The sequence below is a fragment of the Kosakonia oryziphila genome, assembly GCF_900094795.1.
Classification (GTDB): domain Bacteria; phylum Pseudomonadota; class Gammaproteobacteria; order Enterobacterales; family Enterobacteriaceae; genus Kosakonia; species Kosakonia oryziphila.
In genome coordinates, this window is sequence record NZ_FMBC01000015.1 from 1 (window position 1) to 55,410 (window position 55,410).

General features: G+C 54.1%; 58 protein-coding genes and 3 pseudogenes (1 of these 61 only partly in view). 27 read left to right on the forward strand and 34 right to left on the reverse strand.

The window, feature by feature from the left end:
* The coding region (locus GA0061070_RS09015; protein WP_139109742.1) for an integrase core domain-containing protein at nt 1-366 on the forward strand (366 nt) is incomplete at its 5' end.
* 117 nt (nt 367-483) lie between these two features.
* Here the strand turns inward: GA0061070_RS09015 and GA0061070_RS25505 are convergent.
* The 5 genes and pseudogenes from GA0061070_RS25505 to GA0061070_RS09035 form a co-directional block, all read right to left on the reverse strand.
* Entirely contained in the window at nt 484-723 is a 240-nt protein-coding gene (locus tag GA0061070_RS25505; RefSeq protein ID WP_341844372.1) for a DUF943 family protein, read from the reverse strand.
* Nucleotides 680-874 carry a DUF943 family protein gene (locus tag GA0061070_RS25510; RefSeq protein WP_244153074.1) on the reverse strand — a complete coding sequence of 65 codons (195 nt, stop codon included), beginning with the start codon at nt 872-874 and terminating at the stop codon, nt 680-682. Before GA0061070_RS25510 ends, GA0061070_RS25505 begins: the two co-directional genes overlap by 44 nt.
* A pseudogene (locus tag GA0061070_RS09025) lies at nt 874-1,104 on the reverse strand (DUF3289 family protein); the annotation flags it as partial. The gene GA0061070_RS25510 and the pseudogene GA0061070_RS09025, both read right to left, overlap by 1 nt.
* A 198-nt stretch (nt 1,105-1,302) precedes the next feature.
* Nucleotides 1,303-1,482, reverse strand: a pseudogene (locus tag GA0061070_RS09030) (IS630 family transposase); the annotation flags it as partial.
* 109 nt (nt 1,483-1,591) lie between these two features.
* Nucleotides 1,592-1,723 carry an ATP-binding protein gene (locus tag GA0061070_RS09035; protein ID WP_208598164.1) on the reverse strand — a complete coding sequence of 44 codons (132 nt, stop codon included), beginning with the start codon at nt 1,721-1,723 and terminating at the stop codon, nt 1,592-1,594.
* A gap of 258 nt (nt 1,724-1,981) precedes the next feature.
* Between GA0061070_RS09035 and arsR the strand changes: the two genes are divergently transcribed.
* The 5 genes from arsR to arsC are packed head-to-tail and all read left to right on the forward strand — an operon-like array spanning nt 1,982 to nt 6,286.
* A complete protein-coding gene (arsR, locus tag GA0061070_RS09040; protein WP_090135450.1) occupies nt 1,982-2,332 on the forward strand; it encodes an As(III)-sensing metalloregulatory transcriptional repressor ArsR in 351 nt (116 codons plus the stop codon).
* A 47-nt stretch (nt 2,333-2,379) separates the two neighbouring features.
* The gene (gene arsD, locus GA0061070_RS09045; RefSeq protein ID WP_057067457.1) at nt 2,380-2,742 is read left to right on the forward strand and encodes an arsenite efflux transporter metallochaperone ArsD; all 363 of its coding nucleotides are present in this window, start codon (nt 2,380-2,382) and stop codon (nt 2,740-2,742) included.
* Nucleotides 2,743-2,759: 17 nt separating this feature from the next.
* Nucleotides 2,760-4,511, forward strand: coding sequence for an arsenite efflux transporter ATPase subunit ArsA (arsA, locus tag GA0061070_RS09050; protein WP_090135452.1), 1,752 nt, complete (start codon nt 2,760-2,762; stop codon nt 4,509-4,511).
* A 47-nt stretch (nt 4,512-4,558) separates the two neighbouring features.
* Complete coding sequence (arsB, locus tag GA0061070_RS09055) at nt 4,559-5,848, forward strand: arsenite efflux transporter membrane subunit ArsB (RefSeq protein WP_090135454.1); 1,290 nt, start codon at nt 4,559-4,561, stop codon at nt 5,846-5,848.
* 12 nt (nt 5,849-5,860) lie between these two features.
* Nucleotides 5,861-6,286: a glutaredoxin-dependent arsenate reductase gene (arsC, locus tag GA0061070_RS09060; protein ID WP_090135455.1), complete on the forward strand. Its 426-nt coding sequence runs from the start codon at nt 5,861-5,863 to the stop codon at nt 6,284-6,286.
* 34 nt (nt 6,287-6,320) lie between these two features.
* Here arsC and GA0061070_RS09065 read toward each other — a convergent pair.
* Together GA0061070_RS09065 and GA0061070_RS09070 are read right to left on the reverse strand one after the other, a co-directional pair.
* Nucleotides 6,321-6,446: pseudogene (locus GA0061070_RS09065) on the reverse strand (GNAT family N-acetyltransferase); the annotation flags it as partial.
* A gap of 323 nt (nt 6,447-6,769) precedes the next feature.
* Nucleotides 6,770-7,675: a LysR family transcriptional regulator gene (locus GA0061070_RS09070; RefSeq protein ID WP_090135457.1), complete on the reverse strand. Its 906-nt coding sequence runs from the start codon at nt 7,673-7,675 to the stop codon at nt 6,770-6,772.
* 120 nt (nt 7,676-7,795) lie between these two features.
* Here GA0061070_RS09070 and GA0061070_RS09075 point away from each other — a divergent pair, with 120 nt between their 5' ends.
* The 5 genes from GA0061070_RS09075 (at nt 7,796) to GA0061070_RS09095 (ending at nt 12,138) form a co-directional block, all read left to right on the forward strand.
* The gene (locus GA0061070_RS09075; protein WP_090135459.1) at nt 7,796-8,542 is read left to right on the forward strand and encodes an SDR family oxidoreductase; all 747 of its coding nucleotides are present in this window, start codon (nt 7,796-7,798) and stop codon (nt 8,540-8,542) included.
* Nucleotides 8,543-8,756: 214 nt separating this feature from the next.
* Nucleotides 8,757-9,434 carry a hypothetical protein gene (locus GA0061070_RS09080; protein ID WP_090135460.1) on the forward strand — a complete coding sequence of 226 codons (678 nt, stop codon included), beginning with the start codon at nt 8,757-8,759 and terminating at the stop codon, nt 9,432-9,434.
* Nucleotides 9,435-9,548: 114 nt separating this feature from the next.
* Nucleotides 9,549-10,274: a MerR family transcriptional regulator gene (locus GA0061070_RS09085; RefSeq protein WP_090135462.1), complete on the forward strand. Its 726-nt coding sequence runs from the start codon at nt 9,549-9,551 to the stop codon at nt 10,272-10,274.
* Between the two features lie 153 nt (nt 10,275-10,427).
* Nucleotides 10,428-11,387, forward strand: coding sequence for a YbgA family protein (locus tag GA0061070_RS09090; protein WP_090135464.1), 960 nt, complete (start codon nt 10,428-10,430; stop codon nt 11,385-11,387).
* Nucleotides 11,388-11,502: 115 nt separating this feature from the next.
* A complete protein-coding gene (locus tag GA0061070_RS09095; RefSeq protein WP_090135466.1) occupies nt 11,503-12,138 on the forward strand; it encodes a carbonic anhydrase in 636 nt (211 codons plus the stop codon).
* Between the two features lie 212 nt (nt 12,139-12,350).
* Here the strand turns inward: GA0061070_RS09095 and GA0061070_RS09100 are convergent, their stop codons facing one another.
* Together GA0061070_RS09100 and bhsA are read right to left on the reverse strand one after the other, a co-directional pair.
* Complete coding sequence (locus GA0061070_RS09100; RefSeq protein WP_007373399.1) at nt 12,351-12,560, reverse strand: YdgH/BhsA/McbA family protein; 210 nt, start codon at nt 12,558-12,560, stop codon at nt 12,351-12,353.
* A gap of 88 nt (nt 12,561-12,648) precedes the next feature.
* Nucleotides 12,649-12,906 carry a multiple stress resistance protein BhsA gene (bhsA, locus tag GA0061070_RS09105; protein WP_090135468.1) on the reverse strand — a complete coding sequence of 86 codons (258 nt, stop codon included), beginning with the start codon at nt 12,904-12,906 and terminating at the stop codon, nt 12,649-12,651.
* Nucleotides 12,907-13,154: 248 nt separating this feature from the next.
* Between bhsA and GA0061070_RS09110 the strand changes: the two genes are divergently transcribed.
* On the forward strand, nt 13,155-13,790 hold the full coding sequence (locus GA0061070_RS09110) for a TetR/AcrR family transcriptional regulator (protein ID WP_090135470.1): 636 nt from the start codon (nt 13,155-13,157) through the stop codon (nt 13,788-13,790).
* A gap of 38 nt (nt 13,791-13,828) precedes the next feature.
* On the opposite strand, the gene GA0061070_RS09115 is transcribed toward GA0061070_RS09110, so the two are convergent.
* From GA0061070_RS09115 to zinT, 6 genes are all read right to left on the reverse strand, one after another.
* Nucleotides 13,829-14,119, reverse strand: a complete 291-nt coding sequence (locus GA0061070_RS09115; RefSeq protein ID WP_090135472.1) for a putative quinol monooxygenase — start codon at nt 14,117-14,119, stop codon at nt 13,829-13,831.
* Nucleotides 14,120-14,228: 109 nt separating this feature from the next.
* On the reverse strand, nt 14,229-15,164 hold the full coding sequence (locus GA0061070_RS09120; protein ID WP_090135474.1) for a GlxA family transcriptional regulator: 936 nt from the start codon (nt 15,162-15,164) through the stop codon (nt 14,229-14,231).
* Between the two features lie 9 nt (nt 15,165-15,173).
* Nucleotides 15,174-16,376, reverse strand: coding sequence for an MFS transporter (locus GA0061070_RS09125; RefSeq protein ID WP_090135476.1), 1,203 nt, complete (start codon nt 16,374-16,376; stop codon nt 15,174-15,176).
* 38 nt (nt 16,377-16,414) lie between these two features.
* Nucleotides 16,415-17,176: an SDR family oxidoreductase gene (locus GA0061070_RS09130; protein ID WP_090135477.1), complete on the reverse strand. Its 762-nt coding sequence runs from the start codon at nt 17,174-17,176 to the stop codon at nt 16,415-16,417.
* 26 nt (nt 17,177-17,202) lie between these two features.
* Complete coding sequence (locus GA0061070_RS09135) at nt 17,203-18,018, reverse strand: SDR family NAD(P)-dependent oxidoreductase (RefSeq protein WP_090135478.1); 816 nt, start codon at nt 18,016-18,018, stop codon at nt 17,203-17,205.
* A gap of 305 nt (nt 18,019-18,323) precedes the next feature.
* Complete coding sequence (gene zinT, locus GA0061070_RS09140; RefSeq protein WP_090135480.1) at nt 18,324-18,968, reverse strand: metal-binding protein ZinT; 645 nt, start codon at nt 18,966-18,968, stop codon at nt 18,324-18,326.
* Between the two features lie 548 nt (nt 18,969-19,516).
* Between zinT and GA0061070_RS09145 the strand changes: the two genes are divergently transcribed.
* Nucleotides 19,517-19,720, forward strand: a complete 204-nt coding sequence (locus GA0061070_RS09145) for a hypothetical protein (RefSeq protein ID WP_090135482.1) — start codon at nt 19,517-19,519, stop codon at nt 19,718-19,720.
* Nucleotides 19,721-19,928: 208 nt separating this feature from the next.
* Here the strand turns inward: GA0061070_RS09145 and GA0061070_RS09150 are convergent, their stop codons facing one another.
* Nucleotides 19,929-20,213 (reverse strand): Rdx family protein, encoded by a 285-nt coding sequence (locus GA0061070_RS09150; RefSeq protein ID WP_090135483.1) that lies wholly within the window; start codon nt 20,211-20,213, stop codon nt 19,929-19,931.
* Nucleotides 20,214-20,441: 228 nt separating this feature from the next.
* Between GA0061070_RS09150 and GA0061070_RS09155 the strand changes: the two genes are divergently transcribed.
* From GA0061070_RS09155 to GA0061070_RS09175, 5 genes are all read left to right on the forward strand, one after another.
* The gene (locus GA0061070_RS09155) at nt 20,442-22,814 is read left to right on the forward strand and encodes a TonB-dependent receptor domain-containing protein (RefSeq protein WP_090135485.1); all 2,373 of its coding nucleotides are present in this window, start codon (nt 20,442-20,444) and stop codon (nt 22,812-22,814) included.
* Between the two features lie 74 nt (nt 22,815-22,888).
* On the forward strand, nt 22,889-23,941 hold the full coding sequence (locus tag GA0061070_RS09160) for a hemin-degrading factor (protein WP_090135488.1): 1,053 nt from the start codon (nt 22,889-22,891) through the stop codon (nt 23,939-23,941).
* A complete protein-coding gene (locus GA0061070_RS09165; protein ID WP_090135489.1) occupies nt 23,938-24,756 on the forward strand; it encodes a heme/hemin ABC transporter substrate-binding protein in 819 nt (272 codons plus the stop codon). The genes GA0061070_RS09160 and GA0061070_RS09165 overlap by 4 nt, the downstream gene beginning before the upstream one ends.
* Nucleotides 24,756-25,751 (forward strand): FecCD family ABC transporter permease, encoded by a 996-nt coding sequence (locus GA0061070_RS09170; protein ID WP_090135491.1) that lies wholly within the window; start codon nt 24,756-24,758, stop codon nt 25,749-25,751. The genes GA0061070_RS09165 and GA0061070_RS09170 overlap by 1 nt, the downstream gene beginning before the upstream one ends.
* The gene (locus GA0061070_RS09175) at nt 25,744-26,523 is read left to right on the forward strand and encodes a heme ABC transporter ATP-binding protein (protein ID WP_090135493.1); all 780 of its coding nucleotides are present in this window, start codon (nt 25,744-25,746) and stop codon (nt 26,521-26,523) included. The genes GA0061070_RS09170 and GA0061070_RS09175 overlap by 8 nt, the downstream gene beginning before the upstream one ends.
* Nucleotides 26,524-26,533: 10 nt before the next feature.
* On the opposite strand, the gene GA0061070_RS09180 is transcribed toward GA0061070_RS09175, so the two are convergent.
* Genes GA0061070_RS09180 through GA0061070_RS09195 form a run of 4 tightly spaced genes read right to left on the reverse strand, consistent with a single transcriptional unit; the run spans nt 26,534 to nt 30,478 of the window.
* Entirely contained in the window at nt 26,534-27,268 is a 735-nt protein-coding gene (locus GA0061070_RS09180) for a proteasome-type protease (RefSeq protein ID WP_090135494.1), read from the reverse strand.
* 35 nt (nt 27,269-27,303) lie between these two features.
* Nucleotides 27,304-28,119, reverse strand: coding sequence for a transglutaminase family protein (locus tag GA0061070_RS09185; RefSeq protein WP_090135496.1), 816 nt, complete (start codon nt 28,117-28,119; stop codon nt 27,304-27,306).
* The gene (locus tag GA0061070_RS09190) at nt 28,116-29,045 is read right to left on the reverse strand and encodes an alpha-E domain-containing protein (RefSeq protein WP_090135498.1); all 930 of its coding nucleotides are present in this window, start codon (nt 29,043-29,045) and stop codon (nt 28,116-28,118) included. The genes GA0061070_RS09185 and GA0061070_RS09190 overlap by 4 nt, the downstream gene beginning before the upstream one ends.
* Entirely contained in the window at nt 29,045-30,478 is a 1,434-nt protein-coding gene (locus GA0061070_RS09195; RefSeq protein WP_090135500.1) for a circularly permuted type 2 ATP-grasp protein, read from the reverse strand. Before GA0061070_RS09195 ends, GA0061070_RS09190 begins: the two co-directional genes overlap by 1 nt.
* Before the next feature lie 422 nt (nt 30,479-30,900).
* On the opposite strand from GA0061070_RS09195, the gene gcvA reads away from it, so the two are divergent.
* On the forward strand, nt 30,901-31,800 hold the full coding sequence (gene gcvA / locus GA0061070_RS09200) for a transcriptional regulator GcvA (protein WP_090135502.1): 900 nt from the start codon (nt 30,901-30,903) through the stop codon (nt 31,798-31,800).
* Between the two features lie 132 nt (nt 31,801-31,932).
* On the opposite strand, the gene GA0061070_RS09205 is transcribed toward gcvA, so the two are convergent.
* Genes GA0061070_RS09205 through GA0061070_RS09225 form a run of 5 tightly spaced genes read right to left on the reverse strand, consistent with a single transcriptional unit; the run spans nt 31,933 to nt 36,504 of the window.
* Complete coding sequence (locus GA0061070_RS09205; RefSeq protein ID WP_090135504.1) at nt 31,933-32,628, reverse strand: ABC transporter ATP-binding protein; 696 nt, start codon at nt 32,626-32,628, stop codon at nt 31,933-31,935.
* Complete coding sequence (locus GA0061070_RS09210; protein ID WP_090135506.1) at nt 32,621-33,403, reverse strand: ABC transporter ATP-binding protein; 783 nt, start codon at nt 33,401-33,403, stop codon at nt 32,621-32,623. Before GA0061070_RS09210 ends, GA0061070_RS09205 begins: the two co-directional genes overlap by 8 nt.
* Nucleotides 33,390-34,436, reverse strand: a complete 1,047-nt coding sequence (locus tag GA0061070_RS09215; protein ID WP_090135508.1) for a branched-chain amino acid ABC transporter permease — start codon at nt 34,434-34,436, stop codon at nt 33,390-33,392. Before GA0061070_RS09215 ends, GA0061070_RS09210 begins: the two co-directional genes overlap by 14 nt.
* Nucleotides 34,436-35,335 carry a branched-chain amino acid ABC transporter permease gene (locus tag GA0061070_RS09220; RefSeq protein WP_090135510.1) on the reverse strand — a complete coding sequence of 300 codons (900 nt, stop codon included), beginning with the start codon at nt 35,333-35,335 and terminating at the stop codon, nt 34,436-34,438. The genes GA0061070_RS09215 and GA0061070_RS09220 overlap by 1 nt, the downstream gene beginning before the upstream one ends.
* A gap of 32 nt (nt 35,336-35,367) precedes the next feature.
* Complete coding sequence (locus GA0061070_RS09225; RefSeq protein WP_090135512.1) at nt 35,368-36,504, reverse strand: ABC transporter substrate-binding protein; 1,137 nt, start codon at nt 36,502-36,504, stop codon at nt 35,368-35,370.
* A gap of 553 nt (nt 36,505-37,057) precedes the next feature.
* On the opposite strand from GA0061070_RS09225, the gene dgcN reads away from it, so the two are divergent.
* Genes dgcN through GA0061070_RS09240 form a run of 3 tightly spaced genes read left to right on the forward strand, consistent with a single transcriptional unit; the run spans nt 37,058 to nt 39,905 of the window.
* Nucleotides 37,058-38,059 carry an N-acetyltransferase DgcN gene (gene dgcN, locus GA0061070_RS09230; RefSeq protein WP_090135514.1) on the forward strand — a complete coding sequence of 334 codons (1,002 nt, stop codon included), beginning with the start codon at nt 37,058-37,060 and terminating at the stop codon, nt 38,057-38,059.
* Entirely contained in the window at nt 38,059-39,036 is a 978-nt protein-coding gene (gene dgcA, locus GA0061070_RS09235; RefSeq protein ID WP_090135516.1) for an N-acetyl-D-Glu racemase DgcA, read from the forward strand. Before dgcN ends, dgcA begins: the two co-directional genes overlap by 1 nt.
* Before the next feature lie 23 nt (nt 39,037-39,059).
* Nucleotides 39,060-39,905 carry a D-amino-acid transaminase gene (locus tag GA0061070_RS09240; protein WP_090135518.1) on the forward strand — a complete coding sequence of 282 codons (846 nt, stop codon included), beginning with the start codon at nt 39,060-39,062 and terminating at the stop codon, nt 39,903-39,905.
* Between the two features lie 139 nt (nt 39,906-40,044).
* Here GA0061070_RS09240 and GA0061070_RS09245 read toward each other — a convergent pair whose 3' ends face one another.
* The 7 genes from GA0061070_RS09245 to ampH form a co-directional block, all read right to left on the reverse strand.
* Complete coding sequence (locus GA0061070_RS09245; RefSeq protein ID WP_090135520.1) at nt 40,045-41,001, reverse strand: D-2-hydroxyacid dehydrogenase; 957 nt, start codon at nt 40,999-41,001, stop codon at nt 40,045-40,047.
* A 362-nt stretch (nt 41,002-41,363) separates the two neighbouring features.
* Nucleotides 41,364-42,143, reverse strand: coding sequence for an ethanolamine ammonia-lyase subunit EutC (gene eutC / locus GA0061070_RS09250; RefSeq protein ID WP_090135522.1), 780 nt, complete (start codon nt 42,141-42,143; stop codon nt 41,364-41,366).
* Nucleotides 42,140-43,528, reverse strand: a complete 1,389-nt coding sequence (locus tag GA0061070_RS09255) for an ethanolamine ammonia-lyase subunit EutB (RefSeq protein WP_090135524.1) — start codon at nt 43,526-43,528, stop codon at nt 42,140-42,142. The genes eutC and GA0061070_RS09255 overlap by 4 nt, the downstream gene beginning before the upstream one ends.
* A gap of 9 nt (nt 43,529-43,537) precedes the next feature.
* Nucleotides 43,538-44,914, reverse strand: a complete 1,377-nt coding sequence (gene eat, locus GA0061070_RS09260; protein ID WP_090135525.1) for an ethanolamine permease — start codon at nt 44,912-44,914, stop codon at nt 43,538-43,540.
* A 721-nt stretch (nt 44,915-45,635) separates the two neighbouring features.
* Nucleotides 45,636-47,354, reverse strand: a complete 1,719-nt coding sequence (gene olsF, locus GA0061070_RS09265) for a bifunctional ornithine lipid synthase OlsF (protein ID WP_090135527.1) — start codon at nt 47,352-47,354, stop codon at nt 45,636-45,638.
* 165 nt (nt 47,355-47,519) lie between these two features.
* Nucleotides 47,520-48,491: a porphobilinogen synthase gene (hemB, locus tag GA0061070_RS09270; protein ID WP_090135529.1), complete on the reverse strand. Its 972-nt coding sequence runs from the start codon at nt 48,489-48,491 to the stop codon at nt 47,520-47,522.
* 120 nt (nt 48,492-48,611) lie between these two features.
* The gene (gene ampH / locus GA0061070_RS09275) at nt 48,612-49,769 is read right to left on the reverse strand and encodes a D-alanyl-D-alanine-carboxypeptidase/endopeptidase AmpH (RefSeq protein ID WP_090135531.1); all 1,158 of its coding nucleotides are present in this window, start codon (nt 49,767-49,769) and stop codon (nt 48,612-48,614) included.
* A 201-nt stretch (nt 49,770-49,970) separates the two neighbouring features.
* Between ampH and GA0061070_RS09280 the strand changes: the two genes are divergently transcribed.
* The 3 genes from GA0061070_RS09280 to GA0061070_RS09290 all read left to right on the forward strand — a co-directional run bounded on the left by GA0061070_RS09280 (nt 49,971) and on the right by GA0061070_RS09290 (nt 52,981).
* Nucleotides 49,971-50,504, forward strand: coding sequence for an isochorismatase family protein (locus GA0061070_RS09280; protein WP_090135532.1), 534 nt, complete (start codon nt 49,971-49,973; stop codon nt 50,502-50,504).
* A 133-nt stretch (nt 50,505-50,637) separates the two neighbouring features.
* Nucleotides 50,638-51,858: a peptide antibiotic transporter SbmA gene (gene sbmA / locus GA0061070_RS09285; protein WP_090135534.1), complete on the forward strand. Its 1,221-nt coding sequence runs from the start codon at nt 50,638-50,640 to the stop codon at nt 51,856-51,858.
* 13 nt (nt 51,859-51,871) lie between these two features.
* Nucleotides 51,872-52,981 (forward strand): DUF1615 domain-containing protein, encoded by a 1,110-nt coding sequence (locus tag GA0061070_RS09290; RefSeq protein ID WP_090135536.1) that lies wholly within the window; start codon nt 51,872-51,874, stop codon nt 52,979-52,981.
* Here GA0061070_RS09290 and GA0061070_RS09295 read toward each other — a convergent pair.
* Nucleotides 52,978-53,286, reverse strand: coding sequence for a DUF2755 family protein (locus tag GA0061070_RS09295; protein ID WP_090135538.1), 309 nt, complete (start codon nt 53,284-53,286; stop codon nt 52,978-52,980). The genes GA0061070_RS09290 and GA0061070_RS09295 overlap by 4 nt on opposite strands.
* A 280-nt stretch (nt 53,287-53,566) precedes the next feature.
* On the opposite strand from GA0061070_RS09295, the gene GA0061070_RS09300 reads away from it, so the two are divergent.
* On the forward strand, nt 53,567-53,788 hold the full coding sequence (locus tag GA0061070_RS09300; protein ID WP_090135540.1) for a DUF2754 family protein: 222 nt from the start codon (nt 53,567-53,569) through the stop codon (nt 53,786-53,788).
* 3 nt (nt 53,789-53,791) lie between these two features.
* Here GA0061070_RS09300 and ddlA read toward each other — a convergent pair whose 3' ends face one another.
* A complete protein-coding gene (ddlA, locus tag GA0061070_RS09305; RefSeq protein ID WP_090135542.1) occupies nt 53,792-54,892 on the reverse strand; it encodes a D-alanine--D-alanine ligase in 1,101 nt (366 codons plus the stop codon).
* A gap of 151 nt (nt 54,893-55,043) precedes the next feature.
* Between ddlA and GA0061070_RS09310 the strand changes: the two genes are divergently transcribed.
* Nucleotides 55,044-55,410: the 5' portion of an extensin-like domain-containing protein gene (locus GA0061070_RS09310; RefSeq protein ID WP_425256046.1), read on the forward strand. 272 nt of this gene lie beyond the right edge of the window; 367 of the gene's 639 nt are visible here — the first part of the coding sequence; its start codon is at nt 55,044-55,046; its stop codon lies off the right edge, out of view.

The following is a 55,410-nucleotide window of genomic DNA, read 5'->3' on the forward strand; positions in this document are numbered from 1 at the left end:
AGTCGGGTGGTCAGAACTCCCGAACAACTGATTGAATGGAAAGGGAAACCGGCATCAATTCGTTGTGACAACGGACCGGAATATGCAGGTAACACTCTGATAATATGGGCTGAACAACAAAATATTATCCTCAATTTTATTCAGCCGGGGAAGCCACAGCAGAATGCGTATATTGAGCGTTATAACCGGACAGTGCGTTATGACTGGCTGGGGCACTATCTGTTTTATTCGCTGAGTGAGTTACAGGAATACGCGACACAATGGCAATGGTTCTATAATCATGAACGACCGAATATGGCACTGAATGGCTTCACACCAATGCAGCATATTCAGCGCTTATCCGATTCTACTTATCTGGCCGGTTAAAAATGGGGGATTACCAGTTACCTTGTGTTTTTTATAAGGATGAGATATCCATATCAAAAAACGTAAACTCTCAAACTTTCAATGGCATGCATCAGATTAAGACGCAACTAATACAAATTAGAATTGATATTTTACGCCTCCATCGCGCGTGCGCCAGATCATCATAAGAATGTTTTTATCAATACAATTTTTTGGTGGTTTTATATCTGAGAAACAAGGCCTGTCTTCTTTACCTTCTTCCTGATAGCCATCACCGAAAGCATAGATTACAATAAGAACTGGTGTTTTATCACCAGTTGGAATGTTATATTTTTTAAGGATTTTGTTTTGGTTTTTTTTTCCACCAATTGATCTTATCTGAGTCGGTCAAAGGTAATTTATTAACAATAACTTGTGCTGTACTACCATCGTAATGTGCACCGATAACAGAAACATTAGACTTTTCTGTAAACAGATAACCAATAATACATAAAACCACAATGAGTGAAAAAAATACTAGTTTACGCATTATCGTTTCCCTTCTATGTCAATCACCGCTTCCATATTTGTCAGGAATGGACGAAAGCCAAATCTATCAAACCGTTGAAGAATGAACCATATTTTGAAAAACTGAAACTGATTGAATTTTTGCTTACGTATATCACTGACATCCAGACCAAAATGATCCTGTGCTGTGAACCTGACACTTGCTTTCCAGCCATAATCATTAACATCAAGACGAAGGACTTCTATTTTTGTTCATCCTAATGGACATGTGATAAACCTGACTGTCCGAGTAGATAGTATAACCTTGCTGTTGATAGCAACGCGATACGGTCAGTGCATGCGGGTAATATACTAAATAGAGTATTGCTAGTCATGTGGTTATCAGGATGTATGGCTGCGTTGCTTCCTGTGTGCTAACGAAACTGAGCTAAATAGCTGCGCCTAATACCGCTACACTTTTGCCTGACCATGTTTTCCTCCGGGGAACGGGATGGCTGTTTCCATAAAATGGCGAACCTTTTTCAGTAACTGCCACATTGAGCGGCACTGATTATTACGGGTTATCGTGTCATGAAGCGCCTGCCATAACCGCTCAACGTGGTTCACCCACGGCGAGTAAACCGGTTGGTGATTTGTTTTGATTTGGCGATTAATCAGATCGTACAATCCGGGCTGAGTTCACTATAAGCGATCTACTATTCCGCGCAGCTATTTAGCTCTGTATTAAACCAATACGGATTTAGTTTATCATTAGCTCCTTTACCGTTGATTCGCCTGTTAGCGCTAAGGCTATTGCTTCCATTAGGGTTGATTTTCCAACCTCATTTCCCCCAACTATTAGGTTGAGCTTTAGATTTGGCTCTAAAATCAATTGCTTGTAGATTCTGTAACCTGAGATTTTAATTTTTTATCACATTCTATTCCTTGGCGCATAAGCCAGCTAAACCAATAACGAAGTGTGTATTCCAGGCACTGTATAACACTTTAAATCACTATATTTTAGTGTGTTAGCTGTAATTATTGCTCGTTAGCAAAAAAACCGTCTAAATAACACATGTGTTTTTTCGAATGTGAATGTTGATTTTGCTCCTTTTGGGAGTATCCTAACTTCAATAGAACAGGAGGCCAGATGTCACTAACATCCTTAAAACTCTTCAAAAACCTCTCCGATGAAACCCGTCTGGGGATCGTACTGCTGCTCAGAGAGATGGGAGAGCTGTGCGTGTGTGATCTCTGTATGGCGCTGGATCAGTCACAGCCCAAGATCTCCCGCCATCTGGCAATGCTCCGGGAAAATGGACTTTTGCTGGATCGCAAGCAGGGCAAGTGGGTTCACTACCGCTTATCCCCACATATTCCTTCCTGGGCCGCTCGGGTGATTGAGCAGGCCTGGTTAAGCCAACAGGACGACGTACAGGCCATCGCCCGTAAGCTGGCATCGGCAAACTGCTCTGGTAGCGGTAAGGCTGTTTGCATCTAAAAAATTTGCCTGAACATATATGATTTTTCAAATGTGAGGTGTTCAGAATGAAAACGTTAACGGTGTTTGACCCGGCAATGTGCTGCAGTACCGGCGTATGTGGCTCAGATGTCGATCAGGTTCTGGTTGATTTCTCTGCTGATGTGCAGTGGCTGAAAGGACGTGGCGTACAGGTGGAACGTTACAACCTGGCGCAGCAGCCCATGAGCTTTGTTCAGAACGAGAAAGCGAAAACATTCCTCGAAGCATCCGGAGCAGAAGGGCTTCCGCTACTGCTGTTGGACGGCGAAACGGTGATGGCAGGGCGATACCCAAAACGTGCTGAGCTGGCTCGCTGGTTCGGTATTCCGCTGGAGAAGGTAGGGTTAGCTCCCACCAGCTGCTGTGGTGGTAATACTTCCTGTTGCTGAATATGTCAGGGGGACATATGAAATTCTTACAGAATATCCCGCCTTACCTGTTTTTTACCGGTAAGGGAGGTGTAGGTAAAACTTCTATTTCCTGCGCGACGGCTATCCGCCTTGCTGAACAGGGTAAGCGGGTTTTGCTGGTCAGTACCGACCCGGCTTCTAACGTCGGTCAGGTATTTGATCAGCCTATCGGCAACACTATTCAGTCGGTGTCTGCGGTGCCAGGCCTTTCGGCGCTGGAGATCGACCCACAGGACGCTGCCCAGCAATACCGCGCCAGAATCATTGACCCAATTAAAGGTCTTTTGCCTGATGACGTTGTTAACAGCATCAGTGAACAGCTTTCAGGAGCCTGTACCACTGAGATTGCGGCGTTTGATGAGTTCACCGGCTTATTGACAGACGCTTCCCTGCTGACCCGCTTCGATCACATCATTTTTGATACAGCGCCGACGGGCCACACGATTCGCCTTCTCCAGCTTCCCGGTGCCTGGAGTAGCTTCATTGAAGGTAATCCAGATGGTGCTTCCTGTCTTGGCCCAATGGCCGGGCTGGAAAAGCAGCGTGAGCAGTATGCTCATGCGGTAGAGGCGTTATCCGATCCTGAACGTACCCGCCTGGTTCTGGTTGCACGACTGCAAAAATCTACGCTGCAGGAAGTCGCCCGCACCCATGAAGAACTCGCCGCAATTGGCCTGAAAAACCAGTACCTGGTGATTAATGGTGTGCTGCCTAAAGCCGAAGCTGAACATGACGCCCTGGCCGCTGCGATATGGCAACGTGAGCAGGAGGCACTGGCAAATCTTCCTGCCGGTTTATCTGAGCTACCGACAGATACCCTATTATTACAGCCAGTCAATATGGTTGGTGTTTCAGCATTGAAGGGACTGCTGGATACCCATTCTGTGGCATTACCGCTCCTGGTAACGAACATCCTGTACACGTCTGAAAAGTTATCGCTCTCTGGCCTGGTCAATGATATCGCTCGCAGTGAACACGGCCTGATTATGTTGATGGGCAAAGGTGGCGTAGGGAAAACCACGATGGCTGCTGCCATCGCCGTAAGGCTGGCAGACATGGGATTTGACGTGCATCTCACGACCTCTGATCCTGCAGCGCACCTGAGTACAACGCTGAACGGCAGCCTCAAAAACCTGCAGGTCAGCAGGATTAATCCACACGATGAAACCGAACGCTATCGCCAGCATGTTCTTGAGACGAAAGGAAGAGATCTGGACGAAGCAGGGAAACGGCTACTGGAAGAGGATTTACGTTCTCCCTGTACTGAAGAAATTGCCGTGTTTCAGGCCTTTTCCCGGGTGATTCGTGAAGCGGGTAAACGGTTTGTTGTCATGGATACCGCCCCTACGGGACACACGCTGTTGCTGCTGGATGCGACCGGGGCCTACCACCGAGAGATTGCCAAAAAAATGGGGAGTAAAGGTCATTTTACTACCCCAATGATGCAGCTTCAGGACCCGGATAGAACCAAAGTTCTGCTTGTTACGCTTCCTGAAACCACACCGGTGCTGGAAGCGGCAAACCTGCAGGCTGACCTTGAAAGAGCGGGGATTCATCCGTGGGGCTGGATTATCAATAACAGCCTTTCCATTGCGGATACGCGTTCTCCGTTGCTTTGCCAGCGCGCTCATCAGGAACTACCTCAGATTGAGGCTGTTAAGAATCAGCACGCTGACCGTATAGCGCTTGTTCCGGTGTTGGCGTCAGAGCCCGCCGGTATTGAAAAGCTCAGAGAGTTGATGAGTTAATTTTTTTGCATATACAGGGCGGCAAAGTCGCCCTGTCAGGAGGTTTTATGTTACTGGCAGGCGCTATTTTTGTCCTGACCATTGTTTTGGTTATCTGGCAGCCTAAGGGATTAGGGATCGGCTGGAGCGCGATGCTGGGCGCGGGACTGGCTCTGATTTCTGGCGTTGTGCATGTAAGCGATATTCCGGTGGTGTGGAATATCGTCTGGAACGCGACAGCGACCTTTATTGCCGTGATTATCATCAGCCTGCTGCTTGATGAGTCCGGCTTTTTCGAATGGGCAGCGCTGCACGTATCTCGTTGGGGGAATGGGCGTGGTCGTTTGCTCTTTACCTGGATCGTCCTGCTCGGCGCAGCGGTAGCGGCACTGTTTGCCAACGATGGTGCGGCACTTATTCTGACGCCGATAGTCATCGCCATGCTACTGGCATTAGGGTTCAGCAAAGGCACGACACTGGCATTCGTCATGGCTGCCGGGTTTATTGCCGATACAGCCAGCCTGCCACTTATCGTGTCGAACCTGGTGAATATCGTCTCGGCGGACTTTTTTGGTCTGGGATTCACCAAATATGCGTCGGTGATGGTTCCGGTTGATATTGCAGCCATTGTTGCCACGCTGGTTATGCTGCATCTGTTCTTCCGCAAGGATATCCCGCCGACTTACGATCTGGCTCTCCTTAAGACACCGACAAAAGCAATAAAAGATCCTGCTACGTTCCGCACCGGCTGGATAGTTTTGATTCTTCTGCTGGTAGGTTTTTTCATCCTCGAGCCGCTCGGGATTCCCGTAAGCGCAATTGCTGCTGTTGGGGCGGTAATACTGTTTACCGTGGCGAAACGAGGCCATGCCATTAACACCGGCAAAGTGCTGCGTGGCGCACCCTGGCAGATCGTCATCTTCTCATTGGGGATGTACCTGGTGGTCTACGGTCTGCGCAACGCCGGGCTAACCGAATACCTTTCAGGTGTGCTGAACGTACTGGCGGATAAAGGGCTCTGGGCTGCGACGCTGGGTACTGGCTTCCTGACGGCTTTCCTGTCTTCCATCATGAACAACATGCCTACCGTGCTGGTTGGCGCCCTATCTATTGATGGCAGCACCGCAGCAGGCGTTATCAAAGAGGCGATGATCTACGCCAACGTTATTGGCTGCGATCTGGGACCGAAAATTACACCTATTGGTAGCCTGGCAACGCTGCTCTGGCTGCATGTACTTTCACAGAAGAATATGACCATCACCTGGGGATACTATTTCCGCACCGGGATCGTCATGACTCTGCCTGTGCTGTTTGTAACGCTGGCCGCGCTGGCGCTACGTCTCTCTTTCACTTTGTAATGAGATACTGATATGAGCAACATCACCATTTATCACAACCCAGCCTGCGGCACGTCGCGAAATACGCTGGAGATGATTCGCAACAGTGGTAATGAACCGACCGTCATTCATTACCTTGAAAATCCACCTTCACGCGATGAGCTGGTCAAACTCATTGCAGATATGGGCATTTCAGTCCGGGCTTTGCTGCGCAAAAACGTCGAGCCTTATGAAGAACTGGGGCTTGCGGAAGATAAGTTTACTGACGATCAGTTAATCGATTTTATGCTTCAGCATCCGATCCTGATTAACCGTCCGATTGTGGTGACACCGTTGGGAACGCGTCTATGCCGTCCTTCCGAAGTGGTGCTGGATATTCTTCCGGATGCGCAAAAAGGCGCATTTGCTAAGGAAGATGGCGAGAAAGTCGTTGATAAAACAGGTAAGCGATTGAAATAAATATAAAGGGGGCTGATGCCTCCTTATTCCTGCCTCAGAGCATAAGATCTGAATCTTCTGGCAGAGTACTATTCCCTTCTCCAGGTTTCATTTGCAGCAAAACCGTGTCAAGCCAGCGGCCATGTTTGAAACCAATGTCCTTTAATGTGCCTATTTCAGTAATGATCCTACCCACGTAATGTGGACACAGCCCTAAGCGAGTTTTTGTTTTCAAACTGTTCCGGGCTGAGAGCGCCACAGGCACTGTGACGACGCCACCGATTGTCATCACGCTCGATATAATTAAACACCGTTTGACCTGCTCCCAGTATTAGATACAACAGCCACTCCAAACACCTGAATTCTTACTGTCTAATTTCCCGTTTCACCACTGTACCGCAAGCTCCTCTGGTGTCTGATAATTCCGTGCTAAATCCAGCCGACATTTTATTTCAGGTGATTGATTTTACTACCACAGTGTTTAGTTAATTCACAGTGAGCAAATCAACCCTGTATACCCAAAAACTCATCTCTGCGCTCGCTAAGCAAAGTAAGGAAAGCACTCGCTTTGGCGGAAGGATGCAGCCCTGGCGGATAGAGGGCATGGGCTTCTAATGCTCTGAAATGATAAGAGGGCATAATTTGAATCAGCTTTCCGTCAGCAACTTCCTGGCTACAGACGGTTGAATGCAGGGCTCCTATTCCTTTTTCTGCCAATATTGCTTCAAGTAAAGGCCTCCAGTGATTAACACACCATGATGTATGGATAGGCACCCCGACCGTGCAACCATCCATGGTTGTCAGATTCAATCGCTCATTTGTGGAAAGCCTGTCGATTCTTATAAAAGGATGCTGAATGAGGTCAGCCGGTTCATACGGCTGTCCATGATGCTGAATATAGCCTGGGGCCGCCAGCAAAAGCCGCCGGACGGTTCCCAGTCTTCGTGCAATATAATTTCCGCAGCCAATCTCACCTATCCGTATGGAGAGGTCAACGCCTTCGGTTACTGGATCGACTAAATTATCATTCAGTGTCAGGTTAATCTTTAATCCCGGATTACGTTCCTGAAATTCAATAAGAAGTTTAGGTAAAGTAACTTCGCCGAGCCCGTGCGGTGCCGCGATCCGAAAGGTTCCCGTCAGCGATTGACCGGGAGGGATCACCGAAGCCTCAGCCGCTTCAGCGGCTTCTATTGCTTGTTTTGCATGTGCGTAAAAGCGCATACCAACATCCGTCGCCTGCACTGAACGTGTTGTACGGTAGAGAAGTTTCACAGCCAAATGTTTTTCCAGCAACCCGATGCGCTCGCTGACCGTGGGCTGGCCAAGGCCAAGATCCCTCGCGACGGCGGAGAAGCTGCCCCGTTCTACCACACGCGTGAAGATGCGCATTGCGGAAAGCATATCCATAGTTGTGCTCTGCGTTATATCGGTTTATACGATAAATGAAATCATGATTACCTCACTTCTAAAGCATACTCCTGACAACGTACTTTGAGGCTGGTTATTTATTAAAATGGAGCACCAGCTATGCAAACACAAAGTATCAATGCAGCCACCAGACCGGATCATTTCTTTAAAGGGCAAAATATCGTCATCATTGGCGGCTCATCGGGGATTGGGCTGGAGACTGCCCGGCAGGCTAAGGAAGCTGGCGGTAATGTTTTTCTGATATCCCGCAGCCCGCAACGTCTTCAGGATGCATCTGAGGCTATCGGAGGAGCAATTCAGATTGTCGCTGATATTGCTAATCCACGGCCGACAATTTTTGCAGGAATTGAGAGGATTGATCATTTATTTATCACCGCCGGAACAGCACGCCTGCAACCATTGACTGAAGAATCCGAAACGGATCTCAGGCAGGTGATAAATGAGCGACTGATTGGGCCGTTACTGGCCGTCAGGGCTGCTCTACCCATCCTGCATTCAGCCAGCTCAGTTACCCTGACTTCCGCACAACTGTCTTCCCGTCCGCTAAACGTCGGAGCAATCATGGCAGCAGCCGTCTCAGCAGTCGAAAGTTTAACGCGCGCGCTCGCGATCGAGTTGTCACCGATACGGGTCAATGCGATAGCGCCAGGCATGATCGATACACCACTTCTGGATGCCCTGATGGGAGATGAAAAGCGGAAGGTGCTGGAACAAACAGCATCGAACCTGCCTGCGAAAGTAGTGGGGCGCCCGGAAGATATTGCACAGGCAGCTCTTTTTCTGATGAGTAACCGCTTCATTACAGGAGAAGTTCTGCATGTGGACGGCGGGGGGCGCTGGGTATAAGTAAATCGCGGGGCGTTCTGGCGGAGGGTGACGCGTAATGCTCGACAAGTCGATACCGCTAAACCCAGAGAGAAAACCGACAAACTGTCGGATGACGATGCGTCAGCATCCCTGCAAAACGACCCAATAACTCTGTGCTGGCCGGGCATGCGCTGCGATACCAGCAACGCATGCCTTTGTACTACAATTATTTTTTATGCTGACGGGATGCCAGATGATTAACCGCGAACTGGATGCCCTCTACCATTCGACAAACCAGCAAACCCTTGCGCAGTGGCGGGTTACCCGCGATATCGGCGAGCCACGAGGCGAGTATTACGATCCGCGCAGGCTTGCGCTGGCCGCAGGGATACAGCCAGACATGCCTGCGCAGGTCAGCGCGCTTCTTGATGATTTGCAGCAACTTGCCGGGCGCGATCCGTTAGCGGATATCCTGCCCGCAGAAGGATTTCATTTCACCTTCTTACCCCTGACATTACCACTCTACGAACATGGGGAGTCCTTACCGGAGAAGCTCCATCACTTAACAACGTGTTGGAATAGCTATCATGCACAGACAATTAAGATAGGTGCATTACGGCTGGTGGCATTACCCGGTCAGCTATTGCTTGCGGGTATCGCTGATGAACGGGCGATGGCGATGCGCCACGCTTTTTGCCAGCAGGTTTTGCATTCAGCATGGCGGGACGAATTGCTTGCCAGACACACGGCGTCACCCTTGCCGCCATTATTTTGGCACAGCACACTGTTACGTTATGGCGCAACCTACTTGCCGCAGACGCTACGGGAGTTCTTCCTCGCCCGGCAGGGGCGTGATTATGGTGACGTTGCTGGCAGTCTGAAACTGGCCCGCATCAATTACAACTGGACGCAGTGCTATCCTTTGGATTAGTGCGATAGCAACCCGTAAAGGGTTACGGTACTCCGGCTGGCGGGCAGGTGCTTCATTCAACAAGAAAATATCCGTGATATATTGAGCGTTACTTTCTTTCATCAGGCGCAACCCATGTCCTACTCGATCGGCGAATTTGCCAGGCTTTGCGGGATCACCGCCACGACGCTGCGTGCATGGCAGCGCCGTTATGGTCTGCTCAAGCCGCTGCGCACTGAAGGCGGACACAGGTTGTACAGCGATGACGATGTGCAGCAGGCGCTAAAAATACTCGACTGGATAAAAAAAGGTGTGCCTGTTAGCCAGGTGAAACCTCTGTTGGCGCGTCCGGGTAGCCGTCATGCGAATAACTGGCTGACACTTCAGCAGACGATGCTTCAGCATCTGAAAGAGGGCAAAATCGAATCCCTGCGTCAGCTCATTTATAACTCAGGCCGTGAATATCCAAGGGGCGAACTGGTACGCGAAGTATTACGCCCGCTGCGTGGCCTGGTGTCGGCGAATGTCGCGGCGATGATGACCCTGCGGGAGATTCTCGATGGCATCATTATTTCCTACACGGCGTTTTGTCTGGAAGGGGATAAAAAAGCGCCCGGCGAACACTATCTGCTCACTGGCTGGCACCTTAACGATCCCTGTGAAATATGGCTTGAAGCATTACTTCGCACCGGGCAGGGGCAGCGTATTGATATTCTCCCGTCTCCTCCGGCAATGCTGGCACCAGAGATCTTCCCTCAGCGCAAATGGCTGCTGGTTACCAGCGGAAAGCTGACCGCCGCGCGTAAAAAACAGATTACGCAGTGGCAGCAGGTTGTCTCCCTCGATGTGATTATCCTTTAAAAAATACACCCGTTAGCTTAATTTTTTCTTGCGCATAACTAGTTGTAATAGTTATTCATTTATAAATTTCATCTATAAAACTTAGACAAATATATATTCTTGTGCAATTTTTAAAGTAAGTCTTTTTATACCCGTTAAGCGCAGGGGGCATTTATGAACCATCAACCCACAATTGGGATTAGCGGCTGTCTGACTGGCTCCGCCGTGCGTTTCGACGGAGGACATAAGCGCATGGGGTTTGTCATGGATGAACTGGCGCCGTGGGTCACGTTTAAACCTGTCTGCCCGGAGATGGCTATTGGTCTGCCGGTTCCTCGTCCGGCGCTGCGTCTGATCCAGACCATCGATGGTGACACCCGCATGCGTTTTAGCCACGATCCGCAAGAAGATGTGACGGCCAAAATGGCTGACTTTGCCGAGCGGTTCCTGCCTTCCGTCAGTAACTTATCCGGCTTTATTGTCTGCGCTAAATCGCCCAGTTGCGGGATGGAACGTGTACGGCTGTATGATGAGCAGGGCCATCGCGGTCGTAAGGAGGGCATCGGGCTGTTTACCGCTGCGCTGCTGAAAAAATACCCGTGGCTACCGGTAGAAGAGGATGGGCGCTTGCACGATCCTTTGCTGTGCGAAAACTTTGTCGAGCGCATCTTCGCGTTGCGTGAGCTGAATGCGCTGCGTGAAGAGGGATTAACCCGCAACAATTTGCTGGCGTTTCACAGCCGCTACAAACTTCAGTTGCTGGCTCATCATCAGGGTGGTTACCGCAACATAGGGCCTTTTGTTGCCCGGCTTGCCGAGTGGCAAGATCTGGATGCTTTCTTTGTCGCTTACCGCGAGCAGTTTATGGCGATCCTCAAGCATGTCGCTTCGCGCAAGAATCACACCAACGTGCTGATGCATATTCAGGGTTATTTTACCCGGCAGCTCACCAACCGGCAGCGCGCCGAACTACTGTCGGTGATCACCAATTATCGGCTTGGGTTATTGCCGCTCCTTGCGCCGTTAACATTGCTGCAACACTATCTGGCGGAATATCCCGACAGTTATCTGCAAACACAGAACTATTTCGCGCCTTATCCCGCCAATCTCGGCCTGCGGCTCGCCGTAAGCTGACGTAATGCGAAAAGAGATGCAGAAAGAGAACTATTGCAATTTGCGTCAAGATGCGGGACTTTTGGCGTGAGGTTTTTCTCAACCCGAAATAAATACCGAAAAAAGAGAACGTGCTATGCAACATATCATTGAAGGCTTCCTCAGCTTCCAGAAAGAAATTTTCCCGCAACGTAAAGAGCTGTTCCGTAGCCTGGCATCCAGCCAGAATCCGAAGGCGTTGTTTATCTCCTGCTCAGACAGCCGTCTGGTGCCGGAGCTGGTGACGCAACAGGAGCCGGGGCAGCTTTTTGTTATCCGCAATGCCGGTAATATTGTGCCGTCGTTCGGACCGGAGCCGGGTGGCGTATCAGCGACAATCGAATATGCGGTTGTGGCGCTGGGCGTGACGGATATCGTGATTTGTGGTCACTCCAACTGCGGCGCAATGAAAGCGATCGCTACTGCACAGAGTCTGGAGCCAATGCCAGCGGTGGCCCACTGGTTGCACTATTCAGATGCGGCAAAAGCCGTTGTTGAGAAAAGGACTTTCGAAAACGAGACCGACAAAGTCAATGCGATGGTCGAAGAGAACGTGATCGCGCAACTTAACAATATCAAAACGCATCCTTCTGTGGCCGTCGGGCTTCGTGACAACGCGCTGCGTCTGCACGGGTGGGTTTACGATATTGAAAGCGGCGAAATCCGTACGCTGAATAAAAACAGCAAGAAATACGTTTCGCTGGCCGAAAATCCGACGGTCTATTTTGAATAAACCGTATCCCTGGCTGAAGCGTCAGCCCCGATAAATGCGTAAAGGCTGCCAGGCAGCCTTTTTTATGCGCAGTAAGTAGCTGCGTGATGCCACTAACTATTCTGTAGCGAAAGATGATGTCGGCGTCTAATCGGGTTAATGACATTCGTGTCGCCTTCGCGGGCATAAAAAAAGCGCCCGAAGGCGCCTCTCACACAGACATCGCAACAATCTTATTTAGTCAGTTCGGCGGTCATGTGTACGTTGTTATTGGTATTGGCTTCAATAATTTTGTAAGACGCACCTTCTTTTTGTGCCTGGGCGGCAATCACGGATTCTGCATCATCCAGCGTGCGGCCGGTTGCCGTAACGGTCTGTGCGAAAGCGCCAAAAGAGAGAGCAGAAAGTGCAGCAGCGATAGCGATAGTATTGAAAGTTTTCATGGTGTTATTCCTTAAATTTTTCATTCGTGTTGGGCGTTATTGCCCAAATCTAAAAAGCTTCTGTTGCGGCTGGTGTCCAGCCAACGTCTTATTTGTAAATAACTGCGGTGCCGTGCAGCGAGTTCGGGCCGGTCACTGAGGTGATGCGGAACGATTTCGCGCCCATTTCATCGGCTTTCTGCGCCAGTTCACTTTCCAGCGAAGAGAGGTTGGTGCCGGCATTGGCGGAAATCACGCCTACTTTTTGCTGGTCAGCCGGAGAAGACTGAACTTCTACCGCAGCCATGCTGGCAAAAGAGAGGGAGCTAAGGACTGCAACGGCGATCAGGGATTGAATGCTTTTCATGTGATTTACCTTTCTAAAATGGTTTGTTTGGCCGTCGTAAGTATTAACTTAACGATCGATAGGTAAATCATAAGTGTGATCTGCATCACTCGTCAATATTATTTTTATAGTGATCATTAAAGTAAATATTAATTACTTATTAATCAATTTGTTATTAAGTTATTTTTTTTAAAATCTTCGCTGGCTATCACCTGTGTAATGTTTTTATAATGATTAGTAATTAAATTCATGTGGACAAGGGAGGAACCATGACAACCGATGTCACATGCTGTACGAAAAAAGGTCGTGGGCGACCGAAAGTCTTCGACAGAGCGGAGATGATGGACAAAGCGATGATGCTGTTCTGGCAGCATGGCTATGAAGCCACATCGCTGGTTGAGCTGGCGGAAGCCACCGGCGCGAAAGCGCCAACGCTGTATGCGGAGTTCACTAATAAAGAAGGGTTATTCATGGCGGTTCTCGACCGCTACATGTCGCGCTTTATTGCGCAATACCAGGCGACGCTATTTTGTGATGACAAGAACGTAACTCAGGCACTGCGGGATTATTTCACAGCGGTAGTCGGCTGTTTTACCCGTAGCGACACACCAGCGGGCTGCTTTTTGATCAACACCTCTGCCACCGTATCATCGTCGGCTGCGCCTATCGTCGAGACGATCAGGGAAAAGCATGCCTCGCAGGAGCAGACTCTGCTGACTTTTTTGCAGCAGCGCCAGTTGCGCGGTGAGATCCCGTCGCACAGCGATCTGCCGGTTATTGCGCATTTCTTAATGTGTATTGTGCAGGGGATGGCGATCAGCGCGCGGGAAGGTGCGACGCGGGAAAAACTGATGCAGATTATCGACACCACGCTGCGTTTATGGCCGGATCTGGTGAAAGCATGAAGATAAGGAACCCAGGCCAGAATGCCTGGGTGTGGTCGTCAGGCAACAGCGGTCAGCGCCGTTACCTGCAAATCGGCTAAGCCGTCGATGGCGCTGACCAGCGCTTTGAACGGTGCGGCTTGTTCATGCTGCGCCAGCATTTGCGCCGATTGCCAGCGCTCAATCATCACGAACTGATGATCGTTTTTGCTGTTGACATGTAGCTGGTATTGCTCGCATCCTGGCTCGCCCTGAACGTCCCGCTCCACAGTTTTCAGCGCCTGGGCTACTTTGTCACGGGCACCTGCATGGGCGGTAATGGTAGCGACAATAGTGATTTTTTCCTGCATTTTTCTGCTCCGTTAAGCGTCTAAAACTGCACTCAGTTTACGCCGCCTGTGTGAACAAATAATCCACTTTCGGGCAACAGCACTTTCATTCGCAGAGAGAAAATAGGGCTTAGCGCCCAATACGCAACGATTGCGGCGGAATGCCATAGCCGCGAATAAAGACTTCCCGCATATGGCGACGATCGCGAAAACCCGATTCGCGAGCGATGGCATCCAGCGACAGACGGCTTTGCTCAATCATCAGCCGCGCAGCTTCCAGACGTAATCCCTCAATCGCCTTAGCCGGAGATTTCCCCGTCTCCTGACGAAACAGGCGGCTAAGCTGGCGGGCGCTCAGATGGACGGCATCGGCCAGTAGTTCCACTGTCAGCGCTTTGCTCAGGTTGCTGCGGGCATATTCGAGCGCGCTTTGCAGACGATCGGAACGCGGTGCCAGCGCCAGCATCTCCGAGTGCTGCGTTTGCCCGCCGGAGCGCCGCTGGTTCATCACCAGATTGTGCGCCACCGCGCGGGCGATCTCCGCGCCCAGATCTTTTTCCACCATGCCGAGCGCCATGTCCAGCCCGGCGGTCATGCCTGCGGAAGTCCAGATTTGATCATCAATGATAAAAATGCGGTCATCTTCAAGCTGTATGTCGGGATGCATCTGCAACAAACTGTGGGCGTGCGCCCAGTGCGTGGTCGCGCGTTTTTTCTCCAGCAATCCGGCCTGTGCCAGCACAAATGCGCCGGTGCAGACTCCCGCAATGCGGCGTGCCCGAAGCGCAGTGGTTTGCAGAAAATTGACGATGCCAGCCGATGCCGGTTTTTCAGCCGGTGTCAGTACGCCCGCCACCAGCCAGCTATCCACCTGCGTGTCATGCGGAAGCGGCAGTGAATCCACACCAATGCCCGATGATGAGCGCACCGTGCCACCAAATTCGGAGTAGACCTCTGGCTGGTAAAAGGCTTTGCCGGCAGCCATGTTGGCGAACTCAAACACGGTCAGCGTGGACAGTGCCAGCACCTGAAAATGATCGGCAATGATTAAGCCAATTTTGTGCATCACGACTCCCTAAGATCCCAGGCTGGCGGGCTGAAGCGTCGGGCAGCGAACGCGTAATCGCTGCGAAATCAGCAAGCTGATTAACGCCAGTAATAAAAACAAAACAGCGCTGATCATCACACCATAAAAACCCAACAGCGGATAGATCCACGACGCGACGGCCGAGCCAAAACCAATACCGCAGAACATGAAGGCACTGGTTAACGCCAGCGAAATCCCGCGTGTTTCGGCAGTGGCGATTTCCACCACTCGCCGCTGCTGGGACGGCCACAACAGATCCGTAGAGAAGGCCCACAGTACCAGCAGCAGATAAAGCAGCATCAGTTTTGCGGGCAGGATCATCATCGCCAGCATATCCACAATCAGCAGCGTGATGCCCACCACCAGTAAACGCTCGGCGCTGTAGCGACGCGCTGCGCGGCCAACAAACAGGTTGCCAAAAATCCCGGCGACGCCAATCACCGCTAACGCAACAGAAACGCTGGTGGTTGTGCCGTGCCAGTTATCGCGGATCAGCGGAGAGATAAACGCGTACATGTCGTAGACGCCGGAGGTGATAAAAAATACCACCAGGAATGCCGCCAACGATTTACCCTCTGCCAGCACAGCGACCAACTGGCGAAAGCGGATATCCGCGCCTTTAACGATATTCGGCACGCTTAACCAGACTGCCAGTACCGTAAGCAAGCTGAACAAAGCGACCAGCGCAAACAGTTCACGTGCGCCCCATGTTGTTGCAATCCAGGCGGCCAGCGGGATCCCCACCATGCTCGCCATCGAGACACCAAGCAATATCATGGCGATAGCACTGCCGCGATCGTGCTGCGCCACTAACTCCGCGCCGAGCGCCACCAGTACCGGCCCAATCAGCGAAGCGCCGAGCCCCATCACAATACGCGAAGCGATGAGCATCGGGTAATCTGCTGCCATCGCGAAGAGAAATGCGCCGAGGCCAAACACCAGCATCCCGGCCAGCACCTGATATTTACGCATCAGGTGACCGAAAAAGATCTGCGCCAGCGGAGCGGCCAGCGCGAAGGTCAAACCGAAAATGGAGAGCAGGCGGGCGCTTTGCCCGTCGCTTAATCTCCATTCATGCGAGACTGCGGCCAGGCTGCCCGCAACCGACAGCGCGCCTGTCGCCTGAACAAAATAGGCCAGGCTCAGCGCCCACAGGGCGCGTCTTTGCGAAGGGGAGATTTGGTTCTGCATCATGAACTCCAGGGGGCAGCGGGCTGCCCCGCCATCGGTTATGCAACAGGAATGGGGTTATCGACGAGGGACTGATTGAACGCATTAACCACCGCATGCTCATTTGCGCCGGGGTTGTCACGCGCGGGCAGTACGCTGTCCACAATTGCTTCAATGGTATCGGTGCCCAGTTTGTCGAAGGTCTGCTGGATAAAATCCTGCAACGGCATCGCGCGCGGATCGCCGCTTTTATAAATCAGGTCGGTATCTACCCACGGCGGCGAAATTTCAATCACTTTGACACTACTGTCGCGCAGCAGGAAACGCTGCGACAAGGTGTAGGAGTGAATAGCTGCCTTCGTTGCGGAGTAGAGCGCATTCGCGGCGAGTGGCAGGAACGCCAGAATCGAACTGTTATTGATCAGCACCGCGTCCGGCTGCTGTTTCAGGTGTTCAATAAACGCGGCGCTGACGCGCACTGGCCCAAGAAGGTTAGTATTCAGCAGCGTGGTTGCCATCTCGTCATCCAGTTCACCGGCAGCATTATCAAAAGGCATAATGCCTGCGTTGTTGATCACGACATTCAGCGCCGGATAGCGTAACAACACCTCTTTTGCTGCGGCTTTAATACTGTCCGCGCGGGTCACATCCAGCATGACAGCGCCCATGCCAGGGTTGGCGGCGGTGACGCTATCCAGTAGCGCCTGGCGCCGTCCGGAAATGATCACCTGATTGCCAAGCTGGTGAAATTTTTCCGCCATCGCGCGGCCAATACCTGAGGTGCCGCCGGTAATAAAAATCGTATTGCCTGTCAGTTTCATGGTCTTATCCTGCGTTCTGTTAATGATTAGTGGGTGGCGATTGCGCGATAGCGCTCTGCTGGTACGTTTGTGGAGAGTTGCGGCATCAGCGCCCGGCGATGCTGTTCCAGTGCCTGCCAGTCGGCGTCGTTATGCAGAGAGGGAATGGTCACCAGCTCACCCCGCAGAAAGCCCACCAGTGCTGCATCCACCATGTCCGTGGCGCTCATCACAATGGTTTTGTCGAGCTGTTCCAGCGGCAGGCCACCGTTGTCCCAGAATGGCGTTGCCGTCGCACCAGGCAGTACGGCCTGCACCTGAACGCCTTTATCGGCCAGTTCGTGATGCAGTGACTGGCTAAAAGCCAGTACAAAGGCTTTTGTCCCGCCATATACGCCGTTCAGCACTTCGGGGGCGATGGCGACGATAGACGAGATGTTGATAACTGCACCTACGCCACGGGCGACGAAGCCGGGTACAACCGCGTAAGTGAGGCGGGTGAGAGCGGTGACGTTCAGGTTAATCATCACTTCCATTCGATCAACCTCGCTGCTCAGCAGCGGTGTATGCGTGCCGACGCCAGCGTTATTGACCAGCAGTGTGATGCTGGCGTCTTCACGCAGTCTGGCTTCCAGCGCTCGGAGTTGTTGCGGATCGTTAAGGTCAGCGGCGATCGCTTCCACGTTACGCGACGTATCTGCGGTAATATGGCTGGCCATCCGGTTCAGACGGTTATGGTTGCGGGCAATAATAATCAGGTCGTAACCCATACGGGCCAGGCGGTTGGCGTAAATCGCGCCGATACCGGTTGATGCGCCGGTAATAACGGCAGTGCCTTTGTGGTGTTGTGTAGCGATGTTCATAGCAGACTCCTGGGTTCACAATGGATGCGATGGAAACATCATAAGTGAGTCAGGGATGTCTTAAATGACGTTGATGGTGCTAATTTAGGACATTAGTCAATATACCTGCACGCGTTCCGCTATTTCCCGCGCTTCACTCCAGCCATACAATGCCCGCTCTAAGGGCGGTTAATAGTGGCTTTGCGGGTAAACCAGCGACTAGGGTAGGGGGCCGGGGAGCAGACCTGGAACGCCCGGCATCAGATAGCGACACAGGACGTTAGAGGCTGGTTGCAGGAATATCCGGCATAAATTGCCCGCTGGCATCAATGGTGCAGCATTTCGTCGATGATCTGCGCTTTATTCAAATTGTACGGATAGAAGGTTGGCCAGTTATCCATCTCTTCCAGTAGCGTTTGCTGGGATTCGTTACCCATAAAAATATGGAAATGCAGAGACTGGCGCGGCGCAATAATGTGGTCGCTGAACTGCACAAACTTTGGTGCTTTTGACTGCGCGTTTTTACACTCAAACAGATAGCGCACGCCTTTCTTGCCGGAGGCGTAGGTCAGAATTTTATAACCGGCGTAGTCATAGCGGCAGCGAGTAACCGTTTTACCCGTGTGAAACTCAATCACGTTATTTTCAATGCTGATGGTGTCGATGTCTGTCGCATACCCTTTTTTGTAGTAAGCGCGGTACTCCTCCACCGTTTTGTCGCCGTGCTGCGCTTTCTTCTCCAGCACCGGATCGAGATCTCCATTCAGCAGCAAGGGATTCAGCGATTGCCAGATCCCGTCCCAGTCTGAGAGTAACCGATCCCTGACATCTTTATCGTCGATAATGCCTTCGCTGGCTTTGCGTTCCACCTCTGTCAGCGGCTTTCCGTGGTGATGATCGTGAGCCATGCCTTCTGTGCTACTCAGTAATACACCCATACCCAGAACAAAGGCGGATTTCTTCATGATCATGCTGTGCTCCCTGATGATTTGTGACTAAATGTTATAACGTAACAATATTAAAAATCATCAATGCGTGCAACATAGCGTAAGTTATAAAACAAAGAGAGGAGTGTATACTTATGATAAATAATGGGTTTTATCCTTTTTCTCGTGGCTGATGACGGTGCCGAACTCTGCACCGATTAACGCACTGTATTGAGACTGTGCGCAGGAGGTGATAAATAGCGTCCTTTCTCTTTAACCGTAAAAATACCAGGACTATTGGCCACACATTTATTTTAATGTTGCGAAGATGCTTTTTCTGAATTTATAAATGGCATTATGAATGAGTATTGACTAATGACACCCAATAAGCAGAATTAGGCATATTGACGCAACGGACATACACCCTATAGCCCGTAATAATTATTAAGAATAAGCGCCCTGGCAATATCAGATGTTGGAAAATCGGATAGCGAGAAATAGTCGATTTTTTATTTGGCTTACCGGGAAACGATAAGCCAGAAGGGGTCTCAGACCCGCTTTTTCGCCATTTACATGTGAGTCTGGAGTGGTTGATGGGTAAACAAAAAGAGAGTTACGGAATACACGATTTTTTCAGAGGTGACACTTCAGGCCATGAAATGATTGAGCGCTATACCTATGTGAAAATTATTAATTTTAATGCGACGGACAGGATAAACGTTGAGTTTTCTCCGGAACAGAAATATTTTATTTCAATGATGGCGAACCGCAAACCGCTTGCTGACAATAGCAATTAATAACTTCCATTAATGAATGTAAACATAAATTTATTGATGATCTTTTCATATTTCATCCATTCTGGCGGTTGAAACCCTGGTATCGCATTTGCGGCCGTCCCTTGCAGGCGGCTTTTTCCTGCAAGCTTTTTGTTGGTCGCGATGTGCGTCATCGGCGGCTGACTACGCTGCTTGAGGGCTTCCGTAGGCTGGAGGAGTCGTCCGACACTTAGTCGCTTTTTTTCTCTACGTGCCCAAGCGGTTTTTCCGGGAAGCAGCAGTCGCGTACGCGACGTTTTAACTCTGCGGCATCGGGAAAGCCGCCTTCTTGCTTACGATCCCAGATGACTGTGCCATCGATATCAATCACAAAAATTCCACCGGTGCCGGGGATCAGGCGCACCGATCCGAGATCGGTACTGAACGTATGCAGCAGTTCTTGCGCCATCCAACTGGCGCGCAGCATCCAGTTACACTGCGAGCAATAATGTAAAGTAATCGTCGGTTTGTTCATTTTTTCGTCCCTCCAAAAGGCGAATCAGATTGATTGCAAAGTGTACGCAAAGTCCGGAGACAAAGGTGAGCAGTTTATGAACTGATTGCAATTGATAATGATTTGCATTACCATCCAGTAACATAACGATAACCTGCTGTTTTTTGTCCTGACGTATTATGTTTCGTGGAACGACTGGAAGTAAGACGTGAGCCTGATACTAATAAATTCTAAGGCTTACAAAAGATTATGTGTAAATCGCAATTTTCTCCACGTCGCTTCAGGAAGCGCGTGCTGGTGGCTTTATTACTCGCAGCCCTGTACCAGAACACCGCGCTGGCAACGGATACCGGAACTTTAACAACCACCGCAACGGATGCAAAACAGGATACGGCCGAACAAATGGTCGTTACGGCACCTGCCCCGGTGCTGAAAGCAGGCAGTAGTCATTCAGTTAGCGCACAGGATTTACAAAACAAAGGCGCGAACGATTTCGGCTCTATTATGCGTTACGAACCGTTAATCAGTGCGACCGGCGCAAGCGGCGGTTCCGGTAACGGCAAAAGTGGTTTTGATCGCGGCGGTTACACCGGTTACAACATTCGCGGCCTGGAAAGTAACCGCGTAGGAATCGATGTTGATGGCATTCCACAGCCGGATGCAACCGGCCGTAGCTACGCCAGCCGCGCGGGCCTGAACACCTTCGGCATTGGCCGTGATTATATCGATCCGTACATGTACGGCAATGTCGATATTCAGTCCGGCGCGACGCCCACCGATCAAGCGAACACTTCCATTGGCGGCAACGTCTCCTTCCGCCCGAAATCACCGGACGATTATCTGCACCCGGACAAAAACAGCTACTTTGGCTACCAGAGCGATTATGACTCAGCCGACCGCAGTTGGCACAACGGCGTGACCAGCGCGGCAGGGGATGAAACCCTGCGCGGCATCTTTGTTTATAGCCGCCGCGATGGTCAGCAAACTCGCAACAACAGCGGCTCCATCAATGCGTATCTGGCGAACTGGCACTCCGACGCGATGATGGCCTCCGGTATCTGGCAACCAAACGATGAGCATAAACTGACTGGTACGCTGGATTACTACCACAAAACCAATCACACCCATTACGACGCGTGGAATAGCAGCGGCAGCACAATCCTCGGCGATGCGCAGCAAACCAGCCAGACCCGCCGCTGGGGCGTCAGCCTGAAAGATGACTGGACGCCAATGAACGACTGGCTGGACAGTATGTCCAGCAAAGTCTATTACCAGCACACCGAAGCGCATGACCGAACCTGGATGCCGGACAGCACTACCGCCACGATGGAAACGGTTTACTCCAATTACGATACCGATACCTGGGGCATACAGAATACGCTGGCGAAAACCCTTGGCCGCCACGATCTGAGCGCGGGTTTTAACGCCAGCACCACCAAAACCAGGCGTCCATTTAACCAGTCCCCGCTGCCAAGTATCTACAGCGAGATCATGCAGCCGGAAGCAGACAGTAGCAGCTACACGCTGGGCGCATTCGTGCAGGATCAGCTTAACTTCGATGCAGATGGCCATCATTTTGCCATCATTCCGGGTGCGCGCGTCGTACATCAAGCCATAAAGCCGGATAACCTCTCCAGCCTGACGACCAACAGCACCGTGGTGGATGAGTCGGACGTCTCCACCCTGTACGGGAAAAATTCCGACACCCAATGGTTGCCGTCGTTAACCTTCCAGTACGACATCACGCCGCGCCTGATGACCTGGCTGCAATACAAACGCGGCGCCGAGTTCCCGAACGCCAGCCAGCTTTACGGCTCCTGGAACCTGGGTTCCAGCTATGCCGGACGCCAGCAGTATGCGCTGATCGGCAATACCGATCTGAAAACCGAAACCAGTAATAACCTCGAATGGGGTATGAAAGGGGAGGTCACTGAAGGCGTTACGCTGCATACCGCGCTGTTCTACAACAGCTATAAAAACTTAATCGCTTATACCCGTTATACACGTGCCAATAACCCGGATAAATTCATTAACGTTCCGTCGAACATCTACACCACTTATCAGGCGGAGAACCGTGATAAGGCCTTTATCTACGGCGGCGAAATCAGCGCGAAATTTAACTTTGGTACCTGGTTTGAGCAGGTCAATGGCCTGAGTGCCACGCTGGCTTACGGCTACACCGAAGGGAAATCGAAATCCAGCTATATGGGTGACAAATACCTCGATCTCGACAGCGTTGCGCCGATGAAAGCGATCGTGGGTGTTGGTTGGGACGATCCGGCGAAACGCTACGGTACCGCGCTGACAGCTACCTTCGTGAAGGGTAAACGCGCCACCGCCACCAGCCGCGAGTCGTACACCAACACCGGCTCCGCGATTAACGACTCCAGCACTGAGTATATGCGCGTGCCGGGTTATGGCCTGCTGGACTGGACGGCCTACTGGCAAGTGGCAAAACACGTGAAAATCAACGGCGGCGTTTACAACATCACTGACCGTAAATACTGGGATTACCTGAGCAGCCGCACCCTCGAGAAGTCCACCAATCAGGATGCCTACGACAAAGCGCTGGCTGTTATGCCGGGCCGTACCTGGCAACTGGGCGTCAACGTCGATTTCTGATTGCGCACCTGTGCTGGTTCTTCATCTCCCGGTAACGCTGCCGGGGGTTTTAACATGATAAAGGAGCGAATGCTATGCCCGTTTCATTACTCGATTTTTCCGCAATCTGGCAGCAATATCAGGCAATTAAAGCGCAGGAGCCTGCTAAGTACGCCCGCGATATCGCCACAGAGATGGCGATCAGCGAAGCCGAATTAACCCGCTCACGCGTCGGGCATGATGCCGTGCGCCTGAACGGCGATATGCGCGGTTTGCTCGCCGCGCTGGAATGTGTCGGCGACACCAAATGCATCTGCCGCAACGAGTATGCGGTGCATGAACAGATTGGCCGTTTCACCAACCTGCATATCGGCCAGCACGCCGGGATAGTACTCAACCCGCGCGCACTCGATCTGCGCCTGTTTGTTAATCAGTGGGCCAGCGCCTTTAGCCTGCGTGAGCAAAACCCGCGCGGCGAACGTCACAGTATTCAATTCTTCGACCAGAGGGGCGATGCGGTGCTGAAAGTCTACGTCACCGAACAGAGCGATATGGCGGCGTGGAACGAGGTAGTGACCCGGTTCACGGCGCAGGCCGATCTGCCGTTAACAATTAGCAAAGCGGTTGTCGAATCGCATGCTGAAAGTGCTGATGCCGTTGCGCTGGATCAGGCATGGCGAGCGATGACCGATGTGCATCAGTTCTTCGGCCTGCTGAAAAAACATCGCATCTCGCGCCAGCAGGCGTTTCGTCTGGTGGGCAACGATCTGGCCTGTCAGGTCAGCAACGACGCACTGCCGCGCCTGCTGGAGATGGTGTTACAGCAGGGTAATGAAATTATGATCTTCGTTGGCAACCGTGGCTGTGTGCAGATCTTCACCGGCGTGCTGGAGAAGCTGACGCCGATGAAAGGCTGGATCAACATCTTCAATCAACATTTCACGCTGCACCTGCTTGAGAGCGGCATCGCCGAAAGCTGGGTCACCCGTAAACCGACCGACGATGGGCATGTCACCAGTCTTGAACTGTTCGCCGCCGATGGTACGCAAATCGTGCAGCTTTACGGCCAGCGCAGCGAAGGGCAGCCGGAACAGAGCCTGTGGCGCAGGCAAATAGATGCGCTGTGCAACGAAGGACAAGCCGCATGAAAAAATTACTGATACTGCTGGTGGCGCTGCCACTGATGGCGAGCGCCGCTGCGGAAAAAGTGGTGGCGCTTGGCGGCGATATTACCGAAATCGTCTACGGGCTCGGTGCTCAGGCGCAACTGGTGGGGCGCGACACCACCAGTAATTGGCCGCCGGAGGCGAGCAAACTGCCGGATGTGGGCTATGTCCGCCAGCTCAACGCCGAAGGCATTCTGTCGCTGCGCCCGAACATCGTGCTGGCCAGTGAACAGGTGCAGCCGTCGACAGTGTTGCAAAACGTCGCCGGGAATAACGTCAACGTGATCCCGGTTCCGGGGGGATATACGCCCGCCGCCATTGATAACAAAGTGGCGGTGATTGCCGCTGCGCTCGGTAAAACCGCCGAAGGCGAACAGTTGCGGCAAAAAGTGGCGGCGCAAATCGCCGTGCTGCCGAAAACGGCGCTCCATAAGCGGGTGCTGTTTCTGTTAAGCCACGGCGGGATGGGCACGATGGTCGCCGGGCAAGAGACGGCGGCAGACGGTGCGATCCGCGCGGCGGGTTTACAGAATGCGATGCAGGGTTTTGCCCACTATCGCGGTCTTTCGCAGGAAGGGGTGATCGCCAGTCAGCCGGATTTAATTGTCATCTCCGCCGATGGCGTAAAAAGCATGGGCGGCGAAGAGAACCTGTGGACGCTGCCAGGCCTGGCGCAGACGCCCGCCGGGCGGCATAAACAGTTGCTGATTGTCGATGATATGGCGCTGCTCGGCTTTAGTCTGCGCACACCGCAGGCGCTGCTGGATCTGCGTAAAAAAGCGCAGCAGTTACCCTGATGAGCCGCGTTGTTGTTCGCATGCTGTGGGGAATGCTGTTGCTGCTGCTCGGGTTAACTTTTCTGGCGAGCACGCAGGGTGCCATGCATCTGCCGCTCACCAGTCTGTGGCTGGCAGGCGATGAAGGGCTGCGCCAAATCTGGCTGACCATTCGCCTGCCGCGCGTGCTGTTGGCGCTTGTAGTCGGGGCGGCGCTGGCACTCTCCGGCTGCGTGATGCAGGGGCTGTTTCGCAACCCGCTCGCCGACCCAGGTTTGTTGGGGATCAGCAGCGGCAGCGCACTGGCGGTGGCCTGCTGGCTGGTATTGCCGCTGTCGGTACCCGCGCCGGTGGCGCTCTACGCACCGATGGTGGCGGCCTTTATCGGTAGCCTGGCAGTGATGGTGGTTATCTTCCTGCTTAGCAAAGCCCTCGACAACACACTGTCGCGCTTGCTGTTGGTTGGCATCGCCATTAATGCCCTGTGCGGCGCGGCGGTAGGTGTCCTCTCCTGGCTGAGTAATGACGCCCAGCTTCGCCAGCTTTCACAGTGGGGAATGGGCAGCCTCGGCCAGGCGCAGTGGTCTACGCTTGCGCTCGCCGCCACGCTGATTGTGCCGTCATCGCTGGTGGTGTGGCGTGTTGCCCGTCAGCTCAATCTGCTGCAACTGGGCGATGAAGAGGCGCACTATCTCGGCGTCAACGTTCCGGCGCTGCAACGGCTGATGCTGCTCTGCAGTGCGCTGCTGGTAGCGGCGGCGGTCGCCATCAGCGGGATCATTGGTTTTATCGGCCTGGTGGTGCCGCACCTGGTGCGCATGTGGCTGGGGCCGGATCATCGCGCGCTGGTGCCTGGTTCGCTGCTGGCCGGGGCGATACTGCTGCTGATTGCCGATACCGCCGCTCGCACGCTGGTGGTTCCGGCGGAGATGCCGGTAGGGCTGCTCACCAGCCTGCTCGGCGCACCGTGGTTTTTATGGCTGATTTTTCGACAACGAGGAACCGCGCATGGATAACACCTTAACCGCCGCGAATTTATGCCTGCAACGTGGGCAGCGCTGGGTTATTGATGATGTGTCGTTAACGCTGAACGGCGGCGAACTGGTGGCGTTGATTGGCCCGAATGGCGCGGGGAAATCAACGTTGCTACGGTTGCTGAGCGGTTATTTGTCCGCTGATGCAGGGGCGTGCCAACTGGAGGGGCGCGCACTGGGACAGTGGCCGGCAGAGACGCTCTCCCGCCGTCGGGCGGTAATGCTGCAACAAACGCAGTTGCGGTTTGACTGGTCAGTGGTGGCGATTGTCGCGATGGGGCGCGCGCCGTGGGGATCGCAACGTGAAACCGGGATTGTGCGTGACGTGTTGGCGCTAACCGGCTGCGATGAGCTTGCGCAGCGGCGCTATGCCACGCTCTCCGGCGGTGAGCAGCAGCGCGTACAACTGGCGCGCTGCCTGGCGCAACTGTGGCGCGACAGTGCGCCGGAAGGCTGGCTGTTTCTCGACGAACCCACGTCGGCGCTGGATCTTTACCACCAACAACAGTTGCTGCGACTGCTAAAAAAACTCACCGTCAGCGGTAAGTTGCACGTCTGCGTGGTGCTGCACGATCTGAATCTGGCAGCGCTGTGGGCCGATCGTATTCTGCTGTTGCATGAGGGAAGGCTGGTGGCGCAGGGTTTGCCGCAGCAGGTGATCAAGACGCCGGTGATTGCGCAGTGGTACGGCGCCGAGGTGCAGGTGAGCACACACCCAGGCAGCGGTGCGCCACACGTTTTCCTCTGCGCTTAAATCGCCGGGTTCAGGGTTGTGTGGGGAAGGGCGTCAACTGGCGGAAGGTGTTGAGCAGCCCTTCGGACCAGGCTTTGCGGATGGCAATAAAATAGGGATCACTTTCAATAATCCGCTGCTGTTCGCGGGCATGGAAGCTGTCGCGACGGTAGATCATTACATCCAGCGGCATACCGACGGAGAGATTGCTGCGCAGCGTGGAGTCGATCGAGATCAGCGCGCAGCACATCGCCTGCTCCAGCGGCGTATCCGGCGTTAACACCCGATCGATAATCGGTTTACCGTACTTGCTTTCGCCAATCTGGAAGTAGGGCGTGTCGTTGGTCGACTCGATAAAATTCCCTTCCTGATAGATATGAAACAGCCGGTGCTCTTCGTTGCCAATCTGCCCGCCCAGCAGCATGTTGCAGCCAAAGTTGGTGTTGCTGCCGTTTTGCTGCGCCTTGCTGTCGCGGTGGATAACTTCCCGCACCGTTTCACCCACCAGCGTTGCGGCATCGTACATTGTTTCGGCCTGCATCAGGTTGGGCGTCTGCTGGCTCTCAATACGTGAGGCCAGCAGAGTGATGATGCTCTGCGTGGTCGCCAGATTACCGGCGGACTGGATCACCAACACCCGTTCGCCTTCACGCTGAAAAACGTGAAGTTTTTTGAACGTCGCAATGTGATCGACGCCCGCATTGGTCCGGGAGTCAGAAGCGAAGACCAGCCCGTCACACAGACGCATGGCCACACAGTAGGTCATTACCACACCTTTTTACATAACAGTTGACGCTATTGCTACTGAACCTGTTGCTGCTGTTGCGTAAACAGGTTCACTTCAGCGGTGGAAAACAGCTCTTCGCAGCCGCCGCCTAAACGGCTGCCGCGCACCGGACAGGCATCCAGATAATCCATCCCTACCGCCAGCCGCAGATGCTGGTTGAGCCGGCGGGTATCGTTGGTGATATCAAAACTGTGCCAGCGGTCATTGATCCAGGCTTCCGCCCAGGCATGCATCGCCACGTGCTCGGTATCCTGGCTATAGACATAACCGCTGACATAGCGCGCCGGGATCTTCAGGCTACGGCAGCAGGCCAGAAAGACATGGGTATGATCCTGGCAGACGCCTTTTCCTTTGGCGAATGCGTCCGCTGCGCTGTCCTGTACATGCGTTGCGCCGGGAGTATACGGCATTTTTAGTCGTAATTCCGCCATCAGCGATGTGAGACTCTCTTCGGGCGCCGCTTCCCGGTAATAGCGGCTGGCAAAACTGCGGATCAGATCGTCCGCTTCCGTCAGCGGCGTGACACGTAAAAAGACCAGCGGCGATAACATTTCATCGCTGTTATCCTGGCTCTCTTCCACATTATCGGCGATTTCCACCACCCCTTGAGCGTGGATAAAAATCTCCTGGTGCGGGCTATCCAGCGTCAGCACATGCATCAGGTTGCCATAAGCATCACGGGTGGCGACGGCCGAGGCAGGTAGCGTCAGTTTCCACTCGCTAACCTGCTGGCGCGCGGAAGTTTGCGGCGTCAGTCGCAGATACTGCGTGCTGAATTTCACCTCTTCATCGTACTGGTAATGCGTTAAATGGTTGATGGTGAGTTTCATAGAGCCTCCAGATAAGTCTGGCGAATGCTGTCGGCCAGCTCATTGATTTGGGTGAGGAAGTGGTTCAGCCAGCTTTGTAGCCCCAGCGACATCACTTCGTCGAGAGAACCAAAGCGCAGTTCCACATGCAACAGGTGCGCCTGGCGTAGCGGAACATGCGCCCGCGTGTTACCGATCATTTCCAGTTGCTGCACCAGATCCGCCACGCAGGCATGCAGCGAACGCGGCACATCATTACGAAACACCAACAGTTCGCTGACGGTTTCGCGGCTGATCGGCTGGCGGTAGATGCTGTGATAGGCCTCGCGGGCGCTCACGGCGCGCAGCAGGGTATCGAGGCGATAATATTCACGCACCGGATCCGGATCGTTGTTCAGTTGCTGATCTTTAAGCGCCAGCAGTTGGGCGGTGGCGTAGGCGCGCTCAATCAGCGTACCGACACGGATAAAACATTGTGCGTCGTTGCGCAGTAGCGTGCCGAACATCGCGCCGCGAAACAGATGAGAGCGCTCTTTCACCCAGTCAAAAAAGGTATCAATACCGATTTTATCCACCCCGGACTGACGCAGATTGCGGATGTCAATACGCGTGGTGTTGATGCACTCCCACACTTCTGACGACAGGCTGCCGCGTACCGCGTGGGCGTTATTCCACGCCATTTCAATACAGCTATAAATGCTGCTGGGGTTGTGGCTATCGAGGGCGAAGAAGTTCAGCAGGTTGTTCATGGAAAAGCGGGCGTAACGCTGCTGAAACAGCTCATGAGAAAAGGTGAGATTCAGCGGCAGCGCCAAATCGTGTTGCTGCTGGCGGTGGCGTGGCATCATCGACAGCTTCCAGGTGACATCCAGCACCCGGGCAAAACTCTCTGCCCGCTCCAGGTAGCGGGCCATCCAGTATAGTTCGCTGGCTGTGCGGCTTAGCATTATTCGTCCTCCTCCATCACCCAGGTATCTTTGGTCCCGCCGCCCTGCGACGAGTTCACCACCAGCGAACCTTCGTTCAGCGCCACGCGCGTCAGGCCGCCCGGCACCAGGCGAATCTCTTCGCCGGAGAGCACAAACGGGCGCAGATCGATGTGGCGCGGCGCCAGTCCCTCTTCGACAAAAGTCGGGCAGGTTGAGAGCGCCAGCGTCTCCTGACCAATATAGTTGCCGGGGTTTGCCAGCAACCGCTTGCGGAAATCCTCAATCTGCTGGCGGGTCGATTTTGGCCCGACCAGCATTCCGTATCCGCCCGCACCGTGAACCTCTTTCACCACCATGCTGTCGAGATGGGCCAGCACATAGTTAAGATCGTCAGGTTTACGGCACTGCCAGGTGGCAATATTGCCAAGAATTGGCTCCTCGCTGAGGTAGAAGCGGATCATGTCCGGCACATAGGGGTAAATGGATTTATCATCGGCAACGCCAGTACCGATCGCGTTCGCCAGCACTACGCCGCCCGCCCGGTAGACTGACAGCAGGCCCGGAACACCGAGCATCGAATCGGCATGAAACGCCAGCGGATCGAGATACGCGTCGTCAATGCGACGGTAGATCACATCCACCCGGCACGGGCCTTCAGTGGTGCGCATATAGACCGCGCCGCCTTTGACGAACAGGTCAGCGCTTTCTACCAGCTCCACGCCCATCTGCTGTGCCAGAAAACTGTGCTCGAAATAGGCGCTGTTAAAACGCCCTGGCGTCATCACTACCACCGTGGGATCGTCCACCGGGGTACTCTCACGCAGAGTTTGTAGTAGATAGCCGGGATAGCGCTCCACCGGCGCAATATGCTGGCTGGCGAAGAGATCCGGGTAGAGGCGCATCATCATCTTGCGGTTCTCCAACATATAGGAGACGCCGGACGGGGTGCGCAGGTTATCTTCCAGTACGTAATAGCGACCATCGCTGTTACGTACCATATCGATACCGGTGATGTGAGCATAAATATTGTTATGCAGATCTACGCCCTGCATACAGGGCTGGTACTGCTCATTTGCCAGAACCTGCTCGCGCGGGATAATACCGGCGTTGAGAATATTTTGCTGATGATAGATATCGTACAGGAAAGCATTCAGTGCTTTGACGCGCTGGTGGATGCCCTGATCAAGGATGCGCCATTCATGGGCCGGGATAATTCGCGGTACGCTGTCAAAGGGGATCAGCCGTTCAGTGCCGCCCTCTTCACCATAAACGTTGAACGTAATACCCACCCGGTGAAATAACAGTTCTGCCTGTTCTTTCTTTTGATGGATGGCGTGCTGGTCGGTCTGTTGAAGCCACTGCCACCAGGCATCGTAATGCTGGCGTTGACTGCCCTCTGCGCTGAGCATCTCATCGTAGTAAGGTGCTGTCGGAAGCGTTATTTTTATCATTGTCATCCCCTGCATTCCGTGTGTGAAGATTCTGTAAAAATGCAGAAAGCATGCCAGCATGGCTGACAATGCGTTTTCCTGGTGAGTACAGGCGCAAATGCACCATTTTGATGCGAAGCGCAGCGGCAGCGCGCTAAAGTGGTGTGAAATGTAAGCGTAGCTGCACCTGTGCTAACGGCGTTTCGCATCCGTCGGGCTGACCACCGGACCGAGCGCAACACCCGCCCACTTTTTCGCGCTCAGGCGTTCACCAAAAAAACGCGATGCCCGCCAGCATCATTAATTTCCGGTAATCAATGGCCCACATTGTGCAACTCCTTATGTCGCGTTTTTAACCAGAGATGTTTTACCCGGCGGCATCAGGCTGACAAACCAGCATTTTTGCTACAGTTTAGTTGCACTTAATTATGCGGAGAACCGCAATGACCCTACCGCCCCTTCAGGCATTAATCTGTTTTGCTACCGTCGCCCGACACAGGAGTATGAAAGCGGCGGCCGAGGAGTTATGCATTACCGCCAGTGCCGTGAGCCAGCAAATCGGCAGGCTTGAGGCGTGGCTGAATGTCCGGCTGTTTATGCGCGGGCCACGTTTTCTGGCGCTGACGGCAGAAGGGCACATTTACCTGCGTGCTATCCAGCCTGCGTTTAACCAGATATCGCAGGCCACACAGCGTGTGGTGGATAACGCCTGCCAGAGCAAAATCACTGTCAGTTGTACGCGTGGTTTTGCCATTCAGTGGTTGTTGCCGCGATTGGGTGCTTTCGAAAAACTGCATCCCGGCGTGGAGGTGCAGATTAATACCACTAATCGTGTGGTCAATTTGAGCAGTGAAGGGATCGATTTTGCCGTGCGTCACGGCGCGGGCGTATATCCGGGGCTTCAGTCGCACTGCCTGGTGAACGACCATCTGTTGCCGGTATGCAGCCCTGCGCTGCTGGCGCAAAACCGGCCCGGTTCGCCGCGCGAATTATTGAATTACCCGTTGCTGCACGATGAGCATCGGTTGGACTGGCGTTTATGGTTCGACACGCAGGGCATAGATGATGTGGATACCGATAAAGGGCCGGTGTTTATCGATTCGAACGGTGTGATTGAAGCCGCGCTTGCGGGCCGGGGCGTTGCGCTGGTGCGCCGTGTGTTGGTGGCGGAGGCATTGAGCCGCGGGCGTTTGATCTGCCCACTGGCCATTACCGCTGCCTCACCGATTGCCTATTATCTGGTGTACGACGAATCCGCCGTATTACAGCGAATGAGCCGGGATTTCCGCGACTGGTTGCTGGCAACGGCGGCTTCAGCGGAGCATCGCTGGCCGCAACCGTGATTTCACGGCCATGTCCGATGGCGTAAACGCGTGTCGGGAATGGCATTTATCACGCCAGGAAAAGGTGGTAGCCGCTCACCTGTAGACAAGGTAGGGCAGAGCCACCACCCGGCATCATGCAACAAATATGGCTTACCCGCCGAGATACATCTTTTTCACTTCCGGGTTGGCGAGCACCTCCTGCGCCGCGCCGGAAAGCACAATTTTACCATTCTCCAGCACATAGGCGCGATCGGCGATGGTCAGCGCCGCAGTGGCGTTTTGCTCCACCAGCAGAATAGTGATGTTCTCTTCGCGCAACTGGCGGATGATGGTAAACAACTCGCCCACCACTTTCGGGGCGAGGCCGAGGCTTGGCTCATCCAGCATCAATAATACCGGCTCACTCATTAATGCGCGGGCTATCGCCAGCATCTGCTGCTCGCCACCGCTCATGGTACCCGCCATCTGTTTACGCCGCTCCTTCAGGCGCGGAAACAGAGTAAACATACGATCCCGCAGGTGGGTAAAGTTTGCGAGGTTGTTATACGCCCCCATACGCAGGTTTTCTTCGATGGTCAGGTTGGTGAAGATTTTGCGGCCTTCCGGCACCAGCGCCAGCCCTTTACGCACAATATGGTGCGTCTGGCTGCGCGAGATATCCTCATTGAGAAAATTCACCGTTCCGGTTGAGCGCACCAGATTGATGATGCCGTTCAGCGTTGAGGTTTTTCCCGCGCCGTTGCTGCCAATCAGCGTAACAATTTCACGGTCGTTGATCTCAATATCAACGCCTTTCAGCCCCTGAATGACGCCGTAAAATACCTTTAACTCGTGGGCGCTAAGCATAACGTACCTCTCCCAGGTAGGCGGAGATCACCTCCGGATGTTGGATCGCCTCAGACATCAGGCCGCTAAACAGCGGTTTGCCATACTCCAGCACCATTACCCGTTCGCATAATGCGTTGACGAAAGGCATGTCATGTTCAATAAGCAGCACACTCAGTTGATAATCCTTGCGCATACGAAAAATCAGCCCGGCCAGATCTTCCGTCTCCTTCGGGTTCATCCCGGCGGCGGGTTCATCCAGCAACAACAGTTGCGGCGCTGTTGCCAGCGCGCGGGCAATTTCCACTTTACGTTGGTTGCCATAACTTAGATTGGTGGCCTGCAAATCGGCGTACTCAGCAATGCCGATATATTCCAGCAGTTCCAGAGCCTTTGCCCGCGCGGCGCGTTCAGCCGGGAAATAGCGGCCAATATGCAGCGCCGCTTCCAGCAGCGAATAGCGGCTGGCGTGATCCAACCCGACCATCACGTTTTCCAGCACCGTCATCGAGTTAAACAGGCGGATATTCTGGAAGGTACGCGCAATACCAGCATTCACCACCTGGTTGGGCTTCAGCCCTTTGATCGATTTCCCCGCCAGCGTTACGCAACCGCTGGTGGGTTTGTAGTTAGCAGTGATGACGTTAAACAGCGTAGTTTTCCCTGCGCCATTGGGGCCGATAAGGCCGAAAATCTCAGCTTCATCGACATGAAAACTGACGTTGTCGATGGCCCGCAACCCGCCGAACTGCATCACAATATTCTCGACTTGCAGGATGACATTATTTGCTGTCATGACGGCTCCTTCTGCGCAACTGCCACAGCTCTTTTTTCCCCAACAACCCTTCGCGGGCGAACAACATAATCAGCAACAGCAGCAGCGAGAAGACCACCATACGTAGCCCCGGGTAGGCGCCAAGATCGTGACCGAACAGCGACAGCGGCTGGTCAAGGAAACGCAGCCATTCGCCGCTACCCACCACCACAATGGTTCCCAACAGCGCGCCAGTGGTGCTGCCCAGACCGCCGAGTACAATAATGATCAGCAACTGGAAGGTGAGCATAAAATCAAACAATCCCGGCGAGATCGTCGTCAGCAGTGAGGCCAGCAGGCCGCCGCCAATCCCTTCAAAGAAAGCGCTGGTGGCGAAGGCGCAGGTTTTAATGCGGAAGGTATTGATACCCATCGCAATTGCCGCATCTTCATCGTCGCGAATCGCCTTCATCATGCGGCCATACTTCGACCACACCAGTTGCAGGATCATCCCGGTTGCCGCCAGCGCGAACAGGCCGCACCAGAACAGCAGATGCGGTTGCTGGGGAATATCGTTCAGCCCAATCGCGCCATTGGTGATTTGCGGATTGTTAATGGCGAGGATCTTGATAATAAAACCGAAGCCCAGCGTGACAATCGCCAAATAGTCGCCGCGCACGCGGAACACCGGAAACGCCAGACACACTGCCAGCACGGCAGCGCACACGCCGCTGATTAACAGCGCGGGCAGGAAGCTGGCGTGCAATAGCATAATAAACGGGCTGGGCGTCGCCATTTCGAACATATCCATCTTGCTGTCGCTGGAGAGAATAAACAGCGCGGTAACATACGCGCCAACGGCAACAAACCCGTTAGGCTCCAGTGAAAGCTGGCCGGTGACGCCGTTAATCAGGTTGTAGCTGACGGCGAGGATCATAAAAACGAAAACGGTGCTGATCACTCGCACAATATAGTCGTTAAACAGCAAGTTAATCCCCACCAGTAGCGCAATGGTGATCAGAATAATCAGCAGATTACGCCCCTGCGCGGCAAGCGTTGTGGTCGGGTTCAACATCAGAAACGGCTCCTTTCCAGGCGTTCGTCACCCATAATGCCTACCGGGCGGAACAGCAAGACCAGAATCAAAAACATGAACGCGAACGCGTCCTTATAGCCGCCAAGCTCCGGGAAAATGGCAACTGCGACCACTTCGGTAAAACCGAGAATAAAGCCGCCGAGCACCGCGCCGGTGACGCTGCCAATACCGCCGAGTACCGCCGCCGCAAAGGCTTTCAGACCAATCAGCACGCCCATTAACGGGTCAATGGTTGGGTAGCTGATGGAGTAAAACACCCCACCCAGCGCCGCGAGGCTGCTGCCGAGGGCAAACACCAGCGAGATAATACGGTTCGCGTCGATGCCCATTAGCCGCACGGTATTAACGTCAAACGCCACTGCGCGGATCGCCATACCATAGCGAGTGCGATAAAGCAGCCAGAGGATTGCCAGCAACAACAGCACGGTGATCAGCGGTACGATCCACGCCACGTTGGTAATGATGATGTGGCCGAAGGTCAGCGTTTTGTTGAAATAGTCTGGTGCGGAGAAGAAGCGGGAACTTCCGCCAAACAGTACGTTGAACAGGTTTTCGAGAAAAAAACTGACGCCGATAGCGGTGATCAGCATCGAAATTTTCGATGCCTGGCGTAGCGGGCGATAGGCGACCCGGTCAATGAACATGCCCAGCAGGCCGCACAAACCGAGGGTCAGAAAAATGGCTACCCCAAAGGGCAGCCCAATAGAGGAAAACAGAAACAGGGTGGCAAATGCGCCAACCATCATCACATCTGCATGCGCGAAGTTAATCAGGCGCAGAACCCCGTAAACCATGGTGTAGCCGATGGCGATCAAGGCGTACATGCCGCCCAGACTCATGCCGTTGACTACCTGCTGGAAAAAAATGGCGCCATCCATTAAAAAACCTCTTATTAACAGCCAGTTACTGCTTACGGATTGACTACGGTTTTAAAGGCTAGCTGGCCGTCTTTCACTTCGTTGATCACCGCACTGCGCACTGCATCGCCATCTTTCAGCGTCAGCGTACCAGTCACGCCCTGGAAGTCTTTAGTGGCACGGATTTTCTCGTTAACACAGACGCGATCGCGCGGGTTATTACACTGGTTCATGGCGTTGACGATCACGTTGTACGCATCGGCCGCCATTGCACCCCAGGTGTGGGTCGGGGTTTTGTACTTCTCTTCCCAGGCTTTGATAAAAGCTTCACCAGCAGGCGTCTGCTCTTTGGCGTTCGGTGAGTAGTAATCGGTGGTCATATAGCCGTTGACCGCATCTTTACCCACTTCGAAAAATACCGGGTCTGCCGCCAGGCCATCGCCGCCCACTACCGGTTTATCGAGGCCGAGTTGTTTCGCCTGTACGGCAATCAGCGCACCCTCGGTGTAGTAAATCGGCATGTAGATCATGTCGACGTTTTTCGCTTTCACGCTGGAGAGTTGCGCTTTGAAATCTTTGCTGCCCGATGGCGCCTGTACTTCGATAGGAATGGTGCCGCCGTTTTTCAGGAACTGGGTGCGGAAGGCTTTCGCCAGACCAACCGAGTAGTCGTTGCTACTGTCAAACACGATGGCTGCGGTTTTGGCTTTCAGATCGCGGGACGCGAGGTTTGCACCGACCACGCCCTGGAAGCTGTCCGAGAAGCAGACGCGGCTGACATAGGGATGGTTGCGGGTAACACGGTCGTTTGTCGCCGTCGAAGAGACCAGCGGCGTTTTGGTGTCGTCGGCGATTTTCACCATCGCCAGCGTATTCGAAGAGGTCACTTCACCGATCACGGCATCCACTTTATCGCTGGACACCAGGCGCTGCATGGCGTTCGCCGCTTCGACTTTGTCACTCTTATCGTCGATCACGATAAGCTTAATGGTGTCGCCGTTTTTCAGCATCGGGGTGATGCCCTGAATCAGATCCAGACCTTTTTGTGAAGGCTGACCATAGCCGCTCAGTGCGCCGCTCAGCGGCAGCACCACACCGATTTTAATTTCTTCCGCCAGTGCACTGTGTGCGCCCGCCAGGCCGGAAATCAGTACGGCCATTAAAGAGACTTTCCCACCAAAACTCTTCATTGTTACCTCACGTCCGTCAGTTGATTGTTTATGTTTAACCATCAATTAATGCGCAACACTGGAATAACGAAGCGGCCGGAATACAGAAATTAACGGCCTGATGCTTTTGATTTATCGCATTTATTTAATAAAGGGTTTTCCTGTCAATAATGATTGCACCATACATCCATTAATCCGGTTTTTCTCATCCATTCTCCTTATAGATTTACCCGCTGTGATAGCACTGTTTTGGCTGCCTAAAATAGTGCAGGTGCGCTGTCATGGTGCATGAATAAATAAGTGAGGTGGCGCGCAAAATATTTTTATGTCTTCGTTGTCTGCGATCGCCTTATTTAAAGATAAAAATATTTTCAGTTGTTTTTTACAAACTATTTTGCAGAATAAAAAACTGGATAATGGCGATAAATGTGGTAGTTAAGGCCTGAGTTAGTGAGTATTGACAATAATAAAACCCTTGTTATTCTGCATTGGCAGTTAGTTTATTATTCCATTTTCAGAAATGTTATTTCTGCGTTAATTATTTTATTCAGTCTTATCCTGAGGGGGATAAATAATGAATATTCAAAAACCCTATCTGCTTTTTTTAGGTGATGCGCACGATCAACTGGCGGCAAAAGTCGCGGAAGGAATTAAACAATGGCACCCGGAATATTGCGTCGGGCAATACCGTATGGCGAACTGTCATGCCAATTGTCAGTTGCCGGATATGGATATTGATACAGCGGTAAAAGCGGGCGCAAAAACGTTGGTGATCGGTGTCGCTAATCGCGGCGGTATTATTTCAAAAGAGTGGATTTCCATCCTCAGCCATGCGCTGGAAAGTGGGCTGGATCTGGCGGCGGGCCTGCATAATAAACTGGCTGATGTTCCGGAACTGAAAGCGCTGGCTGACCGTCTTGGTCGCTCACTGTTTGACGTCCGCCACCCGACTCAGCAATATCCGGTTGCCAGCGGGCGTAAACGCAGCGGCAAACGTCTGCTGCCGGTTGGTACCGACTGCTCCTGCGGCAAGATGTACACGGCGCTGGCGATTGAAAAAGAGATCCTCGCCCGTGGCGGCAAAGCTACCTTCCGCGCAACCGGGCAGACCGGCATTCTGATCAGCGGCAGCGGCATCAGCGTGGACGCGGTCGTCTCAGACTTTGTCTCCGGCGCGGTGGAAACCCTCGCCCCGGATAACGACGCCGATCACTGGGATATCATCGAAGGGCAGGGTTCACTGTTTCACCCTTCATTTGCCGGGGTGACCACCGGGCTTATCCACGGCGCGCAGCCGGATGCGCTGGTGCTGTGCCATGAGCCCACCCGCACACATATGCGCGGCGTTGACTATCCGGTACCGGATATTCTCGATTGCATGGCGCTGAACCTGAAAATGGCGCAACTGACGAACCCGAAGGCGAAATTTATTGGCATTTCCATCAACACGTCGGCGCTGGATAAGGCAGAGGCGATTGCGCTGATGTCCTCCCTGCAACAGCGTACCGGGCTGCCGGTAGTCGATCCGTTCCGTCAGGGCGTTGGCGCACTGGTTGATGCGCTGGCGACGCTGTAATGGAACTGTTGGTAGCGCATGAGCGCTGGCCGCTGCGGCAGGCATTTACTATCTCGCGCGGCAGCCGCACGGCGGCCGACGTGGTGTCGGTAACGTTGCAGGCGCAGGGCATTAGCGGGCGCGGTGAATGCCTGCCTTACGCCCGCTATGGCGAAACCGTTGAGAGTGTGATGGCACAGATTGAGGCGCTGCGTGGCGACCTCGCTGCCGGGATGAGCCGCGAGCAGTTGCAGCAACGGCTATCGGCTGGCGCAGCGCGGAATGCGCTGGACTGCGCCTTCTGGGACTGGCAATGCAAACGCAGCGGGCAGAGTATCTGGCAACTGACCGGCAGCGGAACGCCGCACCACCTGCAAACGGCTTATACGCTTTCGCTGGATACGCCGGAAAAAATGCAGCAGGCGGCGCGGGAAAACGCCTGGCGCCCCTTGCTGAAACTGAAGCTGGCCGATGAGCAGGATATCGCTCGCGTGACGGCCGTGCGTGAAGGCGCGCCGCAGGCACGGTTGATCGTCGATGCCAATGAAGGCTGGAACGAGAGCATCTATTTACAGCAGGCGACGGCGCTGGCGGCGCTTGGTGTCTCGCTTATCGAGCAGCCGCTTGCGGCCGGGCAGGACGCCGTGCTGGCACAGTTGCCGCATCCGGTGCCGCTGTGCGCCGATGAATCTTGCCATGATTCCGCCACGTTGGCGCAACTGGTCGGGCGCTATGAGTTTATCAATATCAAGCTCGACAAGACCGGCGGCCTGACCGAAGCGCTGCGCGTACGGACGCAGGCGCAGCAACTTGGGCTGCAAATTATGGTGGGCTGCATGGTGGCGACGTCGCTGTCGATGGCGCCCGCCGTGGTTGTCGCGCAGCAGGCCAGCGTTGTCGATCTCGACGGGCCGCTGCTGCTGGCGGACGATCGCCCGCACGGGCTGCACTATGATGGCAGCGAACTTTTTCCACCGACACCGGCTCTGTGGGGCTGATGGCGAAGCGTAAGGAGAGAATAATGTCACGCACAGTCTATGTGAATGGCGAATACCTGCCGGAAGCAGCGGCGAAAGTATCGGTCTTTGATCGCGGTTTTCTGTTTGCTGACGCCGTGTATGAAGTGACCGCTGTGGTGAATAGCAAGCTGGTGGATTTTGCCGGGCACTATGCGCGGCTGGTGCGCTCCTGCGGCGAGCTGGGGTTAGCGCTGACGATGGATGAAAACGGCCTGCGCGAGATCCACCAGCGGCTGATTGTGGAAAATGCGTTGCAGGAAGGCGGCATTTACCTGCAACTGACGCGCGGTAACGCCGGCGATCGGGATTTCCATTTTCCGCCCGCCAGTACGCCGCCGACGCTGGTGCTATTCACCCAGGCACGCGCGGTGGTGGATCATCCGGCGGCCAGCAAAGGCATTCGCGTGGTGACCTGCCCGGATATTCGCTGGCAGCGCCGGGATATCAAAACCGTGCAGTTGCTGGCGCCCTGTCTGGCAAAAGCTTTTGCCGAGGCACAGGGTGCGGACGACGCGTTTCTGGTAGAAAACGGCTATATCACTGAGGGGAGTTCCTGTAACTGCTATATCGTGCAGGACGATAACACCGTGGTGACTCGGCCGCTGAGCAACAGTATTCTGCACGGTATTACCCGCAAAGCGCTGGTGAAGCTGGCCGAGGAGCACTGCGTGACCATCGAGGAGCGGCTGTTTACTCCGGAAGAGGCGCGTAACGCCCGTGAAGTGTTTATCAGCTCGGCCACCACATTTGTCTGGCCAGTGGTTGCCGTTGACGGGCAGACCATCGGCGACGGTAAACCGGGGCCGATCACTCAGCTGTTGCGACGGATCTATTTGCAGATGCTCTGAGTTTTTAGCGCCCTCCGCGAAAAACTGTGGTGCGCGTTACTTGCCGGATGGCGCCGTGCTTTCCGGCATTTGCTGCCGCTAGCGTGGCGTTTTTCTCCCGGTTGAGAATTTTCTGATCGTTCAAATGGGCTGCGGGCGCTTAATCCACCCGGTTTTGCGGTTGTCCGGCAATAAACGCGGCGACGTTTTCTACGGTTGTCGCAAGAATACGCCCGCGTGCCTCCACCGACGCCCAGGCAATATGCGGGGTGATAAGGCAGTTTTTGGCGGACAGCAATGGGTTATCGGCAGCAGGCGGTTCGCTGGAGAGCACATCTACCGCAGCACCCGCGACATGGCCTGCATTTAGCGCGGTAGCCAGATCCGCTTCATTTATCAGATCGCCGCGCGAGGCGTTTAGCAGCAGTACGCCGGGTTTCATTTTTTGCAGCGTGCGGTGGTTGATCATCCCTTTGGTGGCGGGCGTCAGTGGGCAGTGCAGGCTGATGACATCGGCTTCGGCATACAGCGTGTCGGGATTAACATAACGCATATTACTGTTTTCCGCCCTTTTCGCTGAGCCCGTCGCACAGGCCAGCACCGTCATCCCCATTGCCTGGGCAATAGCGCCAAACGCCTGGCCGATGCGGCCATAACCGATAATGCCGATCTTTTTGCCCGCCAATTCAACCATCGGGTTCAGCCAGTAACACCAACTGTTGCGCTGCTGCCAGCCACCGGCGCGAACATCCGCACTGTGTTCGCTGACGTGGTTACACAGCGCCAACAGCAGCGCGGTGGTGAATTGCGCCACCGTGGCAGTACCGTAGGAGGGTACATTGGAGACGGCAATACCGCGCGAATGCGCGGCGTTCAGATCGATAATGTTATAGCCTGTGGCGGTTACGGCGATAAATTTCAGTTCCGGACACTGGCTGAACACCGTTTCGCCCAGCACAACTTTGTTGGTTATAGCGATGTCGGCATTCGCCAGCCTTTCTGCCACTTGCTCCGGCGCGGTGTTGTCATATACCGCCACTTCGCCCAGTTGCTCAAGCCCCTGCCAGCTAAGATCGCCCGGATTAAGAATACCGCCATCTAACACAACAATTTTCATAGGTTACCCGTTTGTTTTTTTATCACGTCATCAACTTAGAGCCTATCCCATTAGGCTATTTTATTTGCCATTTTGGTCCTGGGCAGTGCTCACACAAAATGTTATAGCATTTTGAACGCCGCTTGCGGCGGCCCTTTAGGGCGAGCGAAGCGAGTAATCCTCACGTACTGAGTGTACGCTCCGGTTGTTGCGCGCTGTCCGTGCCCAAACTGGCTGCAACAATATACGCCTACTGGGGTAGGCTCTTAGACGATGTGCTGCCGGGGGGTAAGCACTTTCTTCATGCCCGCAGGGGCTAATGAGGAGGGAAGGGCAGTGAGCGGTGGGGTAAAGTGGCAACGCGACGCCGCATTGCCAACGGGTTAGCTCGTCGCGGTAAGTCGCGGCGTGACGCGACCATGCAGCGCCGGGTTGTCGCTCTCATCTTTCAGGTGTACGCCAGTCAAACGGCGCAAAAACGCCTGTTCCAGCAGCCACGCCAGTTTGAAGGCCGCCGCTTCGTAATTCAGCCCTTCCGGGCGAATGTTAGAGATGCAGTTGCGTTCTGACTCAATGCGTACGCGCTGCGGTTTCCAGGTGAGATAGACGCCCAGGCTGTCCGGTGAGGACAAGCCGGGCCGCTCGCCAATCAGAATTGCCACCGCTTTGCTGTTCAGCGTTTCGCCGATATCGTCGCCCAGCGCCACGCGTGACTGGTGCGCCAGCACAATCGGCCCGAGCGAAATCCCTAACGTTTCAAGGTAGGGCAGCAGGGCGCGGATCAGCCCAACGGACTGACGATGTACAGCGTGCGATGATAAACCATCGCCAATCACCAGCAGTAGATCGTGCGCCGGTGTGCGGCTGGCGGCGAGATCGGCACGGCTCTCTTCGCTCAACATGCGCCCCAGATCCGGGCGGTTGAGATAGATATGTCGGTCCGACGCCGCGCTGTGCGCTTCCAGCGTGGTCAACCCCAGTTCGTGGAGCTGGCTTGCCAGGCTGTCACTGTCGAAGGGCTGATGGATGGCGTCACGCGCCTGGGCGTGGGCAAGACCAAATTTCAGCACTTCATTGGTTGGCAGGCTGGCACCGCTGCGACCCAGCGCAATACGGGCGTCGGTGAATTCACGCAGCAGGGACCAGGCATCGGGCGAGTTCATGCAGGCGCTCCTTGTGGCATCACGGTCAGTAATGGATGGTTTGCGCCGGTGAGGCGTAGCTGGCCGTGGGTGTCGATAATCTGCATCCTTGTTAGCCAGTCGGCGAACTCCGGCGCGTGCTTCAGCCCCAGCAGGCGGCGCGCATAGAGCGCATCATGGAATGAAGTGCTCTGATAGTTGAGCATGATGTCATCTGCGCCCGGAACGCCAATCAGGAAGGTTAGCCCGGCGGTACATAGCAGCGTCAGCAATGTATCCATATCATCCTGATCCGCTTCGGCATGATTGGTGTAACAGACGTCGCAGCCAATCGGCAGCCCCATCAGTTTGCCGCAGAAGTGGTCCTCCAGCCCGGCGCGGATAATCTGCTTGCCGTCATACAGGTATTCCGGGCCGATAAACCCGACCACCGTGTTGACGAGCAGCGGTTTAAAGTGCCGCGCTACCGCGTAGGCACGCGCTTCACAGGTTTGCTGATCGACGCCATGATGGGCGTTCGCTGACAGGCAACTGCCCTGGCCGGTCTCGAAATACATCACGTTATCGCCCAGCGTTCCGCGTTTTAGCGAAAGCGCAGCCTCGTGGGCTTCCTGCAACAGCGCGAGGTTAATACCAAAGCCGCTGTTTGCCGCTTCGGTACCAGCCACCGACTGAAACACCAGATCCACCGGCGCGCCGCGCTCAATTAGCTGTAACGTGTTGGTGACGTGCGTCAGCACGCAGGACTGTGTGGGAATGGCAAAACGGTCGATGATGTCTGCCATCATATGGTTCAGCTTTTGCAGTACCGGCAGGCTGTCGCTGGCCGGGTTGATGCCAACCACTGCGTCGCCCGCGCCGTAAAGCAGGCCATCCAGCATGCTGGCGGCAATGCCTTTCAGATCGTCAGTCGGGTGGTTGGGTTGCAGGCGCACACTGAGGTGACCGGGCAAACCGATGGTATTGCGAAAGCGGGTAATGATACTGCATTTGCTGGCAGTGAGGATCAAATCCTGGTTGCGCATCAGTTTGCTGACGGCGGCGGCCATTTCCGGGGTGATCGCCGGAGCAACCTGGCTTAGCAGCGCAGTATCGGTGGTATCGGCCAGCAGCCAGTCACGAAATTCACCCACCGTCAGATGGGCGATTAACGTAAAAGCAGCGCTGTCGTGAGTGTCGATGATGAGGCGAGTCACCTCATCTTTTTCATAGGGAACCAGCGGATTGTCGAGGATCTCGCGCAGCGGTACATCGGCAAGGGCGATTTTGGCCGCCATACGCTCTTCGGCTGATTGTGCTGCAACCCCGGCCAGCACATCCCCGGAACGCGCCGGGGAGGCTTTAGCCATGACTTCTTTCAGGCTGGCGAACTGCCATGTGCGGTGCGCCAGAGTGGTTTTATACATTGCGTCTCCTCAGGAGATAGCGCGCAGTTGCGGGTCCAGCGCGGCACGTTCGCGCGCCGATGCGGTTTTACGAAACCACATATAACCGCCCAGCATCATCACGGCGAAAATCAGCGCCAGCAGAGTGTTGTACCAGACCATCGCCACCAGGCAGAGAACTGCCATTCCGAGTGCAAAAGCCGGTGCGTAGGGGAACAACGGCGCTTTAAAAGGGCGCTCAAGGTTCGGCTCGCTACGGCGCAGCTTGAACAGCGCGGCCATGGAGATGATATACATAACAATAGCGCCAAAGACCGACATCGTCACAATGCAGGCGGTGAGCGGCATGCCGCTGATGGTGATCAGCGAATCGGAGAAGATCGCCGCAATCCCCACCACGCCACCGGCGAGGATCGCCAGAATCGGCGTACGGGTTTTACGGTTCAGATTAGCCAGGCTGGCAGGCAGATAACCCGCGCGCGCCAGCGAGTAGATCTGGCGGGAATAACCCATAATAATGCCGTGGAACGACGCGACCAGACCAAACAGGCCAAGCCAGACCAGCATATGCAGCCAGCCGCTGCTGCTGCCGACCACCAATTTCATTGCCTGCGGCAGCGGATCGTTGATGTTCGACAGGTTGCGCCAGTCGCCCACACCGCCCGCGAGAACCATCACGCCAACCGCCAGTACTGTCAGTGTCAGAATGCCGCCGCCGAGCGCACGCGGAATGGTGCGTTTCGGATCTTTAGCTTCTTCTGCTGCCATTGATGCGCCTTCAATCGCCAGAAAGAACCAAATTGCAAACGGAATAGCCGCGAACATGCCCGGCAACGCGATGCCGCTGAAGCTTTCCGCACCTGCCCAGCCGTTGGCAGTGAAGTTGCTCCACGAGAAACCCGGTGCAACAACGCCCATAAACACCAGCAGTTCGAAAATCGCCAGCAGGGTGACAATCAGCTCAAAGGTGGCGGCAATACCGACGCCCAGAATGTTAAGCACCATAAAGATGACGTATGCGCCGCAGGCCACCCATTTCGGATCGAGTGACGGGAACTGCACGTTAAGGTAGGCGCCAATCGCCATGGCGATCGCCGGTGGCGCAAAGACGAACTCGATAAGCGTAGCAAAACCTGCGATAAACCCGCCGGTGGGCCCGAAGGCGCGATAAGCATAAGCAAAAGGCCCGCCTGCATGCGGGATCGCTGTGGTCAGCTCGGTAAAGCTAAAGATAAAAGCGCAGTACATGGCGGCAATCGCCAGCGCGACAATCAGAAAGCCGAGCGTTCCGGCCTGCGACCAGCCGTAACTCCAGCCGAAGTATTCCCCTGAAATAACCAGTCCGACGGCAATGCCCCACAGGCGGAAGCTGCCGAGTGTTCTTTTTAGTGTTGTTTGTGTGTTCATTCTTTTACTGCCTCGCCATTAATACAGTTGCTGGCAGAGTTGCAAAGTCAGTGCCAGGAAAGAGAAACCTTCTGACACATAGGGTTACAGGCAACATAGCGGAAAATGCACAATAAGAGTGCACCGCCGCCGACCGAAAACGGGTGCAAGCTGCCCTGCAATGGTGAAAAAAGGAAAGAAACCCTCAACGGGGAAAATGAATGTGCAAGTGCGGACAGAAACAGCCACTGATGCGGTTTTTGGAAATATAATAGGGAATAACTGGAAATTTAAATCCGATAATTCTTAGCTCAATTTGTGTGCAGGATGCTTTAATTTATGCAATGACGTTACGTATATTTGTTTATTTATACGACGAGTTAACTGTTTGATTTAATGTGTTTGTGTTGGTTTTTTTGAGCAATGACAGACAGTAATCAGGTGAGTATCTGATGTTAAATACAGTTCTGGATAATAGATTAACCTGATTTTTCCGGCCATTAATTTGGGGAAAACAGTTTCAGGAAAATCCAGGAATATTTAATAAAAGAGGATGTATATGGCCTGGCGACCGATTTTATATGTCATCCTGACGCATAATCCTCGTCTGAATAGCAGGCGAGCGCAGTTGCGGTTGATCCAGGGTTGAATGCCTGCGTGCCGGAAAAGGATTTTGCCTTCTCCCTCCGGCACGCAAGACAACGCTCAGGTCTGCGGCACGTTACGCTTTCTTGCGCAGCATTTAGCCCGCTTTTTGCTCTGGCAGATGCGCGGCGATATAACGCTCGTAACGGTTTGCTTTCAGACGCGTTAAATCCACCAGCACCAGACCATCGACACAGTTATTGAAGTCGGGATCGCAACCGAAGTCGATAAACTGCACGCCGCCCGGTTCACACAGTTCAGAATACTGCTTGTAGAGCGGTGGAATGCCGCAACCAAGGTTGCCAAGCAGCGATTTCAGCCGGGTCAAATCTTCGGTGTAATCTTCACCGCTAAACTGGGCGAGCACGTCTGGCATCGTGGCCGGCCACGGCCGACGTGATGAGGCCAGAGGCCAGGTCGCCGGGAACCACAGGCGGTAGAACGCCACCAGCAGATCCCGCGCCGCAGGCGGCAAGCCACCGGAGATAGAGACCGGGCCAAACAGGTAGCGGTACTGCGGATAACGCGCCAGATAAGCGCCAATGCCCGACCACAGATAATCCAGGCCGCGACGTCCCCAGTAGCGCGGCTGAATAAAACTGCGCCCCAGTTCGATGCCATGACGCAGTACATCGGCCATTCGTTCGTCATAATGGAACAGGCTGTAACTGTATAAGCCTTCAACGCCGTGCGCCTCAACCTGCTGCGACGTTGGCATAAAGCGGTATGCGCCGACGATTTCCAGATCGGCATCATCCCACAGGATCAGGTGCAGGTAATCGTCGTCATATTTATCCGTATCACGACGTTTACCGCTGCCTTCACCCACAGCACGGAAGGCGACTTCGCGCAGCCGTCCCAGCTCGCGCAGTAGCGGCGCGTCTTCCTGCCCATTGCGCTGCCAGAGGTAAATAACTTTTCCGTCCGTAGTGCGGCCGAGGCACTCGGCATTATTAAGTTCGCGGCGCAGCGTGATGCGCTCTTCCGGGCGTGCAATGGCGCACTCGGTTTTGAAGGGGCCGGAGAGTCCTTTACCCAGACGCAATACATGTTGGCGACACTTATCGGCCAGTTCGCGTGGGGCAAGTTGCGGCGTATGCCAGCTATCCCAGGGAATGCGCTGGCCGATTTTGATCGGCAGGTTGCTGTCCCGGCGGCGAAACATCTGTTGCATCAGTAGCAGGAAGGGCAGCGTTTCCGACACCATCGCGCTGGCGTAGAACAGTGCACTGTTACGCGCGTCAATCCAGGCGGGCAGCAGCGGCGCGCGGAACTTGCCCGCCAGTTTGATAAAACCAGCATGCCAGTTTTTATCGCGGATGCCTTTACGCGTCATGCGTGAGACTTCTCCCGCCGGGAAGAAGATCAGCACTCCGCCGCCCTGCAAATGGTTTTCCATCTGTTGCAGCGAGGATTTTCGCGTACGGCCACCCATGTTATCCACCGGGATAAACAGCGAGCTGAGCGGTTCAAGGTGGGTCAACATGCGGTTGGTGACCACCTTCACATCACGGCGTACACGTGAAACAGCATACATCAGCGCCATCCCGTCAAGCGTACCTGTCGGATGGTTAGCGATGATGACCAATGGGCCTTGTTCGGGGATTTGTTCGAGGTCGTGAGCGGGAACGGTGCAGCGGATTTGTAGATGTTCAAGCACTTGCTCCACCATATCCAGCCCTTTCAGGTGGGGATGGCTCGCGGCGAACTGCTGGAACTCCTGTTCGTAAAGCAGGCGCCGCAGCACGTTTTTTTGCCAGGGCGCAGGTCTGGCCTGCGGCCAGAGATCCTGAAGTACGTTGTCGAGACTAAACATGGTGGTTTCTCCTCCCGTCTTGCCGATGACAGTAACGGGAGAAGATGACGTTTACATTTCATTACAATGAAGATATGACAACGGCAAGACGGCTGAATGACAACAAAAGCGGTGCGGAAGGGATAAGGGATATTTCTCTCCCCCGCAGGGGAGAGAGCAGACGGTTCAGAGAATACCGCGTTCGGCGAGGTCGAGGGCGAAGTAGCTGAAGATCAGGTCTCCGCCTGCGCGCTTGATCGCACCCAGGCTTTCCAGCACCACTTTATCTTCATCAATTGCGCCCGCCAGCGCGGCGAATTTGATCATCGCGTATTCGCCACTCACCTGATAGGCACCCAGCGGTAACTCGGTGCGCTCACGGATATCGCGCAGGATGTCGAGGTATGCGCCTGCCGGTTTCACCATCAGGCAGTCTGCACCTTCAGCCTGGTCGATCAGCGATTCACGGATCGCTTCACGGCGGTTCATTGGGTTCATCTGATAGGTTTTGCGATCGCCTTTCAGCGCCGTTCCTGCCGCTTCACGGAACGGGCCGTAGAACGAGGAAGCGAACTTGGTCGAGTAGGACATGATGGCGGTATCGGTAAAGCCTGCTGCATCCAGCGCGTGGCGAATCGCCTGCACCTGGCCGTCCATTGCTGCGGAAGGGGCGATAAAGTCCGCGCCTGCGGCGGCGGCAACGACGGCTTGTCTGCCGAGGTTAAGCAGGGTCGCATCGTTATCGACACCGTGATCGCACAGCACGCCGCAATGGCCGTGAGAGGTGTATTCGCAGAAGCAGGTATCGGACATCACGATCATCTCCGGCACCGTCTCTTTGCAGATGCGCGACATGCGCGCCACCAGGCCATCTTCGCGCCAGGTGTCGCTGCCGGTGTCATCGGTGTGGTGAGAGATGCCGAAGGTCATCACCGAGCGAATGCCAGCTTTGGCGATGCGTTCAATTTCGCGGGCGAGATACTTTTCCGGAATGCGCATCACGCCGGGCATCGCCTCGATGGCTTTGTAATCGTCTAACTCTTCTTCAACAAAGATCGGCAACACCAGGTCGTTTTTGCTCAGTGTTGTCTCTTCAAACATGGCGCGCAGGGCAGGTGATTTGCGCAGGCGGCGCGGGCGAGTAATTAAATCGGTCATGGTATGCCTGATGTTTGTGGAACAGATGGCGGCATTGTAGCCGAAAAGCTGAGGTTCTGTTTTACCAAAATCGCCGTTAAGGGCAGAGGCAAACGGCGAAACCGTCTGCCTCTGGTGGAATCAGGAAGCGGGAACCACTTGCGGTGTGTTGCTGCTTAACGCACTGACCAGGTTGTTAACGCCGTCGCTCATATTGACAAAGCGCGTCAGCGGCGAACGGGTGATGACGACAAAAACGCCGACATTATGCTGCGGCACCATCGCCATGTAGGTGATAAAGCCACCGCCGCCGCCGGTTTTCTGAATGATCCCAGGATGCCCCTCTTTTGGTGCCATATAGACCCAGCCGAGGCCGAGTGCATCGGCTTTGCCGGGCACATCCATGCCGATCACTCGCGTTAACTGGTTGCGCGGGTAGATCAACGTTTGCATGCGATCCGCCTGGCTGTTACGGGTGTAGAAATCCGACGACAGGAATTGCTGCATCCAGCGCATCATGTCTCCCGGCGTGGAGTAGACGCCGCCGCTGCCGATAGCGGCCAGCGTGTTATTGCACGGACTGGCGCCTTTCTCGGCGATCATCAGGCGCTTACACTGATCCGGCGACGGGGTAAAGGTGGTGTCTTTCATCCCCAGTGGACGAGTGATCTGTTCTTCAAAAAGCTGCGGGTAAGGCTTGCCTGCTGCTTTCGACAATGCATCCGCCAGCAGATCAAAGGCCAGATTAGAATAAGCCGCCTGCCTGCCCGGCGCGGTTCTCAGTGTGGCGGTTGAGAGCCAGCTCCAGCGCTGCTCGTATGTTGGCCAGACGAAGACAGGACGTTGCGCTGCGCCGCCAGGCTGTTCGCGCGGCAGGGCGCTGGTATGTGTCGCCAGATTCAACAGTGTAATTGGCGTGCCCTGGTAGGTCGGCACCCGCGTGCCGGGAGGCGCATATTTACTTAACGGATCGTCGAGACGGACTTTGCCCTGATCGAGCATTTTCACCAGCATTTCACTGGTCATCAGCTTGGAGAGGGAAGCAATACGAATGACCGAATCGAGTTGCGGGCGAACGTTGTTGCCGGGACTGGTTTCGCCATAGCTTTTAAACACGCGCTGGTTGCCGTCAATTACCACCATCGCCATGCCCGTTGCGCCGCTACCGAAATAAATATGGTTGGCGTAACGATCAACAATATCAGATGCAAATACCGGATCAGGAGACTGAGCCGCCGCCTGAGCGGAAGCCAGGCTCAGTGCGCAGAGCAGCGCAGAGAAAAGCAGACAACGTTTCAACGCAGGGATCCATAAATAAATGGGATAGATAGAGCGTATTTATACTACTTAGTACGGTGTTGCAAAGACCCAATTAACGGATTCTTTTCCCTTAATACGTAACGATGGGTAAAAATGGTTATTTTGCCGCCAGACCACGACTTCTGCCTGATGTGATAATCTCCTCCTTTCGCACTGATTCGTACTGACAGGAGAGAGCAGATGGCAGGTAAACGGGTAGTGATGGTTGTGGATATGCAAAACGGCGTATTCGCCACCGAGCGTATTCAACGTGAGCAGTGTGTCGCCCGCATTAACCAGTTGACGCAGGCCGCCGATACGGTGATTTTTATTCAGCATGCTGAAGCGGGCGGGCTGGAAGAGGGGAGTGAAGGTTTTGCGCTGCTGCCGGAACTGTATCAGCCTGCTAACGCCCTGTACGTCACCAAAACCGCCTGCGACGCGTTCTATAAAACGCAGCTTGCAGCGGTGCTGCGCGAGCATGATATCCATGCCTGGGTGATGTGCGGTTGCGCCACAGATTACTGCGTGGATACCACGCTGAAAAATGGTGCCAGCCGGGGGTATTCCATCACTATGGCGCAGGACGCTCATACCACCGCTAACCGCCCGGCTGCACAGGCTGCAACTCTGATCGATCACTACAACGACGTGTGGCGCACGTTAACCGTCCCCGGCAATCCGGTGTATGTGAAACCGGTCGAAACAATTCTTCACGAATGGCAAGCGAACTAAGGGGTTACCCTCAGGTCTGATACAACGACACGGCGTCGCACTGCGCGGCGCTTTTTTATCACTGCGCTATGCCTGGCGCAGAAATCCGCTACACAGCATCTTTGTAAATAATAAGAAGTAAGCAGGAGTACCAATGTTTAAATCTTTCTTTCCTAAGCCGACGCTGTTCTTTTTGTCGGCCTTTATCTGGGCGCTGATCGCTGTCATATTCTGGCAGGCTGGCGGCGAGGGCTGGTTAATGCGCTTAACCGGCGCATCGACGGACGTCCCGATCAGTGCAACGCGTTTCTGGTGTGCGAGCTTTTTACTTTTTTATGCTTATTATGCCGTTTGCGTCGGCCTGTTCGCGCTGTGCTGGTTTGTCGCCTCGCCGCACCGCTGGCAGTACTGGTCGATACTTGGTACGGCGTTGATCGTCTTTGTAACCTGGTTTTTGGTGGAGGTAAACGTTGCCATCAACGCCTGGTATCAGCCGTTTTATGATTTGATTCAGCTTGCGCTGAGCGCACCCAATAAGGTCAGCCTTAGCCAGCTTTATAGCGAGATTGGCGTCTTTTTGTGGATCGCGCTGATTGCCGTGACGGTGGCGGTGCTGAATAACTTTTTTATCAGCCACTATGTGTTCCGCTGGCGTACGGCGATGAACGAATACTATATGGCGCACTGGGGGCATCTGCGCCATATCGAAGGGGCCGCGCAGCGTGTGCAGGAAGACACCATGCGTTTTGCCCAGACACTGGAAGATATGGGCGTTAGCTTTATCAAAGCGATCATGACGCTAATTGCATTTTTGCCGGTGCTGGTGGCGCTGTCGCCGCACGTGCAGGAACTGCCGTTGGTGGGGCATCTTCCTTATGGTCTGGTGATTGCCGCGATTAGCTGGGCACTGTTTGGCACGGTACTGTTGGCGTTTATCGGTATCAAGCTCCCTGGCCTGCAATTTAAAAATCAGCGCGTTGAAGCCGCCTACCGTAAAGAACTGGTCTATGGCGAAGATGATGCCTCGCGCGCCCAGCCACCGACCGTCTCCGAGCTGTTCAGCGCCGTGCGCCGCAACTATTTTCGTCTCTATTTCCACTACACCTATTTCAACATTGCCCGTATTCTCTACCTGCAAGTTGACGTGGTGTTTGGCCTGATTGTTCTGTTCCCGAGCATTGCTGCGGGGGCGATCACCTTTGGCCTGATGAGCCAAATCACCAATGTGTTTGAACAGGTGCGCAACGCGTTCCAGTATTTGATCTCCTCCTGGACGACGCTGGTGGAGCTGATGTCCATCTACAAACGCTTGCGCAGTTTTGAGTATGAACTGAACGGCCAGGAAATTGTGCCTGTGCCTCACCGTCTTGGTTAACACAAGGAACGTTATGGTTTACGTCCCCCGTTTTGGCTGGCTGCTGGCGGCCCTGATCCTTACCGGTTGTAGCACGCAAGGCCCGGTTTCCCAGCGGGAAGCGGAGAAAGAAAAAGAGAGCAAAAAAACGTTGGATGTGGCAAGCGTGGTACGGCAGAAAATGCCCGCCAGCGTGAAAGATCGCGATGCATGGGCGCAGGATATCGCCACCACATTTAGCAGCCAGAAGCTGGCGCCGACGCTGGAGAATATCTGCTCGGTGCTGGCGGTGGCGCAGCAGGAATCGAACTATCAGGCCGACCCTGCCGTGCCGGGGCTGAATAAAATCGCCTGGAAAGAGATCGATAAGCGTGCGCAGCGGATGCATATTCCGCTGCTGCTGGTGCATACTGCCCTGAAAATCCCTTCGCCAAACGGCAAAAGCTACAGCGAGCGGCTGGACAACGCCAGAACGGAAAAAGAGCTAAGCGCCATTTTTGACGACTTTATCAATATGGTGCCAATGGGGCAGCAGTTGTTTGGTTCCTTTAACCCGGTGCGTACCGGCGGGCCGATGCAAATCAGCGTGGCGTTTGCTGAACAACACACCGAGGGTTACCCGTGGAAGATGGACGGCACGGTACGCCAGGAAGTGTTCAGCCGTCGCGGCGGTTTGTGGTTCGGTACTTACCATCTACTGAATTATCCTGCTGGCTATAGCGCGCCGATTTACCGTTTCGCCGACTTTAACGCCGGGCTGTACGCCAGTCGCAACGCAGCGTTCCAGAATGCGGTCAGCAAAGCGACGGGCGTGAAACTGGCGCTGGATGGCGATGTGATCCTTTACGGCAGCAGCGATGCGGGCGCGACGGAACAGGCGATAAGAAAGCTTGGGCCGAAACTGGGGATGAGCGATCGCGATATTCGCCGTCAACTGGAGCGCGGCGACAGCCAGAAGTTTGAAGAGACGAAGCTGTACCGTGAAGTTTATCGTCTGGCGGAACAGAAAAGCGGCAAAACGCTGCCACGGGAAATTTTGCCGGGGATCCAATTAGAAAGCCCGAAGATCACGCGCAACCTGACTACAGCATGGTTTGCGAAGCGCGTCGATGATCGTCGGGCTGCCTGCATGGCGCAGAATTAACGTAAGTGGTGTCGTCGCCAGCGCAGGAAAAGGCCGATGACACCCAACAATGCGCTTCCCGCAAGGAACGGCACGAGGCCAAACAGCGTGCCGACGCCGAACCCCAGTTCAACGTGTGGGCGGGAGGTGTCTTCAGCCTGTATCAATCTTTCGAACACGCCAGGCGCGTGTACCAGTAGGTTCAACAACTGCGCACCAGCCCAGAAGCAGAGCAGGACAAACACGGCATAGGCAATATTGCCTGGCCTTGAGGCATCACGTTTTTTCGCGCCCGTAAAGGGTTTTGACAGGGAAAAATCAGCCATAAGACCTCCGTTACTCTTTACTCAATTCGTTGCTTACCTTTCAGTGATACAGCAGCATGTGCTGGTCAGAATTCAGGCTAATTGTGACAGTTGCGCCCTGTTGTCAACATCAGAATGGTGATAATTTCCCTTCGGGAAGGGTTCCGGTTGAGTGATCTTTGTTGGTGCTCACATTTTTGTAACGTTTTCATTACGTAGGTAACATTTCGGATTTTCCACACATCACACAGACCTGAAAGGCAGGCTATGCGATGATGCCTTTTTGATTGCCGGAGTTGTCATGAAGCTGTCTGCGAAAATACGCCGTGACTGGCACTATTACGCGTTTGCGATTGGGTTAATTTTTATTCTGAATGGGGTCGTGGGCCTGCTGGGGTTTGAAGCCAAAGGCTGGCAAACCTATGCTGTCGGGCTGGTGACCTGGGTGATTGGCTTTTGGCTGGCAGGGTTGATTATCCGCCGCCGCCCGCAAGAGGAGGGGGCAGCGGATAAAGCAGAGTAATGCTTAACCGTTGACGGAAATTTTCAGCGTGCTGTTCACCTGATGGCGCGCGATAGCCAGTTCAATCAGGCGGGTGATCAGATCAGGATAGCTGATGCCGCTCGCCTGCCACAGTTTTGGATACATGCTGATGTTGGTAAATCCTGGCAGCGTGTTGATCTCATTGATAACGACTTCGTTGTCGGGTGTCAGGAACACGTCGACGCGCGCCATCCCTTCACAACCCAGAGTCTGGTACGCCTGCACCGCAATCTGACGGATCTTGTCATTGATCTCCGGCGCGATATCCGCAGGCACCACCACCTGCGCGCCGTTTTCATCGATGTATTTGGTGTCATAAGCGTAGAACTCGCTGTGCAGCACGATTTCGCCGCAGGTGCTGGCTTGCGGATCGTCATTGCCGAGCACTGCGCATTCGATCTCGCGACCTTTAATGCCTTTCTCAACGATTACTTTTTTGTCGAACTCAAACGCCAGGCGCACCGCTTCATGATACTGTGCTTCGCTGGTCACTTTGCTGACGCCAACGGATGAGCCCTGGTTGGCCGGCTTAACGAACAACGGCAAACCGAGTTGCGCTTCAACGTCGCTAAAGGTTACCTGCTGACGGTTAGTACGCGTCAGGGTGATAAATGGCGCGACAGCTAATCCGGCATCGCGCAGCAAACGCTTGGTGACGTCTTTATCCATGCAGGCTGCTGAAGCGAGCACATCGGAGCCGACAAACGGCAGGTTTGCCAGGCGCAGCATACCCTGCAAGGTACCATCTTCGCCCAACGTACCGTGGACGATAGGGAAAATCACATCAACATCCGGCAAGGGCGCACTGTTTTGCGCCTGAATAAGCTGCTGCGCGGTATTGCCCGGCACCAGCGCCACGCTGTTTTGCGACGGATTCAGCGCAATACGCGCCGGATCGCTGGCGTTAAGCAGGTAATTATTCGCATCGCTGATATGCCATTGACCCTGTTTATCAATCCCCAGTAGCACAACCTCAAAGCGCGATTTATCCATGGCATCGACAATATTTTTTGCTGATTGTAACGACACCTCGTGTTCCGCTGATTTGCCGCCGAAGACGACTCCTACCCGCAGTTTTGCCATTTCTACGTTCACCCACACTTATTCACAAAACACATACCATAGCACGATGAAACGCACGATTCGCAGCCTTCTGCCATAATGTTTTGAGTAAAACTGAGGGGGAGACGTGCGCGTAAAGAGCCTGGTCGTTGTATGCACTCTACTGGCGCTGATGCTGGTGGGTTATCGCTATTTACCGTCGTATTACAATCCCTTCGCGTCGCTACAGTTGAGCGATCCGCCGGGACGCATCACGCAGTTTAAGTTACGCCGCCTGTCGCCGTCAGCCTGTGCTGCGTTACTGGCGCAGGCCAATCAGCAACGGCTCGTTACCTCCGTTGCGGTAGCGAACAGCGGGGGCGACTGCCCGTTAACCGATGTGGTGCGGGTGCGTGATTTCGGCGCGGTGAAACTGAGCAGCAGTTTTCTGGCAAGCTGCCCGCTGGCGCTTAGCTCCGCGTTGTTTATCAAACAGCAGGCGAGACCGCTGACCGAACATTTTACCGGCCAGCCGCTGCGCCAGATCGACCATCTGGGCA

Excerpts from the sequence above, each read along its gene's own strand:
- GA0061070_RS25510 (WP_244153074.1), bottom strand. The coding sequence starts at position 874 with ATGCGTAAACTAGTATTTTTTTCACTCATTGTGGTTTTATGTATTATT.
- arsR (WP_090135450.1), top strand. The coding sequence starts at position 1,982 with ATGTCACTAACATCCTTAAAACTCTTCAAAAACCTCTCCGATGAAACC.
- arsD (WP_057067457.1), top strand. The coding sequence starts at position 2,380 with ATGAAAACGTTAACGGTGTTTGACCCGGCAATGTGCTGCAGTACCGGC.
- arsA (WP_090135452.1), top strand. The coding sequence starts at position 2,760 with ATGAAATTCTTACAGAATATCCCGCCTTACCTGTTTTTTACCGGTAAG.
- arsB (WP_090135454.1), top strand. The coding sequence starts at position 4,559 with ATGTTACTGGCAGGCGCTATTTTTGTCCTGACCATTGTTTTGGTTATC.
- arsC (WP_090135455.1), top strand. The coding sequence starts at position 5,861 with ATGAGCAACATCACCATTTATCACAACCCAGCCTGCGGCACGTCGCGA.
- GA0061070_RS09070 (WP_090135457.1), bottom strand. The coding sequence starts at position 7,675 with ATGGATATGCTTTCCGCAATGCGCATCTTCACGCGTGTGGTAGAACGG.
- GA0061070_RS09075 (WP_090135459.1), top strand. The coding sequence starts at position 7,796 with ATGCAAACACAAAGTATCAATGCAGCCACCAGACCGGATCATTTCTTT.
- GA0061070_RS09080 (WP_090135460.1), top strand. The coding sequence starts at position 8,757 with ATGATTAACCGCGAACTGGATGCCCTCTACCATTCGACAAACCAGCAA.
- GA0061070_RS09085 (WP_090135462.1), top strand. The coding sequence starts at position 9,549 with ATGTCCTACTCGATCGGCGAATTTGCCAGGCTTTGCGGGATCACCGCC.
- GA0061070_RS09090 (WP_090135464.1), top strand. The coding sequence starts at position 10,428 with ATGAACCATCAACCCACAATTGGGATTAGCGGCTGTCTGACTGGCTCC.
- GA0061070_RS09095 (WP_090135466.1), top strand. The coding sequence starts at position 11,503 with ATGCAACATATCATTGAAGGCTTCCTCAGCTTCCAGAAAGAAATTTTC.
- GA0061070_RS09100 (WP_007373399.1), bottom strand. The coding sequence starts at position 12,560 with ATGAAAACTTTCAATACTATCGCTATCGCTGCTGCACTTTCTGCTCTC.
- bhsA (WP_090135468.1), bottom strand. The coding sequence starts at position 12,906 with ATGAAAAGCATTCAATCCCTGATCGCCGTTGCAGTCCTTAGCTCCCTC.
- GA0061070_RS09110 (WP_090135470.1), top strand. The coding sequence starts at position 13,155 with ATGACAACCGATGTCACATGCTGTACGAAAAAAGGTCGTGGGCGACCG.
- GA0061070_RS09115 (WP_090135472.1), bottom strand. The coding sequence starts at position 14,119 with ATGCAGGAAAAAATCACTATTGTCGCTACCATTACCGCCCATGCAGGT.
- GA0061070_RS09120 (WP_090135474.1), bottom strand. The coding sequence starts at position 15,164 with ATGCACAAAATTGGCTTAATCATTGCCGATCATTTTCAGGTGCTGGCA.
- GA0061070_RS09125 (WP_090135476.1), bottom strand. The coding sequence starts at position 16,376 with ATGCAGAACCAAATCTCCCCTTCGCAAAGACGCGCCCTGTGGGCGCTG.
- GA0061070_RS09130 (WP_090135477.1), bottom strand. The coding sequence starts at position 17,176 with ATGAAACTGACAGGCAATACGATTTTTATTACCGGCGGCACCTCAGGT.
- GA0061070_RS09135 (WP_090135478.1), bottom strand. The coding sequence starts at position 18,018 with ATGAACATCGCTACACAACACCACAAAGGCACTGCCGTTATTACCGGC.
- zinT (WP_090135480.1), bottom strand. The coding sequence starts at position 18,968 with ATGATCATGAAGAAATCCGCCTTTGTTCTGGGTATGGGTGTATTACTG.
- GA0061070_RS09145 (WP_090135482.1), top strand. The coding sequence starts at position 19,517 with ATGGGTAAACAAAAAGAGAGTTACGGAATACACGATTTTTTCAGAGGT.
- GA0061070_RS09150 (WP_090135483.1), bottom strand. The coding sequence starts at position 20,213 with ATGAACAAACCGACGATTACTTTACATTATTGCTCGCAGTGTAACTGG.
- GA0061070_RS09155 (WP_090135485.1), top strand. The coding sequence starts at position 20,442 with ATGTGTAAATCGCAATTTTCTCCACGTCGCTTCAGGAAGCGCGTGCTG.
- GA0061070_RS09160 (WP_090135488.1), top strand. The coding sequence starts at position 22,889 with ATGCCCGTTTCATTACTCGATTTTTCCGCAATCTGGCAGCAATATCAG.
- GA0061070_RS09165 (WP_090135489.1), top strand. The coding sequence starts at position 23,938 with ATGAAAAAATTACTGATACTGCTGGTGGCGCTGCCACTGATGGCGAGC.
- GA0061070_RS09170 (WP_090135491.1), top strand. The coding sequence starts at position 24,756 with ATGAGCCGCGTTGTTGTTCGCATGCTGTGGGGAATGCTGTTGCTGCTG.
- GA0061070_RS09175 (WP_090135493.1), top strand. The coding sequence starts at position 25,744 with ATGGATAACACCTTAACCGCCGCGAATTTATGCCTGCAACGTGGGCAG.
- GA0061070_RS09180 (WP_090135494.1), bottom strand. The coding sequence starts at position 27,268 with ATGACCTACTGTGTGGCCATGCGTCTGTGTGACGGGCTGGTCTTCGCT.
- GA0061070_RS09185 (WP_090135496.1), bottom strand. The coding sequence starts at position 28,119 with ATGAAACTCACCATCAACCATTTAACGCATTACCAGTACGATGAAGAG.
- GA0061070_RS09190 (WP_090135498.1), bottom strand. The coding sequence starts at position 29,045 with ATGCTAAGCCGCACAGCCAGCGAACTATACTGGATGGCCCGCTACCTG.
- GA0061070_RS09195 (WP_090135500.1), bottom strand. The coding sequence starts at position 30,478 with ATGATAAAAATAACGCTTCCGACAGCACCTTACTACGATGAGATGCTC.
- gcvA (WP_090135502.1), top strand. The coding sequence starts at position 30,901 with ATGACCCTACCGCCCCTTCAGGCATTAATCTGTTTTGCTACCGTCGCC.
- GA0061070_RS09205 (WP_090135504.1), bottom strand. The coding sequence starts at position 32,628 with ATGCTTAGCGCCCACGAGTTAAAGGTATTTTACGGCGTCATTCAGGGG.
- GA0061070_RS09210 (WP_090135506.1), bottom strand. The coding sequence starts at position 33,403 with ATGACAGCAAATAATGTCATCCTGCAAGTCGAGAATATTGTGATGCAG.
- GA0061070_RS09215 (WP_090135508.1), bottom strand. The coding sequence starts at position 34,436 with ATGTTGAACCCGACCACAACGCTTGCCGCGCAGGGGCGTAATCTGCTG.
- GA0061070_RS09220 (WP_090135510.1), bottom strand. The coding sequence starts at position 35,335 with ATGGATGGCGCCATTTTTTTCCAGCAGGTAGTCAACGGCATGAGTCTG.
- GA0061070_RS09225 (WP_090135512.1), bottom strand. The coding sequence starts at position 36,504 with ATGAAGAGTTTTGGTGGGAAAGTCTCTTTAATGGCCGTACTGATTTCC.
- dgcN (WP_090135514.1), top strand. The coding sequence starts at position 37,058 with ATGAATATTCAAAAACCCTATCTGCTTTTTTTAGGTGATGCGCACGAT.
- dgcA (WP_090135516.1), top strand. The coding sequence starts at position 38,059 with ATGGAACTGTTGGTAGCGCATGAGCGCTGGCCGCTGCGGCAGGCATTT.
- GA0061070_RS09240 (WP_090135518.1), top strand. The coding sequence starts at position 39,060 with ATGTCACGCACAGTCTATGTGAATGGCGAATACCTGCCGGAAGCAGCG.
- GA0061070_RS09245 (WP_090135520.1), bottom strand. The coding sequence starts at position 41,001 with ATGAAAATTGTTGTGTTAGATGGCGGTATTCTTAATCCGGGCGATCTT.
- eutC (WP_090135522.1), bottom strand. The coding sequence starts at position 42,143 with ATGAACTCGCCCGATGCCTGGTCCCTGCTGCGTGAATTCACCGACGCC.
- GA0061070_RS09255 (WP_090135524.1), bottom strand. The coding sequence starts at position 43,528 with ATGTATAAAACCACTCTGGCGCACCGCACATGGCAGTTCGCCAGCCTG.
- eat (WP_090135525.1), bottom strand. The coding sequence starts at position 44,914 with ATGAACACACAAACAACACTAAAAAGAACACTCGGCAGCTTCCGCCTG.
- olsF (WP_090135527.1), bottom strand. The coding sequence starts at position 47,354 with ATGTTTAGTCTCGACAACGTACTTCAGGATCTCTGGCCGCAGGCCAGA.
- hemB (WP_090135529.1), bottom strand. The coding sequence starts at position 48,491 with ATGACCGATTTAATTACTCGCCCGCGCCGCCTGCGCAAATCACCTGCC.
- GA0061070_RS09280 (WP_090135532.1), top strand. The coding sequence starts at position 49,971 with ATGGCAGGTAAACGGGTAGTGATGGTTGTGGATATGCAAAACGGCGTA.
- sbmA (WP_090135534.1), top strand. The coding sequence starts at position 50,638 with ATGTTTAAATCTTTCTTTCCTAAGCCGACGCTGTTCTTTTTGTCGGCC.
- GA0061070_RS09290 (WP_090135536.1), top strand. The coding sequence starts at position 51,872 with ATGGTTTACGTCCCCCGTTTTGGCTGGCTGCTGGCGGCCCTGATCCTT.
- GA0061070_RS09295 (WP_090135538.1), bottom strand. The coding sequence starts at position 53,286 with ATGGCTGATTTTTCCCTGTCAAAACCCTTTACGGGCGCGAAAAAACGT.
- GA0061070_RS09300 (WP_090135540.1), top strand. The coding sequence starts at position 53,567 with ATGAAGCTGTCTGCGAAAATACGCCGTGACTGGCACTATTACGCGTTT.
- ddlA (WP_090135542.1), bottom strand. The coding sequence starts at position 54,892 with ATGGCAAAACTGCGGGTAGGAGTCGTCTTCGGCGGCAAATCAGCGGAA.